Origin of the sequence: Ruegeria sp. R13_0 (assembly GCF_017743995.1) — a bacterium.
Classification (GTDB): domain Bacteria; phylum Pseudomonadota; class Alphaproteobacteria; order Rhodobacterales; family Rhodobacteraceae; genus Ruegeria.
The window spans coordinates 113,265-170,935 of the sequence record NZ_JAGHRB010000009.1; the positions used below are offsets into that span (position 1 = coordinate 113,265).

The 57,671-nt window shown below is 60.3% G+C and carries 48 protein-coding genes (2 of these 48 cut by a window edge); 25 read left to right on the forward strand and 23 right to left on the reverse strand.

The annotated features are described in order from the left end of the window. A protein-coding gene (gene zwf / locus J7394_RS13305) for a glucose-6-phosphate dehydrogenase (RefSeq protein ID WP_209253676.1) crosses the window boundary here: on the reverse strand, positions 1 to 1,216 show its 5' portion. The gene continues 236 nt to the left of window position 1, outside the view; the window shows 1,216 of its 1,452 coding nt (coding positions 1–1,216); its start codon is at positions 1,214 to 1,216; the stop codon falls past the left edge of the window. A 190-nt stretch (positions 1,217 to 1,406) separates the two neighbouring features. On the opposite strand from zwf, the gene J7394_RS13310 reads away from it, so the two are divergent. After that, positions 1,407 to 2,975, forward strand: a complete 1,569-nt coding sequence (locus J7394_RS13310) for a caspase family protein (protein WP_209253677.1) — start codon at positions 1,407 to 1,409, stop codon at positions 2,973 to 2,975. A 4-nt stretch (positions 2,976 to 2,979) separates the two neighbouring features. Here J7394_RS13310 and J7394_RS13315 read toward each other — a convergent pair whose 3' ends face one another. Continuing rightward, positions 2,980 to 3,249, reverse strand: coding sequence for an usg protein (locus J7394_RS13315; protein ID WP_209253679.1), 270 nt, complete (start codon positions 3,247 to 3,249; stop codon positions 2,980 to 2,982). Positions 3,250 to 3,442: 193 nt separating this feature from the next. Between J7394_RS13315 and gyrA the strand changes: the two genes are divergently transcribed. Then, positions 3,443 to 6,181: a DNA gyrase subunit A gene (gyrA, locus tag J7394_RS13320; RefSeq protein WP_209253681.1), complete on the forward strand. Its 2,739-nt coding sequence runs from the start codon at positions 3,443 to 3,445 to the stop codon at positions 6,179 to 6,181. A gap of 60 nt (positions 6,182 to 6,241) precedes the next feature. On the opposite strand, the gene J7394_RS13325 is transcribed toward gyrA, so the two are convergent. The 4 genes from J7394_RS13325 to J7394_RS13340 form a co-directional block, all read right to left on the reverse strand. Beyond that, positions 6,242 to 7,477, reverse strand: a complete 1,236-nt coding sequence (locus J7394_RS13325; RefSeq protein ID WP_371812010.1) for a DsbA family protein — start codon at positions 7,475 to 7,477, stop codon at positions 6,242 to 6,244. An 87-nt stretch (positions 7,478 to 7,564) separates the two neighbouring features. Further along, entirely contained in the window at positions 7,565 to 9,034 is a 1,470-nt protein-coding gene (locus tag J7394_RS13330; RefSeq protein WP_209253683.1) for a carboxypeptidase M32, read from the reverse strand. A gap of 4 nt (positions 9,035 to 9,038) precedes the next feature. After that, positions 9,039 to 10,184 (reverse strand): heme A synthase, encoded by a 1,146-nt coding sequence (gene ctaA / locus J7394_RS13335; protein ID WP_209253685.1) that lies wholly within the window; start codon positions 10,182 to 10,184, stop codon positions 9,039 to 9,041. Between the two features lie 62 nt (positions 10,185 to 10,246). Continuing rightward, the gene (locus tag J7394_RS13340; protein WP_209253686.1) at positions 10,247 to 10,990 is read right to left on the reverse strand and encodes an RNA methyltransferase; all 744 of its coding nucleotides are present in this window, start codon (positions 10,988 to 10,990) and stop codon (positions 10,247 to 10,249) included. A gap of 161 nt (positions 10,991 to 11,151) precedes the next feature. On the opposite strand from J7394_RS13340, the gene J7394_RS13345 reads away from it, so the two are divergent. Further along, complete coding sequence (locus J7394_RS13345; protein ID WP_209253687.1) at positions 11,152 to 11,772, forward strand: thiamine phosphate synthase; 621 nt, start codon at positions 11,152 to 11,154, stop codon at positions 11,770 to 11,772. Here the strand turns inward: J7394_RS13345 and J7394_RS13350 are convergent. Beyond that, the gene (locus J7394_RS13350) at positions 11,769 to 12,881 is read right to left on the reverse strand and encodes a HupE/UreJ family protein (protein ID WP_209253688.1); all 1,113 of its coding nucleotides are present in this window, start codon (positions 12,879 to 12,881) and stop codon (positions 11,769 to 11,771) included. The genes J7394_RS13345 and J7394_RS13350 overlap by 4 nt on opposite strands. A gap of 165 nt (positions 12,882 to 13,046) precedes the next feature. On the opposite strand from J7394_RS13350, the gene J7394_RS13355 reads away from it, so the two are divergent. The 3 genes from J7394_RS13355 to J7394_RS13365 all read left to right on the forward strand — a co-directional run bounded on the left by J7394_RS13355 (position 13,047) and on the right by J7394_RS13365 (position 15,611). Further along, positions 13,047 to 13,940 carry a PfkB family carbohydrate kinase gene (locus J7394_RS13355; protein WP_209253689.1) on the forward strand — a complete coding sequence of 298 codons (894 nt, stop codon included), beginning with the start codon at positions 13,047 to 13,049 and terminating at the stop codon, positions 13,938 to 13,940. After that, the gene (locus J7394_RS13360; RefSeq protein WP_209253690.1) at positions 13,937 to 14,848 is read left to right on the forward strand and encodes a pseudouridine-5'-phosphate glycosidase; all 912 of its coding nucleotides are present in this window, start codon (positions 13,937 to 13,939) and stop codon (positions 14,846 to 14,848) included. The genes J7394_RS13355 and J7394_RS13360 overlap by 4 nt, the downstream gene beginning before the upstream one ends. A 64-nt stretch (positions 14,849 to 14,912) precedes the next feature. Further along, positions 14,913 to 15,611 (forward strand): DUF502 domain-containing protein, encoded by a 699-nt coding sequence (locus tag J7394_RS13365; protein WP_209253691.1) that lies wholly within the window; start codon positions 14,913 to 14,915, stop codon positions 15,609 to 15,611. On the opposite strand, the gene J7394_RS13370 is transcribed toward J7394_RS13365, so the two are convergent. After that, positions 15,591 to 16,616: a patatin-like phospholipase family protein gene (locus J7394_RS13370; protein ID WP_371812011.1), complete on the reverse strand. Its 1,026-nt coding sequence runs from the start codon at positions 16,614 to 16,616 to the stop codon at positions 15,591 to 15,593. The two genes, J7394_RS13365 and J7394_RS13370, sit on opposite strands and share 21 nt — an antisense overlap. A 64-nt stretch (positions 16,617 to 16,680) precedes the next feature. Beyond that, the gene (locus J7394_RS13375) at positions 16,681 to 17,454 is read right to left on the reverse strand and encodes a 3-hydroxybutyrate dehydrogenase (protein ID WP_170486911.1); all 774 of its coding nucleotides are present in this window, start codon (positions 17,452 to 17,454) and stop codon (positions 16,681 to 16,683) included. A gap of 285 nt (positions 17,455 to 17,739) precedes the next feature. Here J7394_RS13375 and J7394_RS13380 point away from each other — a divergent pair, with 285 nt between their 5' ends. After that, positions 17,740 to 19,554 carry an extracellular solute-binding protein gene (locus tag J7394_RS13380; protein WP_209253693.1) on the forward strand — a complete coding sequence of 605 codons (1,815 nt, stop codon included), beginning with the start codon at positions 17,740 to 17,742 and terminating at the stop codon, positions 19,552 to 19,554. Positions 19,555 to 19,850: 296 nt separating this feature from the next. Continuing rightward, the gene (locus J7394_RS13385) at positions 19,851 to 20,072 is read left to right on the forward strand and encodes a hypothetical protein (protein ID WP_170458509.1); all 222 of its coding nucleotides are present in this window, start codon (positions 19,851 to 19,853) and stop codon (positions 20,070 to 20,072) included. A gap of 2 nt (positions 20,073 to 20,074) precedes the next feature. On the opposite strand, the gene J7394_RS13390 is transcribed toward J7394_RS13385, so the two are convergent. After that, positions 20,075 to 20,698: a helix-turn-helix domain-containing protein gene (locus tag J7394_RS13390; protein ID WP_170373845.1), complete on the reverse strand. Its 624-nt coding sequence runs from the start codon at positions 20,696 to 20,698 to the stop codon at positions 20,075 to 20,077. 65 nt (positions 20,699 to 20,763) lie between these two features. On the opposite strand from J7394_RS13390, the gene J7394_RS13395 reads away from it, so the two are divergent. From J7394_RS13395 to J7394_RS13410, 4 genes are all read left to right on the forward strand, one after another. Continuing rightward, positions 20,764 to 22,278 carry a class I adenylate-forming enzyme family protein gene (locus tag J7394_RS13395; RefSeq protein ID WP_209253695.1) on the forward strand — a complete coding sequence of 505 codons (1,515 nt, stop codon included), beginning with the start codon at positions 20,764 to 20,766 and terminating at the stop codon, positions 22,276 to 22,278. After that, positions 22,278 to 22,934: a DsbA family oxidoreductase gene (locus J7394_RS13400; RefSeq protein WP_209253697.1), complete on the forward strand. Its 657-nt coding sequence runs from the start codon at positions 22,278 to 22,280 to the stop codon at positions 22,932 to 22,934. The genes J7394_RS13395 and J7394_RS13400 overlap by 1 nt, the downstream gene beginning before the upstream one ends. A 78-nt stretch (positions 22,935 to 23,012) precedes the next feature. Further along, the gene (locus J7394_RS13405; RefSeq protein WP_209253699.1) at positions 23,013 to 24,221 is read left to right on the forward strand and encodes a multidrug effflux MFS transporter; all 1,209 of its coding nucleotides are present in this window, start codon (positions 23,013 to 23,015) and stop codon (positions 24,219 to 24,221) included. A 61-nt stretch (positions 24,222 to 24,282) separates the two neighbouring features. Continuing rightward, positions 24,283 to 25,941, forward strand: coding sequence for a hypothetical protein (locus J7394_RS13410; protein WP_209253701.1), 1,659 nt, complete (start codon positions 24,283 to 24,285; stop codon positions 25,939 to 25,941). Between the two features lie 132 nt (positions 25,942 to 26,073). Here the strand turns inward: J7394_RS13410 and mfd are convergent, their stop codons facing one another. Then, on the reverse strand, positions 26,074 to 29,535 hold the full coding sequence (gene mfd, locus J7394_RS13415; RefSeq protein WP_209253703.1) for a transcription-repair coupling factor: 3,462 nt from the start codon (positions 29,533 to 29,535) through the stop codon (positions 26,074 to 26,076). 21 nt (positions 29,536 to 29,556) lie between these two features. Next, positions 29,557 to 30,081, reverse strand: a complete 525-nt coding sequence (locus J7394_RS13420) for a component of SufBCD complex (RefSeq protein WP_209253844.1) — start codon at positions 30,079 to 30,081, stop codon at positions 29,557 to 29,559. A 119-nt stretch (positions 30,082 to 30,200) separates the two neighbouring features. Between J7394_RS13420 and hemB the strand changes: the two genes are divergently transcribed. The 4 genes from hemB to J7394_RS13440 all read left to right on the forward strand — a co-directional run bounded on the left by hemB (position 30,201) and on the right by J7394_RS13440 (position 35,046). Further along, positions 30,201 to 31,199: a porphobilinogen synthase gene (hemB, locus tag J7394_RS13425; RefSeq protein ID WP_209253704.1), complete on the forward strand. Its 999-nt coding sequence runs from the start codon at positions 30,201 to 30,203 to the stop codon at positions 31,197 to 31,199. 143 nt (positions 31,200 to 31,342) lie between these two features. Then, positions 31,343 to 31,915, forward strand: a complete 573-nt coding sequence (locus J7394_RS13430; RefSeq protein WP_209253705.1) for a YSC84-related protein — start codon at positions 31,343 to 31,345, stop codon at positions 31,913 to 31,915. A 163-nt stretch (positions 31,916 to 32,078) separates the two neighbouring features. Next, positions 32,079 to 34,541, forward strand: a complete 2,463-nt coding sequence (locus J7394_RS13435) for a penicillin acylase family protein (protein WP_209253706.1) — start codon at positions 32,079 to 32,081, stop codon at positions 34,539 to 34,541. Positions 34,542 to 34,650: 109 nt separating this feature from the next. Beyond that, positions 34,651 to 35,046, forward strand: a complete 396-nt coding sequence (locus J7394_RS13440; protein WP_209253707.1) for a nuclear transport factor 2 family protein — start codon at positions 34,651 to 34,653, stop codon at positions 35,044 to 35,046. A 3-nt stretch (positions 35,047 to 35,049) separates the two neighbouring features. Here the strand turns inward: J7394_RS13440 and hflX are convergent, their stop codons facing one another. The 4 genes from hflX to trkA form a co-directional block, all read right to left on the reverse strand. After that, on the reverse strand, positions 35,050 to 36,321 hold the full coding sequence (hflX, locus tag J7394_RS13445) for a GTPase HflX (RefSeq protein ID WP_209253708.1): 1,272 nt from the start codon (positions 36,319 to 36,321) through the stop codon (positions 35,050 to 35,052). After that, on the reverse strand, positions 36,321 to 36,560 hold the full coding sequence (hfq, locus tag J7394_RS13450; RefSeq protein ID WP_005982826.1) for an RNA chaperone Hfq: 240 nt from the start codon (positions 36,558 to 36,560) through the stop codon (positions 36,321 to 36,323). Before hfq ends, hflX begins: the two co-directional genes overlap by 1 nt. Before the next feature lie 130 nt (positions 36,561 to 36,690). Further along, complete coding sequence (locus J7394_RS13455; RefSeq protein ID WP_209253709.1) at positions 36,691 to 38,229, reverse strand: TrkH family potassium uptake protein; 1,539 nt, start codon at positions 38,227 to 38,229, stop codon at positions 36,691 to 36,693. Continuing rightward, the gene (gene trkA / locus J7394_RS13460) at positions 38,229 to 39,605 is read right to left on the reverse strand and encodes a Trk system potassium transporter TrkA (protein WP_209253710.1); all 1,377 of its coding nucleotides are present in this window, start codon (positions 39,603 to 39,605) and stop codon (positions 38,229 to 38,231) included. The genes J7394_RS13455 and trkA overlap by 1 nt, the downstream gene beginning before the upstream one ends. 96 nt (positions 39,606 to 39,701) lie before the next feature. On the opposite strand from trkA, the gene J7394_RS13465 reads away from it, so the two are divergent. Beyond that, entirely contained in the window at positions 39,702 to 40,181 is a 480-nt protein-coding gene (locus tag J7394_RS13465; RefSeq protein WP_170466659.1) for a hypothetical protein, read from the forward strand. Here J7394_RS13465 and J7394_RS13470 read toward each other — a convergent pair. The 7 genes from J7394_RS13470 to dusB all read right to left on the reverse strand — a co-directional run bounded on the left by J7394_RS13470 (position 40,169) and on the right by dusB (position 49,286). Beyond that, entirely contained in the window at positions 40,169 to 41,329 is a 1,161-nt protein-coding gene (locus J7394_RS13470; protein WP_209253711.1) for an MFS transporter, read from the reverse strand. The genes J7394_RS13465 and J7394_RS13470 overlap by 13 nt on opposite strands. Positions 41,330 to 41,372: 43 nt before the next feature. Beyond that, positions 41,373 to 41,963, reverse strand: coding sequence for a helix-turn-helix domain-containing protein (locus J7394_RS13475; RefSeq protein WP_209253712.1), 591 nt, complete (start codon positions 41,961 to 41,963; stop codon positions 41,373 to 41,375). 18 nt (positions 41,964 to 41,981) lie between these two features. Beyond that, on the reverse strand, positions 41,982 to 43,391 hold the full coding sequence (locus tag J7394_RS13480; protein WP_170373861.1) for a sigma-54 dependent transcriptional regulator: 1,410 nt from the start codon (positions 43,389 to 43,391) through the stop codon (positions 41,982 to 41,984). After that, the gene (locus J7394_RS13485; protein ID WP_209253713.1) at positions 43,388 to 45,676 is read right to left on the reverse strand and encodes a PAS domain-containing sensor histidine kinase; all 2,289 of its coding nucleotides are present in this window, start codon (positions 45,674 to 45,676) and stop codon (positions 43,388 to 43,390) included. The genes J7394_RS13480 and J7394_RS13485 overlap by 4 nt, the downstream gene beginning before the upstream one ends. 99 nt (positions 45,677 to 45,775) lie before the next feature. Continuing rightward, complete coding sequence (locus J7394_RS13490; protein WP_170373863.1) at positions 45,776 to 47,143, reverse strand: response regulator; 1,368 nt, start codon at positions 47,141 to 47,143, stop codon at positions 45,776 to 45,778. Further along, positions 47,143 to 48,231 (reverse strand): nitrogen regulation protein NR(II), encoded by a 1,089-nt coding sequence (locus tag J7394_RS13495; RefSeq protein WP_170659687.1) that lies wholly within the window; start codon positions 48,229 to 48,231, stop codon positions 47,143 to 47,145. The genes J7394_RS13490 and J7394_RS13495 overlap by 1 nt, the downstream gene beginning before the upstream one ends. Beyond that, positions 48,228 to 49,286, reverse strand: coding sequence for a tRNA dihydrouridine synthase DusB (dusB, locus tag J7394_RS13500; protein ID WP_256439833.1), 1,059 nt, complete (start codon positions 49,284 to 49,286; stop codon positions 48,228 to 48,230). The genes J7394_RS13495 and dusB overlap by 4 nt, the downstream gene beginning before the upstream one ends. A gap of 107 nt (positions 49,287 to 49,393) precedes the next feature. Here dusB and J7394_RS13505 point away from each other — a divergent pair, with 107 nt between their 5' ends. From J7394_RS13505 to alr, 8 genes are all read left to right on the forward strand, one after another. Then, entirely contained in the window at positions 49,394 to 50,524 is a 1,131-nt protein-coding gene (locus J7394_RS13505; RefSeq protein WP_209253715.1) for a bifunctional 2-C-methyl-D-erythritol 4-phosphate cytidylyltransferase/2-C-methyl-D-erythritol 2,4-cyclodiphosphate synthase, read from the forward strand. After that, positions 50,521 to 51,018 carry a phosphatidylglycerophosphatase A gene (locus J7394_RS13510; RefSeq protein WP_209253716.1) on the forward strand — a complete coding sequence of 166 codons (498 nt, stop codon included), beginning with the start codon at positions 50,521 to 50,523 and terminating at the stop codon, positions 51,016 to 51,018. Before J7394_RS13505 ends, J7394_RS13510 begins: the two co-directional genes overlap by 4 nt. Continuing rightward, positions 51,015 to 51,491, forward strand: a complete 477-nt coding sequence (locus tag J7394_RS13515; RefSeq protein ID WP_209253718.1) for a CinA family protein — start codon at positions 51,015 to 51,017, stop codon at positions 51,489 to 51,491. Before J7394_RS13510 ends, J7394_RS13515 begins: the two co-directional genes overlap by 4 nt. 199 nt (positions 51,492 to 51,690) lie before the next feature. Further along, entirely contained in the window at positions 51,691 to 52,872 is a 1,182-nt protein-coding gene (locus tag J7394_RS13520) for an ammonium transporter (protein WP_170486873.1), read from the forward strand. 141 nt (positions 52,873 to 53,013) lie between these two features. Then, complete coding sequence (locus J7394_RS13525) at positions 53,014 to 53,691, forward strand: orotate phosphoribosyltransferase (RefSeq protein ID WP_170458556.1); 678 nt, start codon at positions 53,014 to 53,016, stop codon at positions 53,689 to 53,691. A 259-nt stretch (positions 53,692 to 53,950) separates the two neighbouring features. After that, a complete protein-coding gene (locus J7394_RS13530) occupies positions 53,951 to 55,441 on the forward strand; it encodes a replicative DNA helicase (RefSeq protein WP_209253720.1) in 1,491 nt (496 codons plus the stop codon). A 106-nt stretch (positions 55,442 to 55,547) separates the two neighbouring features. Further along, positions 55,548 to 56,612: a Hint domain-containing protein gene (locus tag J7394_RS13535; protein WP_209253721.1), complete on the forward strand. Its 1,065-nt coding sequence runs from the start codon at positions 55,548 to 55,550 to the stop codon at positions 56,610 to 56,612. Between the two features lie 198 nt (positions 56,613 to 56,810). Next, positions 56,811 to 57,671, forward strand: the 5' portion of a protein-coding gene (gene alr / locus J7394_RS13540; protein WP_209253723.1) for an alanine racemase. 174 nt of this gene lie beyond the right edge of the window; only the first 861 of its 1,035 coding nucleotides appear in the window; it begins with the start codon at positions 56,811 to 56,813; the stop codon falls past the right edge of the window.

A 57,671-nucleotide genomic window follows, 5' to 3' on the forward strand; every position in this document is an offset into this window, starting at 1 on the left:
GATTTTCCGGCCCGAGCGCCTCGGCAAAGCTCATATCGAGCGGCACGTCGATCAGACGCATACCTCCTTGCCCCGGCTCTTTAATGGTCACCTTCAGGGTGATCCCCTCATTCGGTTGCAACCGGATGGACAAGGCATTGGCGTGTCGCCCTGCTGCCTCACCAAAGATCGAATGCGGTGCATCCTTGAACTGCACGTTGATCACCGACGAGCGCGCCACCAGCTGCTTGCCGGTGCGCAGGTAGAACGGCGTCCCAGCCCATCGCCAGTTGCTTATATGCGCCTTCAGGGCCACGTAGCTTTCCGTGGTCGAACGAGGATTTCCGACAACCTCACGATAGCCCGCCCCATCGGCCTCAGCAAACTGCCCGCGTACAATGTGGTGCGGCTCAACCGGATCAAGCGCGCGGATGACCTTGAGCTTTTCGTCACGCACGGCATCGGGATCGAATTTTGCGGGCGGCTCCATTGCGATCAGGCAGAGCAGTTGCATCAGGTGGTTCTGCACCATGTCGCGCATGGCTCCGGCGCGCTCGTAATAGTCCTCACGCCCTTTGACGCCGACCGTTTCGGCCACGGTGATCTGGATGTGATCTACGTATTGGCTGTTCCAGAGCGGCTCGAACAGCATGTTGCCAAACCGCACGGCCATCAGGTTCTGGACGGTTTCTTTCCCCAGATAGTGGTCGATCCGATAGATCTGCCCTTCGTCGAAATGCGCCGCCAGCGTCGCATTCAAATCCCGCGCGCTTTCCAGATCGTGGCCAAAGGGTTTTTCAACCACGATGCGAGTGTCCTCGGTCGCAAGCGCATGTGCGCGGATACGTTCGGCCAGAGGGGCAAACAGGCTGGGACCGACCGAGAAATAAAACGCGCGCACCCGGTCCGGGGTCAGTTTGCCTGCCAGCTCATCCCACCCGCCGGTTGAGAGCGCATCCAGCTGGACGTAGTCGAGGCGCTGCAGGAAACCTTGCAGATTCTCAACCTCGCCCGACCGTCTGGGCGCATAGCTCCGCAACGACTCGGCCACGAGTTTTCGGAACGCATCCGTCGAAAGTTCACTGCGCGCCGCCGCAATGATGCGTGCGCTTTCGGGCCACTGCCCCGCGCAGAACCTGCGAAACAAGGCGGGCAGGATCTTGCGCTGCGCAAGATCTCCGGTGCCGCCGAAAATGACCAGATCGAACGGATCGACGGGAATGACGCGTGAAACCATGAGTTGTCCTTAACCTGCCCCTAAGGTCATGTCCAATGTTAGCGCAATCATCAGCACTTCTTTTTTCCGACACATGACCCGAAAACCACCTCTTATTCGACTGGTAAAGCCAAAGTAATCCAAATCACTGAGGGACGCGGCGGTTTTCCGCTATAGATGTAACAGGATCATTCCAGTTTGGGTTGTTGAGATGAACAAGTTTCTGTTTTTTCTGTTTACATGTTTCGCCGCCCCGCTATGGGCGCAAGAGCGTTTGGCCCTTGTGATCGGCAATAATCAGTACAACTCGGTCGTTGATCTGAAGAAAGCCGTCGCCGATGCCGAGGCCGTTTCCGACAAGCTGGAAGATCTGGGCTTTGAAACCATCCAAGGTCTGAACCTCGACCGACGCGGCATGAACCAGAAAATCGCGGACTTCACGGCCCGGCTCGAGGCTGGCGATACCGCTTTTGTGTTCTTCGCCGGTCACGGGGTCGAGATCGACGGCGAGAATTACCTGCTGCCCACCGATATCGTCGCGCCCTCGTCCGGCGAGACCGATTTCGTGAAATCCGAATCCATCGCCCTTTCGAATCTGCTGGACCGCGTCCGTGCCACCGGCGCGCGCACTTCCATCGCGATCATAGACGCCTGCCGCGACAATCCGTTCGAGACTGTATCGGGGCGCAGTGTCGGGCGTACTCGCGGCTTGGGTCGCATCAACGCGCCTGAGGGTATGTTCGTGATCTTCTCCGCCGGGGCTGGCCAGATGGCCCTGGACCGCCTTAGCGATGATGAACCCGCGAAGAACTCAGTCTTCACCCGCGCGTTGCTGCCGCGCCTGTCAGAACCGGGTCTTGAGCTGCGCAGCATGGTATCGGACCTGCGGCGCGAGGTGCGCGACCTGTCCCGCACTGTTCAGCACACGCAAATCCCCGCTTACTATGATGAGCTGCTGGGAGAGTTCTATTTCACCCCTGCTGTCGCAACAGTCCCGCGGACCACGCCAACGCCCCCGACAGATGACATGCGCGCGGATCTAGAGCTTGCGCGCTCGGTCGGGACGGTGACCGCGCTGGACGCCTTTCTTGAGAAATACGAGGATCAGTCCGAGAACTACTCCTACGAGGTGGCTCTGCAGCTACGCGACAGCCTAGCCTCGGTCGAATTGCCAATCGAGACAGAGCGAACTCCGGCCCCCGAAGCCACAAACACCCCGGTCATTTCAGATTCGCGCGAAGTGATGCGCGCCACGCAATCGGCCTTGAACGCGCTGGGCTGCAGTGCCGGAGGCGCAGATGGTGTCGCCGGACCACGCACAAGACAGGCCTTTGCACGCTACCGCGACGCGAGCGCGTCGCAATTGGGGGCAGATGATTTGGGAACTCAGCACGCATTGGAAGAGTTGCAGGGCAAAAGCGGCACGATCTGCAAGGTTGTCGCTGCACCGGCACCCACACCGGCCCCTGCCCCGTCTGTGTCAGCGAGTGTGACGATGGCTGGCACCTGGCAGTTCAAGGCCACTTGCGCGGTGGTCGTCAAAGTGACCGGAACAGTGCGCTACTCTCATGCCGGTGGCAATAAATACACCGGGAGCCTCACCGACTCGCTGGGTCAAAAAGCCAACACGGTGATCTATGTGAATGACCAACAGATCAGCGGCACCGACTATTTCCCCGGCATCACGGTTCAATGGCGCGGTCGTCTTTCTGAAGATGGCAACAGCTTTACCAGCTCGGGCTCAACCGGGTGTTCAGTCTACGCATGGCGCGCCGGATAAGGCGTCAGTTTACGCGGAATTCACCCACCATATTGCGCCACTCCCCCGGCGCGATCATCTTGCGATGGGTGAACTTGACCGAGTGCAAAGGCCCCTCAATCTCACGCTGCCAAAAGTCGATGAATTCGAACAGTTTCGGATGATCCGGCGCGAGATCATATTCCTGCCAGATAAACGTATTCAGGACATGGATATAGTCGGGCATATGGTAGAAGAATTCCGCCGTCGTCAGACCGTATCCCTTCAGTATCAATTCGGTTTCGCTTTGCTGCATTCAGACCTCCGATTTCATTCAGGGTCTCTCTATGATAGCAGCAAAACCACCTAACAGTTGGATAACAAGATGTTACCCGAGTGTTACTTTGGATTTTCACACGCGGATTCGTTGCTTGCTTGCACCTTATGTGCCGGGTCTGATAGAGTGGAACCACAAAATATAGAGTCTGCACAAGAAACGAGCAGTTTACGTGAGCGATACGCCAGAAACACCTGAAAACATGGATGAAACCCCGCCCGAGCGCCCTGTCTATGACGGCCCGACGGTCTCCATCGAATCCGAGATGCGCACGTCCTATCTGGACTATGCCATGTCGGTCATCGTTTCCCGCGCGATCCCCGATCTGCGCGATGGTTTGAAACCCGTGCATCGGCGGATTTTGTACGCGATGCACGAGACGGGTAACACGCATGACAAGGCCTATCGCAAATCGGCCCGTCCGGTCGGCGATGTGATGGGTAAATACCACCCGCATGGCGACAGCGCGATCTATGATGCGCTGGTGCGGATGGCGCAGGATTTCTCGATGTCGCTGCCGCTGCTGGACGGTCAGGGCAACTTTGGCTCGATGGACGGCGACAACCCGGCAGCCATGCGTTACACCGAAGTGCGGATGGACAAACCTGCCGCTGCCCTGCTGGCTGATATCGAAAAAGAAACGGTCGATTTTCAGGACAACTACGACGGCAAGGACAAAGAGCCGACCGTCCTGCCCGCCCGCTTCCCGAACATGCTGGTCAATGGCGCTGGCGGTATTGCCGTGGGCATGGCGACGAATATCCCGCCGCACAATCTGGGCGAGGTAGTTGATGCAACGCTGGCGCTGATTGACGACCCGGATCTGACCTCGGAACAACTGATCGAATACGTCCCCGGCCCCGATTTCCCGACCGGCGGCGTTATGCTGGGTCGTTCCGGTGCGCGCAAAGCTTACTTGGAAGGCCGTGGCAGTGTCATCATCCGCGCCAAGACACGGGTCGAGGAACTGCGTAAAGACCGTTACGCGATCGTCGTGGATGAGATTCCCTATCAGGTGAACAAAGCCTCGATGATCGAAAAAATCGCCGAAGCCGTGCGCGAAAAGCGCATCGAAGGCGTGTCCCACGTACAGGACGAATCTGACCGCAACGGTGTGCGCGTGGTGGTCGAGTTGAAACGCGACGCGACACCTGAGGTGGTGCTGAACCAGCTTTATCGCTTCTCACCGATGCAGACCTCGTTCGGCTGCAACATGCTGGCCCTGAATGGTGGTCGGCCCGAGCAACTGACCCTGCGCCGGTTCCTGACATCCTTCATCGACTTCCGCGAGGATGTCGTCGCCCGCCGCACCGCATACGATCTGCGCAAAGCTCGCGAGCGGAGCCACATCCTCTGTGGTCTAGCGGTGGCCGTCTCGAATGTGGACGAAGTGGTTGCAACCATCCGGTCCTCCGCCGACGCTGCCGAGGCGCGTGAAAAGCTGATGACGCGCCGCTGGCCTGCGGCCGAGATCGAAGGCTATCTGCGCCTGATCGACGACCCGCTGTCCAAGATGAACGACGACGGCACCTATAACCTGACCGAAGTTCAGGCCCGTGCGATCCTCGAGTTGCGCCTGCAGCGCCTGACCCAACTGGGCGTCAAAGAGGTCACGGACGAGCTGGAACAACTGGCCGCCAAGATCAAGGAATATCTGGATATTCTGTCCTCGCGCGAACGGATCATGTCGATCATTGGCGATGAGCTGCGCGAAGTCCGCGATCAATTCGCGGTACCCCGTCGCACCGAGATCGTCGATTGGTCCGGCGACATGGAAGACGAGGACCTGATTGAACGCGAAGACATGGTCGTGACCGTCACCTCGGGCGGCTATATCAAACGTACTCCGCTGGCCGATTTCCGGGCGCAAAAGCGTGGCGGCAAGGGCCTGTCGGGGATGCAGACCAAGGAAGAGGACGTGGTCACCACCCTCTTCGTGGCCAACACCCATACGCAGCTGCTGTTCTTCACGACCGATGGCATGGTCTACAAGCTGAAGACCTGGCGCCTGCCGCAATCGGGGCGCACCGGCAAGGGCAAGGCGATCGTCAACATCCTGCCAATCCCGACCGGGGTCTCCATCGCGGCGATCATGCCGGTCGACGTTCCGGACGAGGAATGGGAGAACCTTCAGGTCGTCTTCGCCACTAGCGCAGGCACCGTACGGCGCAACCGCCTGTCCGACTTCACCAATGTGAAGCGTAACGGCAAGATCGCCATGAAGTTCGAAGATGAGCACGCCGAGACGAAGCTGATCAACGCGCGCATCTGCTCGGAAGAGGATGATGTGATGCTGGTCACTAAATCCGGCCGTGCAATCCGCTTCCCAACGACGGATGTGCGGGTGTTCAACAGCCGCTCCTCGGTCGGTGTGCGCGGTGTGCGCCTGTCCGGCAATGACGAAGTGGTTTCGATGTCCGTCATCCGCCACTTCGATGCGACCTCGGATGAGCGGGCCGCCTACCTCAAGATGCGCCGTCTGATGGCGGGCGTTACCGATGAGGCCGAGGGCGATGAGGATGAAGGCAATGCCGACAGCGTGTTGCCTCAGGAACGCTATGCCGAGATGTCGGCCGCCGAGAACCTGATCCTGACCATTACAGCGGGCGGTGCGGGCAAGCTGAGCTCCAGCCACGACTACCCCGTCCGCGGACGTGGCGGTATGGGCGTTGCCGCAATGGACAAAGCGATGCGCGGCGGCGAACTTGTCGCTTCCTTCCCGGTCGAGATCGACGATCAGATCATGCTGGCGACGTCGAAGGGCCAGTCGATCCGTGTGCCGGTCGATGGCATTTCCTTCCGGTCCCGCAGCGCCGGCGGCGTGCGGGTATTCAACACCGGCAAGGGTGAAGAGGTCGTCAGCGTCGCCTGGATCGCCGATCAGGGCGATGAGGACGAGGCCGAGGAATAGTCTTGCAGCTAGAGAACATGAAACAGGCGCTATCCGAACCCGGGCAGCGCCTGTTTTGATTCAGCGCCTCAATAGATCAGCCACAGCCCAGAGCCGATCCTGCCCCCAGATGCTCTGACCCTCGACGTGGAAGCTGGGAACACCCCAAAGGCCGAGGTCTTGCAGCCTGTTTTGGTTCTGCTCAACCCGCCGACGCCAAGTCTGTGATTTCAGCTCATCGCGCGCCGTTGTCCAATTCAAACCGGCGGCCTTGACGATGTGAGAGAGGCCCTTGTCGCTGGCCGCGTCTACGCCTTCCGACCAGACTGAGCGCATGAAGGCGGAGCAAAACGCTGCCATTCGACCTTCGGCTTCGGCGTAGTCGAATAGCGCATAGCCGCGCTCGACCCCGCTCCCCAAAGGGTCGCAGATGAGGCCAAACGGGATACCCAGCCGCCGTGCTTCACGCGTGCAATCCTGCAGGATGTATCGGGACTTCGCCTTGGGTACAGGTAGGCCGCGCATCAGCATTGGCAACACTGGGCGCAGGATCAGTTCCGCGTTGCATTGTTCTGCCAAGTGCTGAACCCGGTCAAAAGCCAGATAGGAATACGGGCTGCGGAATGAGAAAAAGAACTCGACGGTTTTCGAGGCGGCTTGGCTGCCAAACACCGGCTCTGGGGTTGGCGTCAGAAAGGGGCCTTTGCCCAGCCCGGCGCTCTGCAACCTGTCTTCAAGATAGTGCAGCCGGTCCACCCCCCAGTACCATTCACCGCCATAGTAAAACGTGCCGCCGAGGTAGTGTCCCTTCACGCGCAACGCCTGATCACCGGCGCGAATGGCCGCAGTCGGGTCACTCTCGCTCCCCACAGGTAAATCCCGCCCAGCCCATTGGGCAGCGCTGATGGCTTTGAGATGTTGCGCGAAATCCGGCTCACCAAGATGGGCGACCAGACGCGCGTTGATCTCTGACGTCACACCATCCGCCTTCGGCGCGTCCAAATTCAGCTTTTGCGCCAAACGCGTTGCATCCTTGTAGGCGTTCTCGCGATGCGCTTTCGGATCGGGAACCGCCTCGACTGGCGGGCCTGAGATCAAATGCGGGCGCAGCACAATGTCATAGCGCGCCTCAAATGCCGGCAAAACCTGAGCCGTCAGTGCGCAATACGGGTCTGACGCATCGTGAAAATAGTGAACCTCGTGTCGCGCGCCACGCGCCCTTCGGCCCAGATCATGCATGCCTCGACGCGCGTTTTGCAGACCTCGGCTGGTGATAACTTCGGCCAGCCGGGGTTTTACCAAAGATGTGAAGGGCACAGTCGTCTCCACCGGGGTCAGATGCCCTACCCTAGCCAATCCCACGCGGAATACCACGCGGCCACACGGCAACGTGAGTGGTCCGGGTTACAGCCCGTAGAGCGCACCGAATTTCTGCTCCAGATAACTCAGCAGCGGGTCCGGCCCCGGTTCAACACCACTTGCACGCGCGATGACCTCACGCGGGGCGTAGAGCCCGCCATATTGCTGGACGTTTTCGCGCAACCACGTGGTCGCGCCCGAGGTATCACCTTCGGCCAATTGGCCATCCAGCCCCGGCACAGCGCTGCGCAGCGCCTGATAGAGACACCCGGCATAGACGTTGCCCAGCGAATAGGTCGGGAAATAGCCGAACAGCCCCACGGACCAATGCACATCCTGCAAACACCCGTTCGAGGGCTTGTCGACCGCATAACCGAAATCCGCCTTGAAGCGGTCATTCCACGCGGCCTCAAGGTCCGAGACCTGCAGGTCTCCGGCCATCAATGCGCGTTCCAGATCGAACCGCAGCATGATGTGAAGGTTATATTGCACCTCATCCGCCTCGGTCCGGATATAGCCGTTCTGGACGTGGTTCACGGTCGCGTAGAAGGCGTCGGCATCCGCGATCCCGAAATCCCCGAACGCGTCGCGCATCTGGGTGAACAGCCACCCGGTGAAGGCCCGCGAGCGGCCAAGCTGGTTCTCATAGATCCGGCTTTGGCTTTCATGCACCCCCATCGACACGCCCTGCCCCAGAGGCGTCAGCGCGTAGTCGGGGTTGATACCCTGTTCATAGGCGGCGTGGCCGACCTCATGAATGGTTGAGTAAAAGCAGTTGAACGGGTCGGTCGCGCTGGTCCGGGTCGTGATCCGCACGTCCGAGCCACTGCCCGAGCTGAACGGATGCACCGCCTTGTCGACGCGGCCCCGGTTCAGGTCATAACCGAAGGCACGCGCCAGTTTTTGAGAAAGGCGCATCTGTTCGGTTTCGTCGAACGAACCCTCCAGAGCCTTTGGGGCGGGCTGATCCAGAACCGTAGCCCGCAACGCCACCAAGCGGGGGCGCATCTGATCGAAAATCTCGGCAATCTGGGCGCCTGTCGTATAGGGCTCATAATCCTCGACCATGGCGTCGTAGACGTCACCACCTTGCGCCAGTGCGGCCCCTTCCTCGCGTTTCAGCGCGACGACCTCTTCCAGCACGGGCAGAAAAGCCGAGACATCCTCATCCGCGCGCGCCTGCGCCCATTTGCCCTGCGCGGCAGAGGTGACCCGAGCAAGCGCCTTCGCCAGATCGGCGGGGACTTTGATCGTGCGTTCATAAGACCGACGGATCTCACGCAGCTGGGCCCGACCCGAGGCATCACTCGCGTCGGCCTGGTCCAGCCATTCGGCCACGCGCGGGTCGGATTTGCGGGCGTGCAAAACGGCCTCGATCGCGGCCATTTCCTCGGCCCGTTGCGGGGCAGCTCCGCGCGGCATCATGGTTTCCTGATCCCAGCCAAGCCGGCCGGCGATCTGACCAAGGGCCGAAGTTTCACGTTGAAAGGCCATCAGGTCATCAAAGGCGCTCATCGGGTCACGCTCCACGGATTGAGGTTGCAATGGGATAGCCGCTCAGGAAGCGCGCGCGCAGGATCAGGGTCCAGACGACGACGGCCATGAATTGGTGGAAAATGGCGATCTGCCACGGGGCTGCGTAGACGACCGTGACGATCCCGACCACCACCTGTAAAGACAGGGCTGCAAAGGCTGCGTTGAAGGCAAAACGGGTTTGCGGATGGGCACTGCTCTGCCCCCGACGCCAGACGATGATGGCGAAGATGAACAGCAGATAGCCCGCGCAACGGTGGATGAATTGCACCAGACCGGGGCTTTCGAAGAAGTTGCGCCACATCGGTTCCAGCATGGTCGCATCTGGCGGCAAGAGCTGCCCACCGATCAGGGGCCAGTCGGTGTAGGACCGTCCAGCGTCGATCCCGGCGACCAGCGCACCGATGAGTATCTGTAAAAAGGTGAAATGCAGGAGGCCGGTCGAGAGCGAGAACAGTTTCGCCTCTTTCGCGCGGCGCGCCTGCATCAGGTCGCGCTCATCTCGGCCCAGCTCAAAGATATACCATGCGAGGAACCCAAGGATCACGAAGGCCAAGCCCAGATGCGTCGCAAGACGATAGCTTGCAACGGCCGTCATGCCTTCGCCCTGCGTCACACCCGAGGCAACCATCCACCAGCCGACCGCACCCTGAACGCCGCCCAAGGCACCGGGGATCAGCAGTTTGCCGGTCCAACCCGTGGGGATTTTGCGCGCGATCAGGAAGCCAAAGAAACCAAGCGCCCAAACCAAGCCGATCACGCGGCCCAATTGGCGGTGGCCCCATTCCCACCAGTAGATGAACTTGAAATCGTTCAGCTCCATCCACTGGTTCTGGATGCGCCACTGGTCGATTTCCTTGTATTTGTCGAATTCGGATTGCCAGTCGGCCTCGGTCATCGGCGGGATGGCCCCGGTGATCGGACGCCATTCGGTGATCGACAGCCCGCTATCGGTCAGACGGGTCAGGCCCCCCACGGCGATCATCACAACGACCAGAACGAACAGGATCATCAGCCACGCCCGGATCGCCTTGCGTGCCCCGCCCCGGCCCTTGTCGATCATACCGGGTTGAACGGCCTGTTGTTTTTCGGTGTCTGAGACTTCTTCGAAGATGCTGCGCTTGGCGCTCATGCTGTCCTCATATGTCCTGGATTTCGTCGCAAGCTAGGGCCAGTGAGGGGCAAGGTCCAGCCTTACCCCTTGTCTTTCCAACGGACCATCTGACGCATGACACCGTGCAGCATCTGTACATCCGCCCGCGTCATCCGCATCCGGGACCACAGGTTGCGCAGATTGGTCTTCATGCCCTCGGCCTTTTCGGGCGGGTAGAAGAAACCCGCCTCTTCCAGCCTATCTTCATAGTGTTCGACCAGCTTCTCGACCTCGATCCCTGTCGCCCAGTCGCCCTTGCCCAGATCGGTGGCCTCATGCACCACATCACTGGTCTGACGCATCCACTCATAGGCGGTCAGCAGCACGCATTGTCCAAGGTTGAGCGAGGCATATTCCGGGTTCACGGGCACCGAGATGATAGCATTGGCTTTGGCGATGTCCTCATTCTCAAGCCCCGCGCGTTCGGGGCCAAACAACACTGCCACCTTTTCGCCCGCGGCAACCTTTTCAGCCGCGATCTGCATGGCGCGTTCCGGGCTGTAGACCGGCTTGGTCAACCCGCGTTGCCGTGCGGTGGTCGCAAACACAAAGGTGGTGTCTGACAGCGACCCCGCCAGATCGTCAAACAGTTGCGCCTCATCCAGAAGCCGACCGGCGCCGCTGGACATCGCCACCGCCTTCGGGTTCGGCCACCCGTCCCGAGGAGCCACGATCCGCATCCGGTCCAGCCCGAAATTCCACATCGCCCGCGCGGCGGCCCCGATGTTTTCGCCCATTTGCGGGCGCACGAGCACGAAGGAAGGCTGAGAGGTGTCACTGGGCATGGCTGTCTCCGAAAACTCCGCCTGCTCTAATCACCCAGCCTCATCAGGGCAACCCGATCCTCTTCTTCTGTTCCCAAATACCCGCTCGGCAGGCTTAAAAGTTTGCTTCCCGCGTTCAATCCGCTAAACCGCGCCAAAGAATGAAAGCGAAGGACGCGCTAATGGACACCCCCGAGCAGCCTCAGATCTATCTGATCACACCGCCGACCATCACGCTTAGCACCTTCCCCGACCAATTGGCGCGGGTTCTGGACGGGTCCGAGATCGCCTGCATCCGGCTGGCCTTGGCTGGGAATGACGAGGACACGATCGCGCGCGCCGCAGATGCCTGCCGCGAGGTTGCCCATGCGCGTGACGTGGCCATCGTGATCTCGAACCACGTCCTGCTGGCGCAACGGCTGGGGCTGGACGGCGTACATTTGGACGACGCGGCACGCTCGGTCCGGGGTGCTCGCAAAGAGCTTGGCGCAGATGCGATTGTCGGCAGCTTTTGCGGGTCCTCCAGCCATGATGGCCTGACGGCTGGCGAAGCAGGCGTTGACTACGTCGCCTTCGGTCCTGTCGGAGCGTCTTCTCTGGGCGATGGAACCTTGGCCGAGAAAGACCTGTTCCAATGGTGGTCGGAGATGATTGAGGTCCCGATCGTGGCCGAGGGCGGCCTGACCCCAGACCTGATCCGCACTCTGTCCCCGCATACGGATTTCTTCGGCATCGGCGATGAAATCTGGTCGGCCGAGGACCCGGCGGCCGCTCTGAACGAGCTTTTGTCCCATATGGCTTAGCTGAGTATCAGGGGCTCGGCCAACCAATAGACGGAAATTCCCGCAATCAGGATCGAGGCCAGAACCGATATCCGGCCTCGCATCCTCTCAGACGCCCCGGAAATCAAAGCTGAGACCGCAAAAACTGCGGCAGCGATGGCGTAAAGCGCCACCAGCACCCCGCCCGCATAGCCGAATATCGCGGGCGGCAAATGATCCGGTGGCACCCCAATCGTCGCCAACGAAGTGCTGAGCGTGATCCCACACAACAATCCGGTCCCGAAAACCGCCAGCAGACGGAATACGGTCAGCCGCCTAAGAACCACATTCCACAGCGCCAAAACGAGGGTTGCAACCGTAAGCGCCTGAGAGGAGGCCGCGAAAGGCAAAGCAACCGCGCCATAGACCGACAGCGCCAGACCGAAGATCAGCCCGAGGGACACAAACAGCATCTGCGCCAACATCGGACGCAGGCTGAGGGTCAAAAAGACCAGCGACAGGACAAGGGCGATTTCGTGAAAGCCATGCGGAAGAATGCGAGACAGACCCTTTGGCAGAAACACCTCCAGCACCTGTTGCGGGCCGAGCGCGGCACCGCCTTGCAACGGGATCAGAGGGCTGACCTCTCCGGCGACCAGATAGCCCGTGTAGGGCGCGTCGACACGCTGTTGTTTCACGACGGCAGGCCCGTGCCCCTCGGGCCATGTCAGGCGCAGACTGGATGCCCCATCCGGCAGCGGCGCGGCCAGCAGCAGCTTTGACAGACGCGGAGTATCAGGATCGCCAACAATAGGAATACGCACGCCCTCATAGGACAGGCGGGCCGCGCCTGCGACCTCAACCCTCAGCGTCTCGGCCCAGTCTTTGACAAAAGCCCGAACCTCAGGCTCCAGCTCTGAGGAGACGCGCCGGCGCAGCTCTCTGTACCGGGCGTCATCGGCGAAATCGGGGCGGGCTTCGGGGTCGATCCCGGACAGGAACATTTCGGCATTCAGCGTGACCTCAAGAAACAGAGTGTCTGCCTTCGTCCAGAACTCGACTATCGTCGGGGCGGTCTGCGCCTTCGCGGACCATGCCGAAACGGCCAGAAAAGCAGGCAAAATCAGGAGGAAACGGAAAATACCGCTCATCTGCGACGCTCATCAATAAAATCATCAATCATACACATCGAGTGTCCCGCCGAACGCATCGGATCGCAAGTCGAAACAACTGCGGGCGAGATCACAGAGGCCTTATCGCTATTATCGCTGACGTTCTGGCTTGCACGGCCCTCAGCGCTGCGGCATGACAGCACCATGACTCAAAACAGCGAAATCCTGTGTATCGGCTCGGTCCTGTGGGACGTGATCGGACGCTCGGCCAGTGCCATGCGGCAAGGATCGGACGTGCCTGGGCGGATCACCCGCCTACCCGGCGGCGTCGCCATGAACATCGCCATGACGCTGGTGCGGTTTGGCATGACCCCAACCCTGCTGACCGCCATTGGCCGCGACCCGGAAGGTGATGAGCTTGTCCATGCCTGCGCCCGGCTGGGCATGGTCACCGACCATATCTACCGCTCGCAAGACTTGCCGACCGATCGCTACATGGCCGTCGAAGGAGCCAATGGCCTGATAGCGGCCATCGCTGACGCCCACTCACTTGAGGCTTCGGGGGCGAAAATCCTTCGCCCGTTGATGCACGGACCGCTGGGCTATGAGAACACACCGTTCGAAGGACCCATTGCGCTGGACGGCAACCTGACGCTGGACTTGCTGGAAGAAATCGCGCAAAGCCCCGCCTTCGCCAAGGCGGACCTGCGGGTTGCACCGGCCTCGCCTGGCAAGGCTGAACGTCTACTGCCCTTCCTCAAACACGCCCGCGCGACGCTTTATGTGAACCTCGAGGAGGCTGGCCTGCTGTGCCAGCGCGAGTTTACCGATTCCGAATCCGCCGCCAAAGGCCTGCTGGACCGGGGCGCGCTGCGCGTTCTCGTCACCGATGGCGGCAATTCGGCCACCGTGGGCTCAGCCTCGGGCGTTCTGACCCAGACACCTCCGTCCGTGCTTGTGACCCGCGTGACCGGCGCTGGTGACACGTTCATGGCCGCCCATATCGCTTCAGAATCAGACGGCGCCGACGTGCAAACGGCTTTGACCCGCGCGCTCCACGCCGCTGCAACCTACGTTTCAGGAGAAACTCCGCTGTGATCCCTATCCACTACTCTGCCGAGGTCCGCGCCGCGAAAGACGCAGGCCACCCCATCGTGGCGCTGGAAAGCACCATCATTACCCACGGCATGCCCTACCCTCAGAACGTTGAGGTCGCCGCACAGGTGGAACAGGACATCTGCGATGCCGGAGCTGTGCCAGCCACCATGGCCGTGATCGAAGGCGTGCTGCATGTGGGCCTTGAACCCAACCAGCTGCAGGCCTTGGGCCAGGCTCAGGGTGTTGCGAAAATCTCGCGCGCGGATATGGCGGCGTGCATCTCGACCGGCGGGACCGGAGCCACAACAGTGGCCGCAACAATGATCGCCGCGCAATATGCGGGGATCGAGGTGTTTGCGACCGGCGGGATCGGAGGCGTCCATCAGGGGGCCGAGACCACGTTTGACATCTCAGCCGACCTGCATGAGCTGGGCCAAACCCCGGTAACGGTTGTGGCGGCGGGTGCCAAAGCGATCCTCGATCTGGCAAAAACGCTTGAGGTGCTGGAAACGCTGGGCGTTCCGGTCATCGCCTATGGTCAGGACGCCTTTCCCGCCTTCTGGTCCGCGAAATCCCCCTATGCCGCACCGTTGCGTATGGACAGCGCCGAGGCCATCGCCAAGGCTCATGCGACGCGCCGCGCGCTGGGTCTGCCGGGCGGTCAGCTGGTCGCGAACCCGATCCCGACCGCAGACCAGATCCCGGCCGAGGAACTGGCCCCAATCATCGCCTCAGCCCAGGCGGATGCCGATGCCCATCGGATCACCGGCAAGGCCGTCACGCCCTATCTGCTGCAGCGGATCTTTGAAAAGACCGAGGGCCGCTCCCTCACCGCAAACATCGCCCTGGTGCGCAACAACGCGCGATTGGCGGCGAATATCGCTAAGGCACTGGTAAACGGCGCGTAAACCTGCCCTATTGCACCGGCGCTTCGGACTGCTTAGGTAGTTTTGCAAACCACTCGGACCAGTCATGAACACACCGTTTGACGAAGAGCCCCACCGCCGCCCCGGCCTGTTCTCGCGCCTGCGCGGTTCTTTTCTGACGGGTATCGTTGTCATTGCACCTGTCTGGCTGACAATCTGGCTGATCTGGTCCGTCGTGGGCTGGATCGACAGCGCCGTTCTACCGCTGGTGCCACAGCAGTTCCGCCCCGAAGAATATGTGGGCATCAACCTGCGCGGCGTCGGGGTCATCATCTTCCTGGTGTTCACCATTCTGGTCGGCTGGGTCGCCAAAGGCATCTTGGGCCGGTCCTTCATCTCGTTCACCGAGAGCCTCGTCGATCGGATGCCGATCGTCCGTTCGATCTATTCCGGGATCAAACAGATCTCGGAGACGGTGTTCGCGCAGACCGAGCGCTCTTTCGAGAAAGCCTGCCTCGTGCAGTATCCGCGGCGTGGCATCTGGGCCATCGGGTTCGTATCGACCACAGCAAGGGGTGAGGTCAGCACCCGCGCCGAAACCGGCGGCAACCTCCTAAGCATCTTCATCCCCACAACGCCCAACCCAACATCCGGCTTTCTGCTGTTCTTCCCAGAAGAAGATGTGATCCTACTGGATATGTCGATTGAAGAGGCCGCAAAGCTCGTGATCTCGGCCGGTCTTGTCTATCCAAACGAAAAAGATCCGACGCAGCCGCCAGAGAAATCAGCCAAACATTGCGGGTAGATCGACGGTACTGTGCTGCCCAAGATCATCCTTGTGACGTGCCAGAAACCCATCTGCCGCGTCGCGACCCGCGTGCTTCAACTTGTGCAGGATCACCGGATTGGGCACCGTTTTGGTTGCCACGGACAAGCTGTTCATCAGCTCATTGTCCGCAATCATGTGAACCAACACGCGGCTCATCTCACCGGCTTTCAACTTACCCTCTTCCAGCAGCCGCTGAACGAAATTGATCGCTCGCAACTCGCGGAACAGGGATGAGTTAAAGCTGATCTCATTGATCCGGTTCTGGATTTGCTGAGGCGTAACCGGCAACTCGTCCCGTTCCAGAGGGTTGATATTCACGACCACCACATCATCCGGCAGGTCGTCCTCGAACAACGGGTACAGCGCCGGGTTGCCGGTATAGCCGCCATCCCAATAGGCCTCGGTCCTGTCGGTTTCGGGGTCGTAAATCTCAACCGCTTTGAACAGAGTAGGCAAACAGGCCGAGGCCAAAATCGCATTGGTCGAGATCTCATCGCCCGTAAACACACGGATCTTGCCGCTGCGCACGCAGGTGGCGCACACAAACAGACGTGGCCCTTGATCAGCACAAACCTCATCAAAGTTGAACCGATCCACAACAGATTCCAGCGGGTTCGAATAGAAAGGGCCATAGGCATAGGGAGACACCATCCGCGACCACGCATCGCCTATGGAGTAAGGCAGCGAATACTCCATCGCCTGCGCGATGTTCGCAGGTTCAAGGCCGCGAAACCAGTTGGCCATACGCATATCGCCAAGGGCCCCCATGCGTTTCCACAACCCGTCAAGCCGCGCCCGCGCGCCCGCGCGCCCATTTGCAACCATGCCGGACTTGAACGCAGCCCCGTTTAAAGCCCCGGCCGAGGTTCCGGTGATCGCCGCGACCTCGATATCCTCTTCATCCAAAAGCCGGTCGAGAACACCCCAGGTGAACGCCCCATGCGCTCCACCACCCTGCAAGGCAAGATTGATCTGCTTCACGTCCCCAACCCTTCTTCTGTTCAAAAATACCTCGGGGGTATGGGGGCAGAGCCCCCATGAAACCTCACAAAGCCGTCCAGCCCCCATCGACCGAGATCGTCGTTCCTGTGATCTGCGCCGCCGCATCCGAGCAGAGGAACTGAACCGTACCACCCAGTTGCTCGACCGTGGCGAACTCCTTGGACGGTTGCCGCTCCAACATGACGTTCTTGATCACGTCCTCACGGCTCATGTTGTATTCCTTCATCGTGTCGGGGATCTGCGCCTCGACCAGAGGTGTCAGCACATAGCCCGGACAAACCGCATTGCATGTGATCGGCTCTTGCGCGGTTTCCAACGCGACGGCCTTGGTCATGCCAACAACGCCATGCTTAGCCGCCACATAGGCCGCTTTAAACGGAGAGGCTGTCAAACCATGGGCTGAGGCGATGTTCACGACGCGCCCCCACCCACTCGCGCGCATCAACGGCAAAGCGGCTGCGGTCGTGTGGAAGGCTGAATTCATATTGATCGCAATGATCGCGTCCCATTTGTCGATCGGGAACTGGTCAATCGGGGACACATGCTGAATACCCGCATTGTTCACCAGAATATCGCAGGAGCCCGCCTTCTCGATCAGGGCGCGGCATTCATCCCCTTTGGACATATCGGCCTGAATGTAGCGCGCGTTGGTACCCGTCTCTTTCGAAATCTCTGCGGCCAACGCGTGATCTTCATCCCGATCCGTGAACGAGTTCAGAACCACATCCGCCCCGGCCTTCGCCAGCTCGCGCGCGATGCCCAGACCGATGCCCGAATTTGATCCCGTGATGATTGCCGTTTTTCCCGAAAGGCTCATAACTGCATTTCCTCTGAGTTCACCTGCCACGCAGAGTGCCATGCTGCACCTGCAAAGAAAACGGGGAACTGCAGAATGAGTGGCTGCAAATCTGCCAAAAAAACGCCCGCACGAAGCGGGCGTTAAGTTATTGAGGCAGGTTTCATACAGGCAAGAAACCTATCGAGCAGTGAGACCTTTATAAGCAATTCTGCGCTTTCGTCCAAGCTAAAAGTTTGAAAACAAGAAAAATCATCGCTACGATGAATCCCAACAAAATAAGGCCAGAGCAGGATTGTTTCCAAAATGAGCCCGTATTTTTCACACCCGCTTCGTGGTTTGGCAGCGGGAATCGCCCTGCTTTTTGCGTCCTCTTTGGCACAAGCAGAATCGACTCATGGCATAGCTATGTACGGCGACCCGGCCTTACCACCGGATTTTGTGTCTCTACCCTATGCGAACCCAGAGGCGCCCAAAGGCGGCAAAGTCGTTTTCGGAAATACCGGCGGCTTTAACAGTTTGAACCCGTTTGTGCAAAAAGGCACCCCTCCGTGGCAGTTAAGATTTTGGACCCACGAGAGCTTGATGGGCCGCTCCTGGGACGAACCTTTCACTCTTTACGGGCTGTTAGCCGAATCGGTTGAGACTGCGCCAGACCGCTCTTGGGTGGAATTTGCCCTCCGGGACGAGGCTCGATTCTCCGATGGCACTCCGGTCACAGTTGACGATGTGATCTGGTCTTTCCAGACCCTCGGGACCGAAGGGCATCTGCGCTATCGCGGGTTGTGGTCCAAGATCGACAGTATCGAACAGACCGGCCCGCGTTCGGTCCGGATCAGCTTTAAAGAGGCTGACCGCGAACTTGCATTGATCGTGGGGCTACGTCCTATCCTTCAGAAAGCCCAATGGGAGGGGAAGAATTTTGCCGACGCGCAGCTGCACGACGTTCCAGTTGGCAGCGGACCCTATGTGGTCAAAGATTACGAGGCCGGTCGCTACGTGAACCTGCGTCGCAATCCGGATTATTGGGGCGCTGATGTTCCGTTTCGCCGTGGCACGATGAATTTCGATGACATCCGGATCGAATTCTACGGCGATGCCACCGTTCTGTTCGAAGCCTTCAAAGCCGGAGAGCTTTCGGCCGTGCGTGAGTTCAACGCCGACAAATGGGACACGCAGTACAGCTTCCCCGCCGTTCAACGTGGCGATGTGATCAAGACCGAGATCCCGCATGGCAAGCCTTCGGGTATGACCGGGCTGGTGATGAACACCCGCAAAGCCCCGTTCGACGACTGGCGCGTGCGGGAAGCCCTGATGCTAGCCTTCAACTTCGAATTCATCAACGACACAATCACCGGCGGTGCGCAGTCGCGGATCTCATCCTATTTCTCAGGCTCGGATCTGGCGATGCAACCGGGACCGGCGACTGGTCGCGTTGCGGAACTGCTGGCGCCCTATAGCGCAGACCTGATCCCTGGAACGCTTGAAGGCTACGCCCCACCAGAGGGCGACGGCTCGGCCCGCAATCGCGCGAACCTGCGGCAAGCGGCAAAACTGCTGGCCGAGGCTGGCTGGACCATACAGGACGGCGTACTGCGCAATGCAGCGGGTGAGTCGTTCCAGATCACCGTTCTGCTGCAACAGGGCGATGGTGAGATGCAGACAGCGATCGAGATCTACACCCGTGCGTTGGAACGTCTGGGCATTAAGGTCACGACCGAACGTGTCGACAATGCCCAATATACCGGACGTGTGTCTGAGCTGGATTTCGATATGACCCCGTTCCGCCGCGCCCTGTCCCTGTCTCCGGGCAATGAACAGCGCCTCTATTGGGGCAGCGAGGCCGCCGATGCGCCAGGCACGCGCAACCTGATGGGCGTCGCGTCACCGGCTGTGGACGGGATGATCGACGCCATGCTGGCTTCGGAAAGTCGCGAGGATTTCGTGGCCGCCACCCGCGCCCTCGACCGCGTTCTGACGGCGGGCCGATACGTGATCCCGATCTGGAGCTTCGATGTCGGCCGCATCGCCCATGTCAGTGCGCTGAAATACCCGGAAACCCTACCGATCTATGGCGATGGCCCGCAATACATGCCCGAAGTCTGGTGGTACGCAGACTAGAACGGTGCGCTTAGGGTGTGATGCACCGGAACTGACACCTTATGCACGTGGTGATCGGCAAAAACTGGCACATTCCGCGGCACGCAAAATAATGCGCTCATATCACAAAGCGTCCCTATATATGGACGCTCGACCGCATTTTGCACCAAACCCACCGCGCAAACCTGACTCTGATCGGCATAATTTTGATCCGGCCTGGGGTGCGACATCTTGTCATGTCTTCCGCTGCGTCAACTCGTCCGTACGCTGTTCACAGGGGAGAGCCGTCCTGAAACCCGAAGAAGGAAAGCTCGCAGATGCTGAACTGGACCGATCTGACACAAGACTGGAACGCGTGCTACGCCCGCGCGAAACGCCGTTTTCCCAACCTGAGGGACCAGGATATGCCGCGCGTCGGCAAGGATCGCAAACAGTTCGAAGCCTATCTGGCCGAACGCCACCACCTGACCGTCAATGAAGCCCACGAAGAGGTCGAGGATTTTTTGTTCACGGAATCGCTGAACCGCGAATTGAACTGACCCTAGGCGAGTGATGTCACCCAGAGGATGGTCGCATCCTCATCGCTAACCGAAATCACATTATGCCCCATGCTCCCGTCGTAGTAGGCGCTGTCGCCCCGGCGCATCTCAACAGGTTCGTAGAATTCGGTGTACAACCGCACGACGCCGGTCAGCACGTACATGAACTCCTCCCCGTCATGACGCACCCAACCTTCAAACTCATCCATCGAACGGGCGCGGACGCGAGCGCGATAGGGCAGCATCTGCTTTTTGGTCAGGGTTTCGGCCAGCAGCTCATGCTCATAGGTGGCAGTGGCGTGTGCAGCGCCCTCGCCTGACCGTGTCACGGCCATACGGCCAATCACCTGTTCGCGCTGCGGCGGGGTGAAGAGTTGAGGCACCGAGATCTCCAACCCGATGGCCAGCTTCTTCAGCGCGTCATAAGTGGGCGACATCTGACCGTTTTCGATTTTGCTCAGCGTCGAACGCGCCAGCCCGGCCTGCGAGGCCGCCTGCTCCAGCGTCCAGTTGCGCGCCTTGCGCAATTCACGCACGCGGGCGCCCAGGTCCAAAGGCTCGGGTTCCGTGTGTTCGCCTGCGTCGCGGGCAATGCGGATCAGGGATTTGGGATCTTGGGTACTCATGACTTCGTCTATAGGGCGCACAAGCCGCGCTTGCAACGCGCCATGGGCCGGGTTAGCCAGTTGCCATGCTTTCAATCTTCGATCAGGGGCCACCGACGCCCTGCCCGACCCCGTTTAATCTGGCCGCTCATGTGCTGGGTAAGGCGGATGAGTTGGCTGATAAAACGGCCCTGTCCGTGTTGCGCCGAAACGGGTCCGAAGACTGGAGCTATCGCGCATTGAAAGCCGCCGTTCTGGGAACGGGTCAGGGCCTTTTGCAGGCCGGACTGCACCCCGGGGACATCGTGCTGATGCGTCTTGGAAACACCGTCGAATTTCCCATCGCCTATCTTGGGGCTATCGCCGTCGGCATCGTGCCCGTTCCGACCTCATCGCAACTGACCGAACCGGAAACCGCACGGATCATTGCGGAGCTTTCGCCCGCCGCCATCTTGCGCGACCCCTCTGTGGCTTGTGCCGAGCACCCCAATCAGATCCATCTGGATGACCTGATCGCCATGCATGACCTAACGCCCGCATCGTTCGAAATGGGCGACCCCGAGCGTCTGGCCTATGTGGTCTATACCTCGGGCACCTCGGGCAAGCCCCGCGCGGTCGCCCATGCTCACCGTGCGATCTGGGCGCGTCAGATGATGGTCGATGGCTGGTACGGTCTGACTGAGAAGGACCGCCTGTGCCACGCGGGTGCGTTCAACTGGACCTATACGCTGGGCACCGGGCTTATGGATCCCTGGACGATCGGAGCCTCGGCCCTGATCCCTGAACCCGGCACCGATATGTCTCAATTACCGCAAATGCTGCGCCAGAACCGCGCGACGATCTTTGCCGCGGCGCCCGGCGTTTTTCGCAAGATGCTGTCCGGTACGGATCGGATCGAGCTGCCCGATCTGCGCCACGGTCTGTGCGCCGGGGAAAAGCTGTCTCGGTCCCTGTATACCCAGTGGGAAACGGCCACTGGCACGGAGCTTTACGAAGCGTTTGGCATGTCCGAATGTTCGACCTTCATCTCGTCCAGCCCGACCCATCCTGCGCGTGGAGATTCCCTCGGACAGCCGCAACCGGGCCGCCGCGTCGCGATCCTTGGGCCGCAGGGACCCGTGCCGCAAGGGAGCGAAGGGACCATCGCCATTCACCGCTCTGACCCCGGCCTGATGCTGACCTACCTGAACGCCCCCGAAGAGGCCGCCTCTCGACTGCAAGGCGACTGGTTCCTGACCGGCGATCAGGGCGCCATGGCCGTCGATGGGCAGATCACCTATCTGGGGCGCGACGATGACATGATGAACGCGGGCGGCTACCGCGTCTCGCCGGTTGAGGTCGAATCCGTCCTGTCCCGCTATCCCGGCATTACTCAGGTCGGGGCCGCAGCCGTCGAGGTTAAACAGGACACATTTGTGATAGCGGCCTTCTACTCCGGCCCAGATAGACTGGACGAAGACGCTCTGCACGCCTATGTCCAAGCCAATCTGGCGCGCTACAAACAGCCGCGCGCCTTCGTTCACCTTCCCGAGTTGCCAACCGGCGGCAACGGCAAACTCCTGCGCCGCGCGTTGCCGGCCTATTTCAAGGCGTCCAACTGATGACCCAGACCGTCAAGCTTGATATCCTGTCCGATCCGATCTGCCCGTGGTGCTACATCGGCAAAACCCATCTGGACAAAGCCTTGGCAACGGTGCCGGACCACCCGTTTGTGATCGAGTGGCACCCATTCCAGTTGAACCCCGATATGCCAGACGCGGGCATGGATCGGCGCGAATATCTGGAGCGGAAATTCGGCGGCAAGGACGGTGCGGTGCGCGCCTATGCGCCCGTGGTCGAACATGCCGAGAATGCAGGCCTCAAGATCGACTTCGAGGGGATGAAGCGCACGCCGAACACGCTGGACGCACATCGCCTGATCCACTGGGCCGGGATCGAGGGCAAGCAGAACGCCGTTGTCGATGCTCTGTTCGACGCTTACTTCGTTCAAGCGCGCGATATCGGCGACCCGGAGGTCCTCTCCGACATCGCTGATAGCGCTGGTATGGACGCAGCGGTGGTAATGAAATTGCTGAAATCTGACGCCGACCGCGAGGATATCCGCAACCGTGACACCCACTCACGCGAGATGGGCGTCAGCTCGGTCCCTACCTTCATTGTTGCCAACCAACATGCCGTTCCGGGCGCGCAACCTCCTGAAATGTGGGAGAAAGTGATCGGAGAAATAATGTCTCAACTTGAGGCCTCCTCTGCATAGAAGCACAGAGGTCTGTGCGAAATTCCGGTCTGGCGCAACCTGATCTGCCGTGATAGCGCAATCAGGTAAGGAGTCCCCATGACCAACCGCATGTCTCGTGGAGAGTTCATTGCGCTGATCGCAATGATGTTCTCGACCATCGCTTTTTCGATCGACTCGATGCTGCCCGCCCTGCCCGAGATCGGCGCGCAGCTCAGCCCGGATGACGTCAATCGCGCACAGCTGATCCTGACGTCTTTCGTGCTTGGGATGGGGATTGGGACGTTCTTTACTGGCCCTTTGTCGGATGCGTTTGGCCGCAAACCGGTCATCTATTGTGGTGTCGCGCTTTATATTGCTGCCTCGGCCGTGGCCTGGGCCAGTTCCTCGCTCGAGCTGGTTTTGGCCGCCCGTGTGGCGCAGGGGCTGGGCGCTGCGGGTCCTCGCGTTGTGGCCATGGCGGTCATCCGCGATTTGTACTCGGGCCGGATCATGGCGCGTATCGTCTCAATCGCCATGCTGCTGTTCACCCTCGTGCCTGCCGTGGCGCCATTATTGGGGGCCGGAGTAATCGCCCTGTTCGGCTGGCGCGGTATCTTTGTGTCTTTCATTCTGTTCGCGCTGATTGTTTGCGTCTGGATGGGAACCCGCCTGCCCGAGTCGCTGGCTGTCGAGAACCGTCGCCCCTTCCGTCTGCCGCTAATGGTCGCCGCAACGAAAGAGATGTTCGCCCATCCAACCGTGCGTCTGTCGATCATGGTACAAACCCTGTGCATGGGGATTTTGTTCACCATGCTGACCATGGTTCAGCCCGTCTATGACGTAATCCACGACCGGGCGGAGAGCTTTCCGTTCTGGTTCGGGTTCGTCGCTCTGATGTCCGGTTCAGCCAGCGTATTGAATGCGGCGCTCGTCGTACGCGTCGGCATGCGCCGCATGGTAACATGGGCGCTGGGGGCGCAGATTGGCATCACGGCGTTGGTCATCGTGACCAATTCCTTCCCGCTGTCGCCCGACGCCTCATTTGGCCTGTTTGTTGCCTGGCAAACCACCGTATTCTTTATGGCCGGTGTGACCATGGGCAACCTGAACGCCATCGCGATGGAGCCGATGGGGCATATCGCCGGAATGGCGGCCTCTGTCATCGGATCGGTCTCGACTGTGCTCGCCGCGGCCATTGCCGCCCCGGTCGGTCTGCTGTTCGACGGGTCAATCGTGCCTTTGACCACCGGCATTCTGACCATGTGTATCCTGGCCTTCGGCCTGATGATCCACATGGGGCGCATCGAAAACAGACTGCTCGCCTGAGGATTTTCAGCCCGGATCAAACGCGCTACGCTGTACCGACCAACATGGCGGAGGGTCAGTTATGAGTGAGTACTACGATCTGGGCACCTATTCCTGCCCTGTTTCGACAGCATCCGCTGAAGCCCAACTCTGGTTTGACCGAGGGCTGGTCTGGACCTATGGCTACAACCATGACGAGGCCGTCGCCTGCTTTGAGAAAGCAGCCGAACATGACCCAACCTGCGCCATGGCGCATTGGGGCGTCGCCTACGCAGCCGGCCCGAACTACAACCTGCCCTGGGATCTGCAAGACGACCGGGGACGGCAAAAAGCACTGACAAAGGCCTTTGACGCCACGCAAAAGGCGCTGAGCCTAACCGATGGCTGTACCGAGGTTGAAAAGGCTCTGATCCACGCCCTGCCGTCCCGCTATCCGCAGCGCGACACAACCGAGGGCATGCATGATTGGGACTATGATTTTGCCGACGCAATGCGCGCGGCCTTCCAGGCTCAGCCCGACCATCTGGACCTGCGCACAATCTATGTCGAAGCGCTGCTTAACCTGACGCCGTGGCAAATGTGGGACCTGTCAACAGGTCAACCCGCCGACGGGGCCGCCACGCTTGAGGCGCAAGAGGCGCTGGAGTGGGCCATGCAGAACGACCCCGACGCTATGTCTCATCCCGGCCTTCTGCACCTTTATGTCCACCTGATGGAGATGTCACCAACACCCGAAAAGGCCCTCAAAGCGGGCGATATCCTACGCACTCTGGTCCCCGATGCAGGCCACCTTGTGCATATGCCAACGCATATAGATATCCTCTGCGGCCACTATCAGAACGTGGTGCATTGGAACCAGAAAGCCTCGGAAGCGGACCTGAAGTATTATGAGCGTGAAGGGGCGTTCAACATCTACACCGGCTACCGCCAGCACGACTATCATTTCACTATCTACGGCGCGATGTTTCTGGGTCAGATCGAACCGACCCTGCGGGCCAATCAAGGTATCTGGGACACGACACCCGAAGAGATGTTGCGCATCGAGAGCCCACCCATGGCGGATTTCTTTGAAAGCTACATGTCCATGGGGCCCCACATCCTGATCCGCTTTGGCCGATGGGAAGAGGCAAAAGCGCTGGTGCTGCCCGAAGACCCCGACCTGTACCGCACGCTGACGGCAACCACCCACTACGCCCGCGCGCTTGCTTTCGCCGCGACCGGCGATGTGCCCAACGCCGAAGCCGAGGAGCAACTGTTCCACAAAGCCAAGGCCCGAGTGCCCGAGGCTCGACGATTGCACAACAACCGCGTCATCGACCTGCTGGAGATCGCGACCGAAATGCTGCGCGGTGAGATCGAATACCGAAAGGAAAACTTCGATCTCGCCTTCGCCCACCTGCGCCGATCTGTCGAATTGGACGACACCTTGCCCTACGACGAGCCTTGGGGATGGATGCAACCCACCCGCCACGCGTTGGGCGCGCTGCTGTTCGAACAGGGCCATTTGACCGAGGCGGAAGCCGTCTACCGAGAAGATCTGGGCCTTGACGGAACCCTCAGCCGCGCCTCGATACATCCGGACAATATCTGGAGTCTGAAGGGCCTGCACGATTGCCTGAAAGCACGCGACGATACGATTGAGCTACCTCAGATCAAACAGAGGCTGGATTTGGCCCTGGCAAGGGCCGACCGCGCAGTCGCTGCATCCTGTTTCTGCGCCCAGTCTGCCATGCAGAGCTGAATCGCGCTGCGCGCGATGCCTCCGGCGGAGGTATTTTTAGCCAGATGAAGTCCGGATCCCATGCTTCATCTGGCTATAAATATCCCGGGGGAGTCGCGGCTTGCCGCGGCGGGGGCAGCGCCCCCTTCCCCGCTATCCGCCCGTTTTAGCCTTTTTTCTTTCAGCCACGACTTTCTCAGCAAGGTCACGGGCAATCGCAAAAGCGCCTTTGATCTTGTCGCTGTCTTTCTTCCAGTCGCGGCGCACAACGATTTTGTTGTCTTTGACCTTTGCCATGCCGCGCTGGTTCTGGATGAACTCGACCAACCCCTGGGGTGAGGCGAATTTGTCATTGTGAAACTGAACAGTCGCGCCTTTCGGCCCGCCATCCAGTTTCGCAATACCCGCGCGCTTGCACATGGCCTTGATGCGGACCACCAGCATCAGGGTGTTCACCTCTTTGGGCAGCGTCCCGAACCGGTCGATCAGTTCGGCGGCAAACCCTTCCAGTTCCACCTTGGTCGACAGCGACGACAGGCGACGATAGAGGCCCAAACGCACATCCAGATCGGGCACATAATCCTCGGGGATCAGAACCGGTACGCCCAGATTGATCTGCGGCGCCCATTGGTCATCGGCGTCCGAGAGCCCCTCCATCTCACCGGCCTTGATCTTGGCAATCGCCTCTTCCAGCATCGACTGGTAGAGCTCATAGCCCACATCGCGCATCTGGCCGGATTGTTCTTCGCCCAACAGGTTGCCCGCGCCGCGAATGTCGAGGTCCTGACTGGCAAGAGTGAACCCGGCCCCCAGCGTATCAAGCGACCCCAGAACGCGCAGACGCTTTTCGGCGGTGGCGGTCAGCTTCTGGCGGGGTTTCGTGGTCAGATAGGCATAGGCGCGGGTTTTTGACCGCCCGACCCGACCTCGGATCTGATAGAGCTGCGCGAGGCCGAACATATCCGCCCGATGCACGACCATCGTGTTGGCCGTCGGGATATCAAGCCCGCTCTCGACAATCGTCGTCGCCAGAAGCACGTCATATTTACCGTCGTAGAACGCGTTCATGCGGTCGTCGAGTTCACCCGCCGCCATCTGACCGTGGGCAACCACATAGGTCAGCTCTGGCAATTGCTGCTTTAGAAACTCCTCGATCTCAGGCAGGTCCGAGATGCGTGGCACCACATAGAAGCTTTGACCGCCGCGATAGTGTTCGCGCAGTAGGGCCTCTCGGATCGTCACCGCGTCGAACTCGCTGACATACGTGCGGATCGCCAGTCGGTCGATGGGTGGTGTGCCGATGATTGACAGGTCGCGCACTCCGGTAAGTGACAGTTGCAGTGTCCGAGGGATGGGCGTTGCGGTCAGAGTCAGAACGTGGATGTCAGAGCGTAGTTGTTTCAGGCGCTCTTTGTGCCCGACCCCGAAATGCTGTTCCTCATCGATGATCAGCAAGCCGAGGTTGTTGAAACGGATACCTTTCGCCAGCAGAGCATGGGTGCCGATCACAATATCGACTGTCCCGCGCGCCAGCCCGTCTCGAGTCTGCTGCGCCTCTTTCGCCGAAACAAAACGCGATAGCTGCCGGACCTCCAGAGGGAAACCTCGGAAGCGGTCCTTGAACGAGGCCGCGTGTTGACGAGCCAGCAGAGTGGTCGGCGCGACGACGGCCACCTGCATGCCTGACATGGCGGCAACAAAGGCCGCGCGCATGGCGACCTCGGTCTTGCCAAAGCCGACATCGCCGCAAATCAAGCGATCCATCGGAGCGCCGGAATGCATGTCCTCCATGACTTCCGAGATGGCACGCAACTGATCGTCGGTTTCCTGATAGGGGAAGCGCGCACTGAACTCCTCCCACGCGTGAGGCGGTGGGTCCATTACGGGGGCTTTGCGCAGGGCGCGTTCGGCCGCGATGCGGATCAGCTTGTCCGCCATCTCGCGGATGCGCTCTTTCAGCTTGGCCTTTTTGGCCTGCCATGCGCCACCGCCCAGACGGTCCAGCAGCCCTTCGTCATGGCCGTATTTCGACAGCAGTTCGATATTCTCGACCGGCAGGTACAGCTTGGCCGCTTCGGCATATTCCAACAGCAGGCATTCATGCGCCGCACCGGCGGCGGTGACGACCTCCATCCCCATGTAGCGGCCGATGCCGTGGTCCACATGAACCACCAGATCGCCGGGGCTGAGGGATTGGGTCTCGGTCAGGAAGTTCTCGGCCTTGCGGCGTTTCTTGGGCTGCCGGATCAGGCGGTCGCCCAGAACGTCTTGTTCGGCGATCACGGTCAGATCCGCCGTCTCGAACCCATGTTCCAAGGCCCAGACCGCCAGATGGAGGCCCCTTTTGCCGATGCGTGTACCATCGGTGACCGGTATTGCTTCGGCCAGACCTTCATCCTCGATTAAGCCGGTCAGACGCTCTCGCGCGCCTTCGGAATAGGACGCGATCAGGACCGGACCCTTGTCCAGCTTGCCCTTGATGTGGTCCGCCAACGCACCGAACAGGCTGATACTTTCCTGTTGACGCTCAGGCGCAAAGTTCCGCCCGATCCGCCCGCCCGCGTCGATCACACCAGGTCCGCTGGCCTGTGGCAGAGGGCTGAACTGTAGCACGCGCCGATCGCCAACCGACTGATCCCACGCCGCGTCATCGAGATAGAGCAGACCGGGCGGTGTCGGCTTGTACACCGTGTCCATGCGCGAGCGGTTTTCGAGCGCCAGCCGCCGTGTTTCATACTGATCGGCAATCGTGTCCCACCGCGCCAGACGCGCGGATGAGACCTGATCGTCCAGAGAAATCGTTGCTTCTGGAAGATAGTCGAACAGGGTTTCCAGCTTTTCGTGGAAGAAAGGCAACCAATGTTCAATGCCCTGGTGTTTTCGGCCCGCGCTCACGGCCTCATAGAGCGGATCATCCGTACCCGCCGCACCGAATTCGATGCGATAGTTCTGGCGGAACCGGGTGACGGCGGCCTCGTCCAGTATGACCTCGGAAACGGGGGCAAGCTCGACCACTCCAAGCTTTTCGGTGGTCCGTTGCGAGACAGGATCGAACCGGCGCGCGCCGTCCAGAACGTCTCCGAACAGGTCCAGTCGGACGGGACCGGATTCGCCCGGAGGGAAGATGTCGATGATCCCGCCCCGGACCGCGTAGTCTCCGGGCTCCATCACGGTCGGGCTTTGGGTGAACCCCATCCGCACCAGGAACTTGCGCAGGGCGTCTTCGTCCACGCGTTGGTTGACGCGAGCGGTAAAGGCGGCCTCGCGCAGAACCTCGCGCGCGGGGACGCGTTGGGTCGCGGCATTCAGCGTGGTCAGCAGCACGAAACGCTCGGGCATCTGGTGGACCAGTGCTGCAAGCGTGGCCACCCGTGCCGCGGCAATATCCGCGTTGGGCGAGACCCGGTCATAGGGCAGGCAATCCCAACCGGGGAAAACGAAAACCGGCATATCGGGGGCAAAGAACGCAAGTGCTGCGCGCATCCCCTCGAGCCGCTTGTCATCGCGCGCCACATGGCAAACCGGCCTGCCCGAACGTAAGATCTCGTTCAGGACAAGCTGTGCGTCATACCCTTCGGGGGCGCCGCCGACTGTCACGTGGTTCGGAGCCTTCATCCCTGTCCCTTTCAGATTTCGCTATCCCAGAACGCCGATTGAAAGGTTCTGATACATGCCCCACATCGAAGTGACCAGTATCGAGATCATGCCGATGATCTGCGTGTACAGACGGCATCGTGACAGCGTCTTGGCAACGCGATCCAGTGTCAGATCATGCCGCCGCAATCGGCGTGCGTGAAAGATATTGATGAAGGTCACGACGACCAGTGGAAACAATAGCAGGAACACGGCCTGTGCGAATTCAACCCAATAGTAAAAACCCAGCGTCGCCAATGCGGTAAAGACAAAACAGGCCATTGCTAACATCACCATGCCGGACGCCTCGACATAGTAGAGAATGCGGTTGGTATTGATGCGCACGATGTCCAGCAGGTCGATCTCAAGCTGGCCTCCGACGCGGCGCGCACGGACCACCATGTCGTAAGGCACCCCCATCGTCCAGTGACTGGCAGAAGACCAAGTGACCGCCAGAACAATCCAGAACCACAGATTCGAAAAGCTGCGCATGTCGATGAGTTCGAAAATCGAAGAGTACCAGTCCAAACGCAGCCCTTTATTCACAAACCTCAGGGGGTTCTGTCGCGAAAGCGCGTCCATTGATACCCTTGAGCCCTTGGCGGATTCATGCCACCCAATGCGGCAATGTTCAAGGAGGACGCGCCATGAAACCGACCATCGCCCCCTACCCCCAGACCCGCTTTCGCCGGGCGCGTCAGTCCGATGCGATCCGCGGGCTGGTGCGCGAGCATACGCTGACCACCGACGATCTGATCTGGCCGGTTTTCGTACGCGACGGCGAAGGTATTGAAGAGCCGGTGCCCTCGATGCCCGGCGTGATGCGGCGGTCGGTCGACCTGATCGCCAAAGCAGCAGTCGAGGCGCAAGCCCTTGGAATCCCCGCGATCTGCATCTTTCCCTACACCGATGCGTCGCTCAAGACCGAGGATTGCGCCGAGGCCTGGAACCCAGATAACCTCTCGAACCGCGCGATCCGCGCGATCAAGGCGGCGGCACCTGATATCGCGATCATGACCGACGTTGCGCTGGATCCCTACAACATCAACGGCCATGACGGCTATGTTGTCGATGGCGAGATCGTGAATGACCAGACCGTTGAGGCTCTGGTCAAGATGACACTTGCTCAGGCCGAGGCCGGGGCCGATATCATTGGTCCGTCAGACATGATGGATGGCCGGATCGGCGCGATGCGCGCGGCGCTTGAGGCGGCGGGTCATCACAACGTGATGATCCTCAGCTATTCCGCGAAATATGCCAGCGCCTTCTACGGGCCATTCCGCGATGCGGTTGGTGCCTCGGGCGCTCTGACCGGCGACAAGAAAACCTATCAGATGGATCCGGGAAATTCGAACGAGGCCCTGCGCCTGATCGAGCGCGACCTGACCGAAGGAGCCGATATGGTGATGATCAAGCCGGGCATGCCCTATCTGGATATCTGCCGCCGCGTGAAAGACACGTTTGGTGCGCCCACCTACGCCTATCAGGTCTCGGGCGAATACGCGATGATCCAGGCGGCCGCGCAGAACGGGTGGATCGATGGCGACAAGGTGATGCTGGAGAGTCTGCTGGCGTTCAAACGTGCAGGGTGCGACGGAATCCTGACCTATTTCGCGCCGCAGGTCGCACGGGTTCTTCAAGGCTAAAACCCCAGACCTTCGCGATTTTTCGCCGATTGTTTCGCGGGCCGCGACAGCTTTGTCGTGACATGCAGGGCCAATCGGCGTATTCTTGCACATAAGATCGGGAACACCCGACATATCAGGCACAGTTACAGAGATAAAAAACCATGAGCAGTTCCACCCTTCCCCGACTGGACCGTCGCGGCTTTGCCTTGGGCATGGCAGGTCTGACCCTGACCGCAGCCTGCGGCAACGGCGTCGGTAACTCGAACGCGGCCACCCTTGACGCCCGTGTCGACGCAACACTAACCGAGATGTATGCCCGCTACCCCAATACGGTCGAGATCGCAGAAAAAGCCAACGGCATGCTGGTCATGCCCCTGATCACCGAGGCCGGGTTCGTATTCGGCGGCGGGTATGGTCAGGGTGCGCTTCGCATCAATGGCGCTACGGTTGACTATTACTCGGCCGTCAAAGGCACTGCCGGCCTGCAGATCGGCGCGCAACAATATGCCCACGTGCTGTTCTTCATGACCGAGGACGCGCTGAACGACTTCCGCCGCTCCAGCGGTTGGACGGCCGGTGCTGATATCGGCTATGTGGTCAGCGATCAGGGCGACCAGTTGTCGACCGATACGACCACCCTGCTGAGCCCGGTCTTGGCAGCCATCTTTGGCCAGGCGGGCCTGCAGATCGGTGCAACCGTCGAAGGCATCAAATACACCCGCATCATCCCCTGATTTTGTACTACCACGCCCCTCTCTGAAAGACCTCGTCCCCCACTTGGGCCGGGGTCTTTTTCATTGCCACGTCAAGGCAGGTTTCCGCAGTGTTCCTCTTTCGGTCGGGGCGGCCTTGAAGTAACCTCTCGTCACGTGAAGAACGAATACAAGTGGGACGTCCATGGCTCTTGTCTTTCGCTGGTTGATACGCATCACCACGGGTCTTGTCCTGCTGGTTCTTGCCGCCATCGGACTGGTCTATTTTCTGGCCAGCCAATCGCTGCCCGAATACGATCAAACCCTTGAGGTTCAAGGCGTCACTGCCCCGGTTGAGATCATTCGCGACACGGCAAACGTGCCCCATATTCTTGGCGAAACCGACCCGGATGTGTTCTTTGGCTTGGGCTATGCGCACGCGCAGGATCGTTTGTGGCAGATGACCGTTATGCGCCGCACCGCCCAAGGACGTCTGTCCGAGGTTTTTGGCGCGCGCACCGTTACCATCGACAAGCTGTTGCGTCGGCTTGACCTCTATGGCCTGGCCCATCGCTCGGTCGAGGCGCAAGATGACTACACAAAGGCTGCACTGCGCGCCTATTCCGCGGGGGTCAACGCCCGCCTCAGACAGATCAACGAAGAGGCTTTGGGCCGTGGCGCGCCCGAGATGTTTCTGTTCAACGCCCCCGTCTCTCCTTGGCAACCAGGCGACAGCCTCGCCGTGATCAAACTTATGGGGTTGCAGCTGTCGGGCCACCTGAAAGATGAGGTTCTGCGCGCCCGTACCTCGCTGATGCTGGATGATCCGGCGCGGCTGGTCGACATTCTGCCGGACGTGCCCGGAGCCGGTATCGCCGCCCTGCCCGAATATGCCCAGTTGTTTCCCGGCCTGCCGCGCTATGCCACCGGGACGCCGATGCCGGATACGCCGCTGTCGCCGTTCCCCAAACGTGGTCTGGCCGGAGCGTCAAACGCATGGGTTGCCGCGCCGTCGCGATCGGCCAGTGGCGGAACCCTATTGGCCAACGACCCGCATCTGGGCTTCACCGCGCCCGGCGTGTGGTATCTGGCCCATCTGGACCTTGCAAAGGGCGGCGTGATCGGCGCCACAATTCCCGGTATTCCCGCCGTGATGAGCGGCCGCAGCGACCGTTTGGGCTGGGGCCTGACCTCCTCCTATCTGGACGATCAGGACCTGCATATCGAGCAACTCAACCCTGACAATCCCGAAGAATACCTGACCCCTGACGGGTTCAAGGAATTCCAAAGCCGCCCTTCGATCATCGAAATCAAGGACGAAGCCCCCATCACCCTGACCCTGCGCTGGACAGAGAATGGCCCGGTTCTGCCCGGCAGCCACTATGATCTGGAGACGATAACGCCACCCGGACATGTCGCGTCACTATCCTGGACGGCACTCAGCCCGAATGACACGTCGATGAGCGCCTCAATGGCTCTGATGAACGCCGATACCGTACTCGAAGCCATTGACGTCGCAGAGAAATTCATCGCACCGTCGCAGAACTTGTCCCTGGTCGACACCGAAACGATTGGCCTGAAACTGATCGGAGCAGTCCCTCAGCGTGACCGCCTGAACCAAAGCAAAGGGCGCATCCCCACACCCGGCTGGATTGCGGAAAACCGGTGGCAAGGCCGGATGCCCTATGCCACCAACCCCGAGTTCACCTCACCCGCCGGTGGTCTGCTGGGCAATACCAACAACAAGATCATCGACCGTCCATTTCCCAACCATGTCTCATTCGAATGGGGCGACACGCAGCGCGTTCACCGCTGGGAACGGCTGATGCAATCGCGCGAGGTTCATACCCGCGACAGCTTTATCGAGGCGCAACTGGACACTGTCAGCTTTACCGCGCGCTCGCTGCTACCACTGATCGGGGCTGATCTTTGGTTCACCGGCGCCTCGGCTCCCGAGGGCACACCCGAGCGCCAACGCCAGATCGCCCTGTCCCTGCTGGCCGACTGGAACGGTGAGATGAACGAGCATCTGCCGGAGCCTTTGATCTATGCCGCGTGGCTACGCGCTTTGCAGATCCGCCTGATCGGGGATGAACTCGGCCCGCTGGCCAGCGAGTTCAAACATGTGGAACCTCTTTTCATCGAACGGGTTTACCGCGACATTGATGGCGCGTCGGTCTGGTGTGACGTGCGCCAAAGCGCCCCGGTCGAGACCTGCTCGGACATGGCAGAGCTGGCGTTGGACGACGCGCTGATCTGGATCGCCGAGACCTACGGCACCACGCTGGAATCCCTGCGCTGGGGCGATGCCCATCAGGCTACTCATGATCATCCGGTTCTCGGGAACGTTCCGGTCCTGCGCTATTTCGTTAACATTCGCCAATCGACCAGCGGAGGCGACAACACGCTGCTGCGCGGGCGGACCTCAGGTGAAGGACCTGACCCATTCCTGAACGTGCACGGCGCTGGTTATCGCGGCGTCTATGATTTCGCCGATCCCGACAGTTCCGTCTTTATCACCGCAACCGGGCAGTCCGGGCATTTCCTGTCACGCTACTACGACGATCAGGCGCAGCTGTGGCGACGTGGAGAATACATCCCGATGTCCCTCGACATTGATCTGGCGCGGGCCGCCGCAGTGGGTGTCACCACCCTCACCCCGCAATAATCCGCCCATTCGGCGACTCCTCGCCCCGAATTCCGAGGTGTCGTGGCAAGCCTTCCCATTTTGACCTAGGATCACCCACCAGGTGATGTGGGATCCGTGGGGGACGATCATGGCAAGCATTCGGGACATCCTGAACAATCTGGCGCGCGATTACGCCATCGCCTGGAGCTCCGGTGACGCAGAGGACGTCGCGCGTTTTTTCGCGCCTGATGGGCAGATCATCATCAACCGAGGCGAACCCCATATAGGCCGGGACGCCATCATAGAAATGGTGCGTGGTTTTCACGCTGAATTTTCCAACCTCGAAGTGCGATGCGATATGTTTCGCTGGGCTGGATCACACGCGATCTTCGTGAAAACGATGGAAGGGCATCATTCCGAAACCGGTAATCAGGTGGTGGTTCGTGGATGGGAAGAATGGGACCTGACGCCCGAGCACAAGGTTCAATCTTCAATGGGCTGGTTCGATATGGAGGATTTTCACAGGCAGATCACCGGTAGCTAGCCTTCAAAGCCCCGCAAACTGCGCCGCCTGTTTGTCGGTCCAAAGTACCGTAATCTCAAACCCATCTTCCGTCTGCTCCTCGGATCGAACGACATCCTGCCGGAACAGCCACGCGCGCTTGTCCCCTTCGGCGAAGCTCAGCGAGAGAGTGGTTTCACGCCGGACCCCCTGCAGTTTTATCGCGATATCAGCCAGCAGAGGCTCGATCCCATCCCCGGTCACGGCCGAGATCGCAAAGATCGACGGATCGCGGTCAGCGCGCGCCAAAACCGCCTCGCGCTCATCCGCGTCCAGCAGATCGGTCTTGTTCCAAACCTCCAGCATGGGCCGCGCATCATCGACACCCAATGAGGTGAGGATGGCCTGAACGTCGTCGGCCTGTGCTTGTGACTCGTCATGGCTGATGTCGCGCACATGCACGATCAGATCCGCGCCCAGAACTTCCTCAAGCGTTGCCCGGAACGCAGCGACCAGCTCGGTCGGCAGGTTCGAGATGAAACCCACCGTGTCCGACAGAATCACCTCGGGGCCGTCGGGAAGAACAACGCGGCGCATAGTCGGGTCCAGCGTGGCGAACAGCATGTCCTTGGCCATCACCTCAGCCCCGGTAAGGCGGTTGAACAGGGTGGATTTGCCCGCGTTGGTATAGCCCACAAGCGCCACGATCGGGTACGGTACCTTTGCCCGCGCGGCCCGATGCAGCGTGCGCGTTTTGACCACCTTTTGCAGCTGCCGACGCAAACGCACCAATTGCTCATCAATGGCGCGGCGGTCAGCCTCGATCTGAGTTTCACCGGGGCCGCCAACAAAGCCCAACCCACCTCGCTGGCGTTCCAAGTGGGTCCAAGCCCGGACAAGTCGCGTGCGCTGATAGCTGAGCGCGGCCATCTCGACCTGCAAAACACCTTCACGTGTACGAGCGCGATCGCTGAAAATCTCAAGGATCAAACCGGTCCGGTCGAGGATCTTGACCTTCCACGCTTTCTCAAGATTGCGCTGCTGAACCGGCGTCACGGGGCCGTCGATCAGAACCAGTTCGACCTCGCTATCGTGCAACCGTTCGGCCAGTTCATCGATCTTGCCGCTGCCGAACAGAAGACCCGGCTGCGCGCGCGGCAGGCGCACGATCTCAGACCCGATCACATCCAGATCGGGCAATGCGGCAGCCAGTGCCACCGCCTCTTCCAGCGCGGGTCCGGGGACGCGGCGCTGTTCATCTGATTTGATTTCAGGATGCAGCACCCAGGCCCGGGTGCACTTCCTTTCATGCTCCATCAAGAGGCGTCTTCGCCCTCATACAGGTTGATCGGCTGCGATGGCATGATGGTTGAAATCGCGTGTTTGTAGACCAACTGCGACTGTCCGTCGCGGCGCAACAATACGCAGAAATTGTCGAACCAAGTGATCACACCCTGCAATTTCACGCCATTGATCAGGAAAATTGTGACCGGGACTTTTGCTTTCCGTACATTGTTCAGGAACGCGTCCTGCAGATTCTGTCTGTCCGAAGCCATATTTTATTAACTCGCCATTGTTCTTGCTACGCGCTGCGGACCAACGCGCTCCCTCTGGCAGAGTATGGAGTGACGCGCACAGATATTCCAGACGAAAAATCAGGCAGTAACGCTGGGCACGCGCAGTGGTTCAATCCCGCCACAGGGTCGGCGTGATCAGCGCGATGATCGCCAGCGTCTCAAGCCGACCGATCACCATCGCCGCGCAGAGCGTCAATTTCGCCCCACCCGACAGGTCAACCAGGCGGATCGGGACATCCGTCGCAAGCTCGATCAACGGTCCGGTTGTGCTGAGAGCAGCGACACTCAGCACCATGGCCTGTTCGAACCCCGACCCCATCAGGGCCAGCAGCAGGTTAAACAGGGCAAGGGTCAACGCGAACATCATCAGGAAGATCCACGCGATGAAGGCTCCGTCGCTTTGAATGCGGCGGTTGCCGCCGCCGGTGCCGCTGACCGAGGACGGGTGGATCAGCCGGTCAATCTCGCGCGCGCCATTGAGGTAGAGCGCAAAGACCCGCAGCAATTTGACCCCACCTGCCGTGGTGGCGACACCGCCACCAACCAGCGCCAGCCCCATCAGAACCAGCCCTGGGGTCCCCAGACCCGAAAGCTGCTGGGCATCGTTCCAATTGGCACTCTCGAACCCGGCTGTGGTCAGGAACGCAAGGCCCGTGAACAGCATTCCCCAGATCACGTGTAGGGCTTGCAAGGGCTGCAGTTGGCCGCCAATTTCGTTGACCCCTGCCCAAACGCGGAAGAACAGCAGCACAGCGACCGCCAACACGATGAACAGCCCGATCCGGAACTCGGGGTCTTTGTCCAGCCGGGCAAAGCCGCTGGCGGCCGTGTCGGTTGAAAAGGTCAGGCGCGACAGGGCGAAAAGCAGGAAGAGAAACAGGATCATCTCTCCCGTAATGCCCGCCTGCGCGCCCTCCAGCCCACCAACAGGAGAGATGCCCGAGGTCGCCATCACCGACATCGCATGGCAAATCGCAGTCAGGCCCTGCTCTCCGGCGATAAGCAGCAGGATGCAGACCACGGCGGTCAGTCCCGCATAGATCGGCGTCAGGGTGCGGGTCACGCGCAGCAAGCGGCCACGCGGATCGACCTGCTCGCTTTGTGCCACGCCCGATACCGGCCGACCAGGCTGGCCCCGCGCCGTGACCTCGAACCCGCCCAGTGACAGCGGTGCCAAGATCGCGGCAGCCGCGATCCACATCAGCAGGCCACCCATCCAGCCCACCAGCGCGCGCCACAGATGCAACGGTGCGCTGAGGCGGTCGGGGTCGGGGAACAGGTCGGCTCCGGTCGTGGTCAGGGCGCTGACCATGTCGAAATAGGCGTTCAGAAAGGTGGTATTGCCAAGCGCGTCGTGGAACGGGATGGCCAGAAAGATCGGAAGAATGGTGAAGCAACCCAGCAGCACCGCCAACTGCCCCAGCGTCCCCCTCCGCGGCACCCGGTTCGAGGCCGCCAGCGCAATGGTGGACACCAGAAACAGCCCTAGTAGACCGGAATAGAGAAAAGACCGCGAGGTATCGTGATCATCCAGCGCCAGCGCATAACCTGCCGGCACCCACATCGACAGCGCCGAAATCCCCCAGATCAGCAGAAACAGCGGCAAGCGCCGCAAGACCCCAATCCGAGCTGTGACCACACGCGCCATCAGAAGAAATCAATCGAAACCTGCAGCAGCCGTTCGACCTCAGGCACGTCCTTGGCCATGGCAAAGATCGACAGCACGTCCTTTTCGTCAATCCGTAGACTGCCCGTTGGGCGCAACAGCTCGTTGCCTTTGAGAACCGCGCCGACCAGAACTCCTTCGGGGAAATCGATATCGCGCAGTTTCTGCCCGGCCATGGGCGAGGTCGAAAGCACTTCGGCCTCGATCACTTCGGCTTCGGCATCGCCGATGGAATAAACCTGCCGCACCCGCCCGTGCCGGATATGGCGCAGGATCGAGCTGACGGTGGTAGCCCGTGGGTTGATATAGGCGTCAATGCCCAGAGGGCCCATCAACGCGACCATACTGGGGTCATTGATCAGCGCAATCGCCAGCGCGCAGCCTTCGGCCTTGGCGCGCACGGCGGCCAGCATATTGGTACGGTCATCATCTGTGACGGCCAACATCGCATCGGCACGGTCGATGCCCGCCTCGTTCAGCAACGCCGAATCCAGCCCGTCGCCATGCAGGACGATCGTCCGCTCGAGCGCCTCGGCGGCTTTTTCGGCGCAATGGCGATCCCGTTCGATGATCTTGGCCCGCACGCGGCTTTCGCGTTCTTCCAGCGTTCGCGCGACTTCAAGCCCGACATTGCCGCCGCCGACGATCACCACACGGTCCTGCCGTTTTTGCGCTTTGCCGAACACCTCCATCGTGCGGTCGACATCTTTCACGCTGGTGAAGACATAACACTCATCGCCCACGAACAGCTGATCTTCGGATTCAGGCGCAAACAGGCTGCCCTCGCGCCGGACCCCGACCACGATCGAGCTGAGGGTCGAGAACAAATCGGTCAACTGCCGCAGAGGCGTGTTCACGATCGGGCAATCCTCGTCGATACGGATGCCGAGCAGCTGGGCCTTGCCGTTCATGAACATCTCGGTGTCAAAAGCGGACGGGGCCGACAGGCGACGCATGGCGGCGGCGGCGACCTCACGCTCGGGGCTGATCACCACATCAATCGGCAGGTGGTCGCGGCGATATAGGTCTGAGTGGATCGCCTGAAGGTAGGACTTCGACCGCAAACGCGCGATCTTGCGCTGGATGGCGAAAACCGAATGGGCCATCTGGCAGGTGACCATATTCACCTCGTCCGAGTGGGTTGCGGCGATGATCATGTCGGCGTCGCGCGCGCCTGCCCGCTCCAACACATCCGGGTAGCTGGCAAAGCCCGCGATCCCCTGTACGTCCAGCGTTTCCGTCGCCCGGCGCACAAGATCAGGGTTGTTGTCCACCACCGTGACGTCGTTCAGCTCGCCCGATAGATGCCGCGCGATCTGCCAGCCAACCTGACCCGCACCGCAAATGATGACCTTCATGTTTCTGGCCCTTCTGCCTGAAATCTTTGAATGACAGATGGTCCTGAGAGGGTCAATTGAATTGTCATACCCGACCTTTTCGGGCAGAATAAGCATATGAAAACACTCGTTCACCTGCTTGTTCCAGTAATGCTGCTGACCGCCTGCGGCCCGCTTTCCATATACTATCGCGAGGGGGAAAGCGTCTCGAAGATGCAGGAACAAACCACTCAGTGTAAGGTTCAGGCGCTTGAACAGGCACCGGTTGCCAACCAGGTCCGTCAAGGGCCGCCGACCTATTGGCCGGGCCGCACCTATTGCGACGGAAGCGGACGGTGCTATCGGTCGGGCGGTTGGTGGGAGCCTGGGCGCATATACACGGTCGACGTCAACCAACCCCTGCGCAACACGGTTGAGGCACAGTGTATGGCGCAGAAAGGGTTTCGCCCTGTCAGCCTGCCGCCCTGCAAGTCCGGGGTGAAATCCCGTGTTCCGGCGACCCGCACAACGACCCTCCCTCCGCTGAATACGGAATCCTGCTTCGTCAAATTCGATGACGGGTCGTTTCAGATCATCACGCCCGGTCAGGCCGGCTGACGGAGCGCTCGCTTTCGCGCCAATGCGACATGCGCAAGGATCGCAGCCGCGTAGATTCCGATCACTGTGATCAACATGCCGGCCTCGCCCGTCCGTCCAAGGACGGCCAACAGAACAGGCGTGCCCAACAAGTTCCCCGCATTGCCCATTTGCGCCATTGCGCCGTAGCTGAGGGCTTGCGTCTCGGGCGTTTGGTTCAAGATCGGCACAGCGGCAAAACTGCCCCCTTGCACCAGACCCAGCACCGCAAACAGACATACACAAACGAGTTCGAGCGGCACGCCAAGAAACACCCCGGCGATAGCAAACATTCCAAGCGCAAATCCCAGATTGATGACCGAAACACAGGACATGCGGGATAAGAGGATCGGGACCGCGAGCCAGCTCAGAATAATGCCTGCCAAGGGCATGAGGCCTGCGACCGTCGCGGCATGCCCCTCGGGCAGCCGACTCGGCAGGATGGCCAGCAAAGAGACGAAGGTTAAGGTGTAGAAGAACCAACCTATGGCCGGGGCCGACACAAAGGGTGATCGGTAGGTGCGCAGATGCACGTCAATGAGTTCGCTCCAACGCCAAGGGGCAACGTCCTGAGAAGGTTGAACCTTTAATCCACAAAGCAGGATCAGACCCGCGATGGCAATCATCAGGCCGCCATGCAAAGCGAAGAAAAAAGGCAGCCCGAAATGCTCGACGACCGGCAGGCCGATCCAGGCGTTCAGCGCGAAAGCCACGCCGAAGAATGTGCTCCATAACACCATCGAGATATTGCGCGCCTTGCCGCTGGTGATCTGAGCGATCAGCGTAGGCGCGGCGACGACGATGGCGAGGTGCGAGACCCCCTCGACAAACCGGGTGGCCAGCATGGTGTAAAACCCGGGAAGGCTCGCCTGAAAGATCGACAGCGCGCCGCCCAGACACAACCCTCCAATCAGCAGTTTCAACGCCCCGACGCGCCCGACGACGGCACCGGACACAGCACCCAGAACCGCGCCCAGAAGACTGATGATCGACAACAGCCACCCCATGCTCTCGGCATGATCGGGGTAAAGCAACACAAGTTCGGGAAACGGCACGGCAATCTTGGCAAATTGCGTGGCTGCGCCCAGACCGGCCAGCCAGAGGAGAAGAACCTGAAATGCTTGTATCATGGGGCGCTTTTACAGCGCCTGCTCAGCCCAAGGAACGCATAAATTATGCACCCGCTCTCGTCCCGCTGACCAAACGAACCGGCGTGCCGTCAGACAGGTAGAGACGTTCCCAGTAGATTTCTCCGGCACTTATCCGAATACGGTCGTGAATCGCCTCGGAGGTCTGGAACGCCTTGGGCGCGGGCGTGTGCAGATCCCACCACCCTTCGGCTTCCAACTCGGCTTCGGCCTTCTGGATTTCTTCGGTCGCAAACTGCCAGAGCGACACGTCCAAAAGCGCGTTCTGGCTGGTTTTCCAATCCCTTGCCCGACTGGCGGAATAGGCAAGGCATTTGTGGCTCGCCTCTTCGACCAAATGAAGGCAATCGGAGGAATTCATCACCAAGCGCCGCAACGCATTGTCATCGGATCGCTTTGGACCAAGTGCAGCAAAGACTGCTTGTTGCGTGTCCGGAGGCGGCGTTTGTCCGCCTCTCTCCCAACGCGAGATGGTAGCCTGATCTACCTCCAGCAGCTCGGCCAGATAGGCCTGTTTATACCCGACGGACCGGCGCAACCGTTTCAGGCGTTTGCCGAAGCCCGGATAGCCCCGGGTCTCAAGCCACTTGCCCGTGGATGGCACGCCAATACCCATGGTGATCCTCCCGGCAGATTACTCTGCCGGTTCCGGCTCATCAATTTGGGCAACGCGCGCGCCCGATTTGTTCGAGGTCACAACACCCAGCGATTTCAGCTTGCGGTGCAGCGCGCTGCGCTCCATCCCGACAAAGCTGGCCGTGCGGCTGATATTGCCACCAAACCGGTTGATCTGGGTCAGCAGATACTCCCGCTCAAACGCCTCTCGCGCCTCCCGCAGTGGCAGAGTGGCCAGCGCACCGGACAGGACCACACGACCCGAATCCTCGGCCTTGTCCTCATCGCTCGGCAGCTCACGCGCCTCAATCGGGCCTGTGCCATCGCCGAGGATCAGAACACGCTCGATCAGGTTCTTCAACTGCCGGACGTTGCCGGGCCAGGTCATGGTCTGGAGCAGCGCAACCGCTTCCTCGGACAGTTCCCGAACCGGCAAGCCCTGCGTTTCATTGCACATTTCAATGAAATGCTGCGCCAGAACCGGAATATCCTCACGACGGTCCTCAAGCGAGGGGACGTCAATCGGGACAACGTTAAGGCGGTGATACAACTCTTCGCGGAAACGCTCCGCCACGATCTCATCATCGAGGTTTTTATTGGTCGAGGAAATCACGCGCAGATCAACCCGCACCTTGTCCGAGCCGCCAACGCGTTGGAATTGCTGATCGACCAAAACCCGCAAGATCTTGGATTGAGTACCCAAGGGCATATCGGCCACTTCGTCGAAATAGATCACGCCGCCATGCGCTTCTTCCAGCAGGCCCGGCTCCACACCGCGTTCGCTGCTTTCGCGTCCGAACAGAACCTCTTCGACCCGCTCTGGTTCGATTCCGGCGCAATTGACCGTCACGAAGGGCGCGTTGGCCCGATTGGAATGCGCGTGGATATAGCGCGCCGCGATTTCCTTGCCCGAACCCGCCGGTCCGCTCAGCATCACGCGGCCGTTCGACTTGGTGACCTTGTCCAGCTGGCCCTGCATCGCCCGGAACGAGGCCGATTTGCCGATCATATCCGAGCAGCTGACCTCTTTGCGTTTCAGCGAAGCGTTCTCGCGACGCAAGCGCGAAGTCTCCATCGCGCGGCGGATCACGACCATCAACTGGTCAATATTGAAGGGCTTTTCGATAAAGTCATAAGCGCCCTGTTTGATGGCGGCGACGGCGATTTCGATATTGCCGTGACCCGAAATAATCACCACCGGCACATCCGGGTTGTCGCGTTTCACCGCCTTCAGAATATCAATCCCATCCATGCGGCTGTCTTTCAGCCAGATATCCAGGATCAACAGCCCCGGCGGCTCGGAATTGATCGACGACATGCACTCGTCCGAGTTCGCCGCCAGTCGGGTTGAATAGCCTTCGTCCTCCAGAATGTCGGACACCAGTTCGCGAATATCGCGTTCGTCATCTACGATCAGAATGTCGCTCATCTTTGGCCTGCTTTCATTATGTTGGTTTTAATCGCCTGCTTCTGTGGCGCTGAATTGGATGGGAGGTTCGCCCCCGGTAAACGGATCACGGCCATTGCGCCGAAATGGTCCTGTCCGTCAAAGGTGGGCGCGTCTTCTAGCGTCAGCGCTCCGCCGTGTTCTTCGATGATTTTCTTGACGATAGGCAGGCCCAGCCCGGTCCCTTCGTCGCGTGTGGTCACATAGGGCTCAAACAACCGCGCACGGTCTTCCGGCAGCCCGATCCCGTTATCCGCAATGGTGATGATCGTCCCAGCATCATCACTGGAGACCGCCACCTTGATCTGCGGCTTTAGGTTTTCAGGAGCGCCCTTTTCCTTCAGGGTTTCAATGGCTTCCCCGGCATTCTTGATTAGGTTGGTGAATGCCTGATTCAGCATGGTCGCGTCCACATCCACCGGGATCGGTTGGTCCGGAAGATCCGCATCAATCTGCACCTCGGGTTGTCCGGCCTGCTGCAACAGCACCGCTTCACGCACCAGTGCAACAACATCTTCTTCGCGCCGTTCCGGCTCGGGCATGCGTGCGAATTTCGAGAACTCATCCACGATCCGACGCAAGTCATTGGTCTGACGCACGATCACGTCGGTCATGGAGACGAGGATATCGCAATCCTCTTCATCCAGCTTGCGCGAGAACTTTCGCTTGATCCGTTCCGCACTCAGCTGAATCGGGGTCAGAGGGTTCTTGATCTCGTGTGCAATCCGCCGGGCCACATCGCCCCACGCGGCCATACGCTGCGCGCTGACCAGATCGGTGACGTCATCAAAGGCCACAACATAGCCCTCAAGCCCACCGTCTTCGCCCCGCCGTGTGGCCATCCGCACCAGCAGGTTCTCCAACTGGCCTTTGCGGGTGACCTTGATCTCACCTTGCACGGCCTCTTGCCCGCTGTCTTTCAAGCTTTCGAACAAAGGCAGGAATTCGGGCACCGCGATGCCGATGGCCAGATGCTCCTCGCCCCGGGACCAATCCAGCAGCCGCTCGGCTGAGCGGTTGACGAAGGTCACGCACCCTTCCGGGTCCACGCCCACAACGCCCGAGGTCACCGAACTCAGCACCGAATCGAAGAGGCGGCGGCGGCTTTCGATCTGCTGAGTATTCTCAAGCAGCGTGTCCCGCTGACCTTTCAACTGCCGGGTCATCTGGTTGAAGTAGCGACCCAGCATGGCAATTTCGTCATCGCTGGCCTCTTCGATCACCTGCACGCTCAGATCGCCCGCACCGACCCTCTGCGCCGCTGTGGTCAGGCGCCCCACGGGCCGCGAGAGGCGTTCCGCGAACCACATCCCCAACGACATCGCGGCAAGGATCAGGATCAGCGCAAAGCCAAGATAAAGAAGACCGAACTCGAACAGCACCCGCCCGCGTTCGCTTTCAAGCTGTTGATAGAACTGCGCGGTTTCCTTGGTGTCATCCAGCAGGGTCAGCAACTGGCCGTCGACCTCACGACTAACGTAGAGGTACCGGTCCAAATACGCCTGCAAGGGCACCAGCGCGCGGAATTCGTTGTTCTGCCAATCCGCGATGATCAGAAGGCCGCTGTCGGTGGCTTCCGCCATCTGCTCGGGGGTCGGTTCTTCGTAATTGAACAGGTAAGATCGATCGCCGCGCGACCGGATCTCTCCGTCGCCGTCAATCACATAGGCCTCGCGCAAGCCACGCTGGATCTGCGCCTGCCCCTGCGCCAGAACCTCGCGCAATTCCGCATCCGAAATGTAGAAATCGCGGGCGCGCGCATTGTCGAGGAAAAGCGCCAGAACGGCGGCGTCCTGCGTCAGGCCCTGCCGGTGTTCAAGCTCATAAGCCTCGGCCGCCGTCAGCGACGACCCCACAACCTGCCGAACCCGGTCCGAGAACCAGCCTTCAAGGCCGATATTCACCGTCAGCCCGGCGAAGATCGCGACCGTCACCGTCGGCACCAGCGCCAGCAGAGTAAACGCGCCGATCAAACGCAAATGCAGGCGCGACCCCGCCGATTTCGCCCGCCGCGCTGCGATCAGACTGCCCAATTGCCCCAGCACAAGGGCCGCAACGACCAGCACGTAAACAAGGTCAGCCAGAAGAATCAGGCGCAACGTCGGGGCAGTTGCGCCCAGATCGAACGGACCTATGACAAGATACGTCGCAAGCGCCAAGAGCGGTCCCAGAAGAACCAGCCCGAAGGTGCTGTAATTGCGCAGTTTCCGGGATCTGCGCCACCGGTTAACCGATGGGAGAATCCCGCTCTGTGCCCGGGTTGCCACCGTCTGCCCTCATCCTGATGTGCTGCTTTCGCAGCGAACCGCCATATCTCGTGGTCTATTCCCGGGCGATACCCGAATGCCACGCTTTGTGTGGCGATATTACATCAGTTTGCGACGGCGTGTCACCTGAATATCGAGGTCCGTGATCTTTTTCCGCAGCGTATTTCGGTTAATCCCAAGTAAATCCGCGCATTTTGCCTGGTTTCCGCCGGTTGCTTCCAGCGCGATTTCGATCAACGGCGCCTCAACTTCACGCAAAATGCGCTGATACAGGCCCGGAGGTGGCAGCATATTGCCGTGCAGATCGAAATAGCGGCGCAGATGGCGCTCAACCGAGGTTGCCAGTTTTTCGCGTTCTCCTCCGCCCAAAACGGGCTCGGCTTCGGGCTGGCTGCCCAGAACCATCTCGACCTCGGCTTTCGAGATTTCATCGGACCGGCTGGTCAGACTGAGCCTGCGGATCGCGTTCTCCAACTGCCGCACATTGCCCGGCCAGGAATAGCGCCGGACCAGCTCAACCGCATCAGCGCTGAGCCAGCGTTTGGACCCAAGATCCTTTTCCTCACGGGCCAGAAAATGCTCGGCCAACAGGGTGATATCGTCCACCCGCTCGCGCAGGGCCGGGACATGAATGGTTGCGCCGCAGAGGCGGTAGTAGAGGTCCTGACGGATACGCCCGCCCTCCATCCCGGCGGTCAGATCCGATTGGCTGGTGGCCATAAAGCGGGGCACGTGATCACCCGGCGTGTCCATCATCCGTACGATCCGCGCCTGAATCTCGTCGTCGATATCGGCGATCTCATCAATCAACAGCGTCCCGCCGCGCACCCGCGCCATGACGCGCGCAGGGCCTTCTAGGTCACGCAGATCGGCCGCCGTTGCGGTCACAAAGGGCAAGGTTCGACGGTCCGAAAAATCGTGAATAGCCCGCGCGATCAGAGACTTACCGGTCCCACTTTCACCAGAAATCATGACCGAGAGATCGGTGTTCATCACCCGCGCCACCAGACGATAAAGCGACTGCATCACCGGGGTGCGTCCGACCAGAGGCAACTCATCCGGGCGCTCATTCTCTTGGGGTTCGGGATCGCTTTGTAGGCGCTGCTTCTGCTCCAAGGCACGTGCCGTCCGTTTCATCAGGTCCGGCAGGTCAAACGGCTTGGGCAGGTAATCGTAAGCATCCGCCTCGGCCGCCTGGATCGCGGTCATGATCGTATTCTGAGCAGAGATCACGATCACCGGCAAGCCAGGACGGTCCTCGGCGATCTTTGGAAGCATTTCCAAGCCGTTACCGTCCGGCATGACTACGTCCGAGATCACCACGTCCCCTTTGCCTTCGCCAACCCAACGCATCAGCGTGGTCAGCGAGGACGTGGCATGCACCTTGCATCCGGCGCGCGTCAGAGCCTGTGTCAGAACGGTGCGGATCGTGCGGTCGTCATCAGCGACCAGAACGGTGCCATCCATCAGATACTCTCCTCTTTCGGTTTTTTATTTTCAGCCGGCGCACGGCGCAGCGACAGTTTGAAAACGGTCCGCCCCGGCACGGAATCAACGGAAATCCAGCCGTCATGGTCCGAGATGATCTTGCTGACCAAAGCCAACCCCAGCCCTGTCCCGTTTTCCTTGCCCGAGACAAAGGGGTCAAAGATGTCACTGCGGATTTTTTCCGGCAAGCCCGGACCATCGTCGATGATCTCGATCTGCAGCGGCAGCGAATGTCCCGATCCATCGCTGCGGCGCAGGCGGAAGGAATGTTCGAAATAGGTCCGCAGACGGATTGTGCCGCCTTGAGGACCCGCTGCCTCGGAGGCGTTTTTCAACAGGTTCAGAACAACTTGCAGAAGTTGATCCGGGTCGCCGAAGGCCAACGGCAGCGAGGGGTCATAGTCCTCGACAATGGCCATATCCGCGCCGAAGCCCAACAAGGCCGAACGGCGGGCGCGGTCGAGAACATCGTGGATGTTGACCGGCTTGAAGTCGGGTTGCTGCAGGTTTCCGAATTGCTCAACCTGCTCCAGCAGTTTCACGATCCGGCGGCTTTCGGCAACGATAAGATCTGTAAGCTCAAGGTCTTGCGGCGCGATATTCATGCTCAGCAATTGCGCGGCGCCGGTGATCCCCGCCAGTGGGTTCTTGATCTCATGCGCCAACATTTCGGCCATTCCGATGGCGGATTGCGCGGCGGATTTGACCGTATTGCCCCGCGTCATGCGCCCCGCCAATTCGCGCGGAGATATGATCATGATCATCGACCCGGGATGCCCAACCAGTGGCGCAATCTGCAAGGCACATTGCAGCGGTGCGCGGTTGCCCGACCCTGCATCCACGTCGTTGACGAACAAGGGCGTTCCCTGAGCACGCGCGCGGTCAAAGGCTTCTTCCAGCGGGGCATCAACGGCGATCTGATCCCAGACGGGGTGGCCGATCACCGATTTGCGCGAAGCGTTCAGAAACCCCTCACCCGAGGAATTCACATCCGCAATCCGGTCGTCCTGGTCGATAATGAAGGCTGGGACGGGCAGCGAGTTCCAGATGCTCTGATCCGAGGTCATGCTGCCACTCCCTGCTGACGCTCCAGCGCATCGCCGAGCAGGCGCAGCACCTCATCCGTATCGCGCGAGGTCAGGACCGCGCGACGCAGAGGCGCGGGCGTTCCGGCCTCATCCATGTACCAGCCCAGATGTTTGCGGGCGACGCGGAGGCCAAGGTCGCTACCGTAAAAGCCCAGCATCGCCTGATAATGCGCGCGCACCATGTCGATCAGATCCGCGCTTTCGGGGATCTCCGGCTCGTCGGTGCCATAGACCTCATGGCAGATCTGCGCCAGCAGCCATGGCTTGCCCTGCGCCCCTCGGCCAACCATGACGCCATCCGCGCCCGATTGCTTCAACGCTGTGCGGGCCGCATGCGTATCCACGATGTCCCCATTGGCGATGACGGGGATCGAGACCGCCTCCTTCACCGCTCGGATCGCCTGCCAATCGGCACGGCCTTTATAGAACTGACAGCGTGTCCGTCCGTGGATCGTGACCATCCGGATCCCCGCCCCCTCGGCCCGGCGTGCCACGTCAGGCGCGTTCAGCAGCGCGTCGTCCCATCCAAGCCGTGTTTTCAGCGTCACGGGGACATCGACGGCCTCTACCACAGCCTCGATCAAACTCAGGGCGTGGTCTGGTGTTTTCAGCAAGGCCGAGCCGGAATAGCCGTTGGTCACCTTTTTGGCAGGGCAGCCCATGTTGATGTCGATCACGCGCGCGCCGCGATCGGCCACCTGACGGGCAGCCTCGGCCATCCAATGCGCCTCACGCCCGGCAAGTTGAACGGCAGTGTTTTCCACATCGGCCGACAGCTCGGCTCGCTCGCGCACGCCAGGTTTGGCCTGTACCATTTCCTGACTGGCGACCATTTCACTGACCACCATCCCCGCGCCAAAACGCATAACCAAATCGCGGAACGGGCGATCCGTGATTCCAGCCATCGGGGCCAGCAAGATAGGCGGAGATACGGTTTTGTCGGCGAGGTGCAGCGTCAACGTGCTTAATCCTTGGGCAATTGAGGATTTGATATCGAATTCGGAGCATATGAACAACAAAACGACGGTCATCAAGCCTGCAAAATCATCACTTGCCTATTAATTAATCACATTACCATGGGTGATTGCCTCTGCATTCACCGCCCCCTAAACAAAGCGCAACATTCCGGAGAAACCCGACCATGACCACAGCCGCCATAATCGTTGCCGCAGGGCGTGGATTGCGCGCCGGAGGCGGCGCGCCCAAGCAATGGCGCGCGCTGGCCGGTCGACGCGTAGCGGATTGGACAATCGACCGGTTTCGCGGTCTCGTCGACCACATCGTTTTGGTCTTGTCGGAAGAAGACGCCCCGGCTTGGGAGGAGTTTCGCGACACCGACCTGATACTTGCGGCAGGTGGCGCGGATCGGGCAGGTTCGGTTCGTAATGGGTTGCAAGCATTGGCAAATCACCTAGTGACCCGTGTGCTGATCCATGACGTGGCACGGCCCTGTGTCTCGGCGCATCTCATTCAGAATGTCTTGAGCACGCTGGACACCCACCAGGCCGCAGCCCCCGGTTTACCTGTTACGGATGCGCTTTGGATCGGGCATGATGGCTCGGTTTCTGGGACGCAGGACCGCAACAACCTGTTTGCAGCGCAAACCCCTCAGGGATTTGACTACGATGCCGTTGTCAAAGCACATGCCGCGCATCCCGGTGGCGCTGCGGATGATGTTGAGGTCGCACGGGCCGCAGGACTTGAGGTTTGCATTGTGCCGGGCGATGCGGACAATCTGAAAATCACCCGCCCTGAGGATTTTGAACGGGCGGAACGGATAATGGGAACGAATATGGATGTGAGGCTGGGCAACGGCTATGATGTGCATCGATTTGGCGATGGCGATCACGTGATCCTCTGCGGCGTGAAAGTCCCGCATGAGCGTGGGCTGCAAGGGCATTCCGACGCGGATGTCGGCATGCACGCGGTCACCGACGCGATTTACGGCGCGCTGGCGCAAGGGGATATCGGCCAGCACTTCCCACCCTCGGACCCGCAATGGAAAGGCGCAGCCAGCGAGATCTTCCTGCGCCATGCGGTCGAGCTGGCCGAGACGATGGGCTACCGCATTTCGAACGTCGATTGTACGCTGGTCTGCGAATACCCCAAGATCGGCCCTCATGCTGCAGAAATGAAAGAAGAAATGTCTAGAATCATGGGATTGCGTGCTGATCAGGTCTCGGTCAAGGCAACCACGTCTGAGCGTCTGGGCTTTACCGGGCGCAGCGAGGGCATCGCGTCGCTCGCCACCGCCTGTTTGGTGAAAGCATGAGTATCGCGCGTCTCATTGGAACCGTCTGCGGCGTCGGATATCTACGCCCTGCCCCCGGCACATGGGGATCGCTTGCGGCTCTGCCTCTGGTCTGGGTCCTGCACGTTTTGGGCGGCTTCCCCCTGCTCGTCCTCGCGACGCTCGTGGTGTTCATTGCAGGTCTGTGGGCCACAAAGGTGATGACCGCCGGGCAAGAGGATCACGACCCGTCCGAGATCGTCGTCGATGAGGTCGCAGGCCAGTTCATAGCGCTCTGGGCTATTTCTTACCCAAGCTGGGCACACGGGATCGAGATCACCGCGCTCTGGCCCGGTTGGGTCGCGGGTTTCCTGCTGTTCCGGCTGTTCGACATCACCAAGCCCGGCCCGGTCGGCTGGGCCGATCGCAAAGGAGACGCGATGGGCGTGATGCTGGACGATGTGATCGCCGGTGTCTTTGCCGCCATCGGCGTGATGGTTCTGGCCGGGATCGCACATGGAGTGTTGGGCCTATGACCGTATCTGAGCTGTTGGACCGTGCCAAAGCCCAAGGCATCATGATCGCGACCGCAGAAAGCTGCACGGGCGGCATGGTGGCTGCTGCTTTGACCGACATCCCCGGCAGCTCGGCCGTGGTGGACCGGGGGTTCGTCACTTACACCAACGAGGCCAAGCAGCAGATGCTTGGTGTGCGCGGCGAGACACTGGACGCCCATGGCGCGGTCTCAGAGCAGGTCGCACAAGAAATGGCCGATGGCGCGCTGCGCCATTCGCGCGCGCAGCTGGCCGTGTCGATCACCGGCATCGCAGGCCCCGGAGGATCGGAATTCAAACCCGAAGGCCGCGTGTGCTTTGGCCTTGCCGCCGAAGGGCAACCAACGCGCACCGAAACTGTCGAGTTCGGCGCTCTGGGGCGCGACACAGTCCGTCAGGCCGCGCGGGATCATGCGCTGGAAATGCTCCGTTCCGGCCTTTCCCAAACCGCTTAAATTTACAGCAAAGTCGTCGTAATGACGCAATATTAGGCGTCAGTTGACAAAAAGCCGTCTAAATAGGCGTCTTTTTGCACCCCTGCCTCTTTTTTCCCCGATCCAGCTCGGCTTCAACCCGCCGCACACCACTCACGAGGTGTCGGTCGTGGCGGTTTGCCCGGCCGACGCCCGAACGGCAAAAAAAGGAGACCGGCCCATGAACGGAGCCGATACAGCCTGGATCATTGTGGCAACCGCACTGGTCCTGTTTATGACATTGCCGGGCCTTGCCCTGTTCTATGGAGGGCTTGTACGTGCTCGAAATGTCCTCAGCGTATTCATGCATTGCTTCTCGATTGCCTGTTTAATGAGCATCCTTTGGCTGGTCGCGGGCTATTCCATCGCTTTCGGGCCCGGTGAAAGCGGTTTGTGGGGTGGCTTGGGCAAAGCGTTTCTGAATGGTGTTGATGCCGACAGCCTTGCGGGCACCCTACCCGAAATCCTATTCTTTGCCTTCCAGATGACCTTCGCGATCATCACCCCCGCCCTGATCGTCGGCGCCTATGTCGAGCGGGTCGGCTTTGGCTTTGTCCTCACCTTCTCGGGCCTGTGGATGCTGCTGTGCTATGCGCCGGTGGTCCACTGGATCTGGGGCGGTGGGATGCTGTCCGATGGCGGCATTCTGGGTGAGATCGGCGTGCGCGACTTTGCTGGCGGCATTGTTGTTCACGAGACCGCGGGTCTGGCCGCGCTGATCATCGCCGTGATCCTCGGCCCACGCCGCAACCGCACGACGCCCCCGCACAATCCGGGCTTTGTCATGATCGGTGCCGCGATGCTGTGGGTCGGCTGGTTCGGCTTCAACGGCGGCTCGCAACTGGCCGCTGACGGAGGCGCCGCGATGGCCATGACCGTCACACATCTGTCCGCCGCAACTGCATCCCTGACCTGGGCCCTGTGGGAGAAGATCCGCTTTGGCAAAGCGTCAATGGTTGGTCTGGTCACAGGCACCATCGCGGGTCTGGCCTCGATCACTCCGGCCTCTGGCTTTGTGGGTCCGGTGCAGGCGCTGATCATCGGGGCCGTGGCCGGTGTTCTGTGTCAGGAGGCCGTCTTTGTCATCCGCAACAAGCTGAACATCGACGACACGCTGGACGTCTTTGCCGTGCACGGTGTCGGGGGCATCTTTGGCACCATCATGATCGCGCTGTTCGGTCTGGGCACATGGACAGCACAACTGGGAGGCCTTGTGATTGTGGGTGCCTTTACGGCAGTTGTCACCTTTGTGTTGATTAAGGTGGTTGCAGCCATCACCCCGCTTCGCGTAGACGCCGAGACCGAGACAAACGGCCTCGACCTGTCGGTACACGGCGAGCGTGCCTATGACATGAGCAGCTAAGCCCACCTTGGTTGCCCATCGCCCGTAAGGGCAAAAGCGGACCTGTCGCGGGTCCGCTTTTTCTTTGTTCGGCCCTCTCGACTCCGGGCCGATGGACAGGCTATCAGCCCGCAACACTCTTTCAGCCCCGAGGTTTGCGCCATGATCCCCAGTTCATTTCCCGACAGCTCTGAAATCGCCCGCCTGACCGCGCGGATGCTGCTGGAGATCAAGGCCGTGCATTTCAACTCGCGTGAGCCGTTCACGCTGGCCAGCGGCCTGCCAAGCCCGACCTATATCGATTGCCGCAAGCTGATCTCATACCCCCGCATCCGCTCGACCCTGATGGACTTCCTGACCGTCACTGTGATGCGCGAGGCCGGTTTCGAGGCATTTGACAATATCGCGGGCGGTGAGACAGCGGGCATCCCCTTTGCCGCCATGGTCGCCGAACGGATGGCCCTGCCCATGACCTATGTGCGTAAGAAGCCCAAAGGTTACGGCCGCAACGCCCGCATTGAAGGCGCGATGAGCGAAGGGGAACGCGTGCTGCTGGTCGAGGATCTGACCACCGATGGCGGCTCGAAACTGTCCTTTGTCGATGCGATCCGCGAAACCGGCGCGACCTGCGGCCATACCGCGGTGATCTTCTACTACGGCATCTTCCCCGAGACCGAGAAGACCCTCGGCGATCACGGCGTGAAGCTGCATTCGCTGTGCACCTGGTGGGACGTTCTGGCCGAAGCCAAGGCGCAAAAGGCCTTTGATGAAGAGACCCTTAGCGGTGTCGAAGCCTTCCTGAACGACCCGCGTGGGTGGCAGGACGCGAATAAATCGTAAAATTCGGCCTGTGGGCAAGCTGGGGATAGTTGATTTTCGAATCGATCCAAAGCGCGCCTATCTAGTCGAATTTCGCGCCCATCACACCAAATGTTGCGATAGCTTTCGTCCCGTGCAAAACTGGGCGGAAGTTATCCCCATTCAGATGGGCAGTTATCCCGAAGCCGGGGGCGGTTATCCCAACTTACCCCCATTCATTTGCAGATAGCTTGAACCGGGGCTTGGCGTGTAGAACCTCGGAACGGGCAGCGGGGACAAGATGAACGAGATCAGCAGTATCGAGCAGGCAGCGGCGCAGATTCAAAACGCCGAGACCATGCCGCATTCCATTGAGGCCGAGCAGCAGCTTCTGGGCGCAATCCTGACCAATAACGACCTCTATGACCGGGTTGCTTCGATCATCGGGGCCGAGCATTTCTACGACCCGGTTCACTCGCGGATTTACGAGGTCGCAGCCAATCGCATCGCCAAGAATGCGCTGGCATCGCCCGTGACGCTGAAATCCTTCATGGCGGATGACGAGGGCCTGAAGGAATTGGGCGGACCCGCCTATCTGGTCAAACTCGCCGGGGCCTCGATCAGCGCCTTCGCGGTGCATGACTACGCTCAGATGATCTATGATCTCGCCATTCGACGCGAGTTGATCCGGCTGGGCCGAGACATCTCGGACAAGGCGGCACGGGTCGATGTGTCCAGCGAGCCCAAAGAACAAATCGTCGAGGCCGAGCAACAACTCTATCAACTTTCCGAGCAGGGCCAGACCGAACAGGGTTTCCAATCCTTCCTCAAGGCGGTCACAGAAGCCGTCAACGTCACCAATGAGGCGTACCAGCGCGGTGGCGGCATGGCGGGGATTTCCACCGGTCTGGCCGACTTGGATAAACAGCTGGGCGGGTTGCACCCCTCGGACCTGATCATCCTCGCGGGTCGTCCGTCGATGGGTAAAACCTCGCTGGCGACCAACGTGGCGTTCAACGTGGCCAAGGCTTACAAGCGCGGGCTGAAACCCGATGGCAGCGAAGGCGCGATTGATGGTGGCGTCGTGGGCTTCTTCTCGCTCGAGATGAGCGCCGAACAGCTGGCAGGTCGTGTTCTGGCCGAAGCCTCGGAAATCTCCAGCCACAAGATCCGTCAAGGTGACATGACTGAGGCCGAGTTCCGCCGCTTCGTCGATGCCGCTAAAGAACTGGAAGCCTGCCCCCTGTTCATTGACGACACGCCTGCCCTACCGATTTCGCAATTGGCAGCGCGTGCGCGGCGGTTGAAGCGGACACACGGCTTGGACCTGCTGGTGATCGACTATCTGCAGCTGTGCCGGGGCATGTCGGACAACCGCGTCAACGAGATCGCCGAGATCTCGATGGGCATGAAAGCGATTGCCAAGGAACTGAACATCCCGGTCATCGCCCTGTCCCAGCTGAGCCGCCAGGTGGAAAGCCGCGACGACAAACGCCCGCAACTGTCTGACCTGCGGGAATCGGGCTCGATCGAACAGGATGCCGACGTGGTGATGTTCGTATTCCGCGAAGAATACTACAAGGAACGCGAAAAGCCCGGCGATCATGAACTGGACAAGATGGAAGAGTGGAAGCAGGCCATGGAGCGCCTGCATGGCAAGGCCGAGGTCATCGTCGGCAAGCAGCGCCACGGCCCCATTGGTACGGTCGAGCTGTCGTTCGAGGCGCAGTTCACCCGCTTCGGCAATCTGGTCAAGCCCTGGCAACAGGGCGGCGAGATCGAAGGCTACTAAAAGTCACCTTAAATATTCAAACAGCCGATTTTGAATGGTAATCGTCGTGTGTTAGTGTGTACTGAATGACGGCACGTACTGCCGGATTTTAGCAAGGCCTACGTCATTGCCCGCAATCATCTCGGAAATACGATACAGAAACGGGCCGAATTTTGCGCCGGACGGGGATTTCATCGAAATCCGCGTTCCTGCCGGCACGGATGTCTCGGATCTGAGGGTGCAGGTCTACAACGCCAACGGCTCGGTCCGAAGTTCGACGGATGTCGACACCGCACCTGTGAACACGGTCAGCGGTTTCGACTATTACGTGGTCTCGGCCCGTATCAACCGGCTGGGCGCGGTGTCGCTGGACGACAATGGCACGGTGCTGAGCTTTGTGTCCTTCGACAATCAGGTCACCGCAAATGGGGGCGCGGCCAGCGGGCTGACCTCAACCCAGATCGGCAGCAACGGGACGGATGACACCTCGTCCCTGACCTCGACCGATGGGGTGAATTTCGTCGAGAACCCCAACCCAAGCCCCGGCGCGCCCTGTTTCACAGCGGGCACCCTGATCGACACGCCACGTGGCAAGGTTCCTGTTGAGACACTCCGCGCCGGAGATCAGGTTCTGACCGAAGGTGGCCCGCCCGAGACCCTGCGCATGACCTTGTCGCGCAGCCTGAACCGGGCCGAGTTGATAAAGACCCCACGTTTGTTTCCGGTGCGCATCGTTGCGGGCGCGCTTGGGCAATCGCTGCCGAAACGTGATCTTCTGGTCTCGCGTCAGCATCGGATGTTGATCCGATCTCCGATCGCGCAGCGCATGTTCGGGACCGAATCCGTTCTGGTCTCGGCCATTCAATTGACCCGGATGCCGGGCGTTTTCATCGACACCAGTGTCTTACAGGTGACCTATCACCACCTTGTGTTCGACCGCCACGTGGTGCTGTTTGCCGAAGACGCGCCCAGTGAAAGTCTGTTTACCGGTCCGCAGGCGCTGCAATCCATGGATGACGCCTCACGCGAGGAGTTGATGCTGCTGTTCCCGCAGTTGGCCCGTTTTACCGCTCCGCAGCCCGCCCGGTATATTCCAAGCAACAAACGCCAGCGCAAATTGGTGACCCGGCACCTGAGCAACAACAAGCCTTTGCTGGACGGGCGGCGACAAGACGGCCCCGGGCCGCTCTGAACGATCCGTTGTGCCAAGGGCCTTTGACTTGTTTCGTCGCACAATCCCATTGTGCGCATCACTGCCAATCAAAAGCCCCTCAAACCCGCCCAAATTCCTGCGGCAGATGGCCGTATGCCGCCTATCTTGCGGGTTTTCCTGACAGGTTATGTACGATCCCCTCTTGACCTGACCCGATCCAGTGTCATGAACAGCATCATGAGTACCGCACGTTTGACCATCAATCTTCAGGCGCTTGCCAGCAATTGGCGGGCGCTTGACGCGAAAACGGATGTCGAAACCGGCGCCGTTGTGAAAGCTGACGGCTATGGCCTGGGGGCCGAACCCGTGGCAGCAACCCTGGCCGAAGAAGGCGTTCGCAAGTTCTTTGTGGCCGTTGCCGAAGAGGGCGCCGCCGTCCGCCGCGCTGTCGGGCCGGGGCCGATGGTCGCCGTGTTCTCGGGCCATATGGAAGGCGATACCGAGCTGCTGCGCGATCACGACCTGACGCCGCTGCTGAACTCAGGTCAGCAATTCCAACGCCACCAACAGGCCCTGCCCGGCCACAGCTTTGGCATTCAACTCGACAGCGGCATGAACCGTCTGGGGCTGGAACCCGCCGACTGGGCCGAGTTGCGTCCTCAGGCCGAGGCGTTGAACCCGGCGGTTGTGATGTCTCATCTGGCCTGCGCGGATGAGCCGGATCACCCGATGAACAAGCAGCAGCTGTCCGCGTTTCGCGGGATGACCGACGGGATGACGGCCCCGCGGTCTCTGGCAGCGACCGGAGGCACTTTGCTGGGGCCTGAATTCCACTTTGACTTCTGCCGCCCGGGCATCGGCCTTTACGGCGGGATGCCCTTTGCCGAGGCCAAGCCCGTCGTCACCGTCGATCTGCCAGTCGTGCAGGTGCGCGACGTCGCGGTCGGAGAAACCGTAGGCTATGGCAACAGCTGGACGGCACGTCGCCCGTCGAAGATCGCCACCGTCACAGCCGGGTATGCCGACGGCCTGCACCGTGCTATCGGCGGCGGTATAGACGCCTTTGCAGGAAACCAACCCTGCCCGGTCGTCGGCCGC

What these genes read in the sequence shown, in the direction of transcription:
- J7394_RS13330 (WP_209253683.1), bottom strand. Translation starts at nt 9,034, where the DNA reads ATGAGCGCCTTTGATGACCTGATGGCCTTTCAACGTGAAACTTCGGCC.
- J7394_RS13395 (WP_209253695.1), top strand. Translation starts at nt 20,764, where the DNA reads ATGCTTTCAATCTTCGATCAGGGGCCACCGACGCCCTGCCCGACCCCG.
- J7394_RS13520 (WP_170486873.1), top strand. Translation starts at nt 51,691, where the DNA reads ATGAACGGAGCCGATACAGCCTGGATCATTGTGGCAACCGCACTGGTC.
- J7394_RS13405 (WP_209253699.1), top strand. Translation starts at nt 23,013, where the DNA reads ATGACCAACCGCATGTCTCGTGGAGAGTTCATTGCGCTGATCGCAATG.
- J7394_RS13495 (WP_170659687.1), bottom strand. Translation starts at nt 48,231, where the DNA reads ATGACCTCGGATCAGAGCATCTGGAACTCGCTGCCCGTCCCAGCCTTC.
- J7394_RS13435 (WP_209253706.1), top strand. Translation starts at nt 32,079, where the DNA reads ATGGCTCTTGTCTTTCGCTGGTTGATACGCATCACCACGGGTCTTGTC.
- hfq (WP_005982826.1), bottom strand. Translation starts at nt 36,560, where the DNA reads ATGGCTTCGGACAGACAGAATCTGCAGGACGCGTTCCTGAACAATGTA.
- J7394_RS13510 (WP_209253716.1), top strand. Translation starts at nt 50,521, where the DNA reads ATGAGTATCGCGCGTCTCATTGGAACCGTCTGCGGCGTCGGATATCTA.
- J7394_RS13400 (WP_209253697.1), top strand. Translation starts at nt 22,278, where the DNA reads ATGACCCAGACCGTCAAGCTTGATATCCTGTCCGATCCGATCTGCCCG.
- J7394_RS13380 (WP_209253693.1), top strand. Translation starts at nt 17,740, where the DNA reads ATGAGCCCGTATTTTTCACACCCGCTTCGTGGTTTGGCAGCGGGAATC.
- hemB (WP_209253704.1), top strand. Translation starts at nt 30,201, where the DNA reads ATGAAACCGACCATCGCCCCCTACCCCCAGACCCGCTTTCGCCGGGCG.
- hflX (WP_209253708.1), bottom strand. Translation starts at nt 36,321, where the DNA reads ATGGAGCATGAAAGGAAGTGCACCCGGGCCTGGGTGCTGCATCCTGAA.
- J7394_RS13505 (WP_209253715.1), top strand. Translation starts at nt 49,394, where the DNA reads ATGACCACAGCCGCCATAATCGTTGCCGCAGGGCGTGGATTGCGCGCC.
- mfd (WP_209253703.1), bottom strand. Translation starts at nt 29,535, where the DNA reads ATGAAGGCTCCGAACCACGTGACAGTCGGCGGCGCCCCCGAAGGGTAT.
- J7394_RS13515 (WP_209253718.1), top strand. Translation starts at nt 51,015, where the DNA reads ATGACCGTATCTGAGCTGTTGGACCGTGCCAAAGCCCAAGGCATCATG.
- J7394_RS13455 (WP_209253709.1), bottom strand. Translation starts at nt 38,229, where the DNA reads ATGGCGCGTGTGGTCACAGCTCGGATTGGGGTCTTGCGGCGCTTGCCG.
- J7394_RS13350 (WP_209253688.1), bottom strand. Translation starts at nt 12,881, where the DNA reads ATGAGCGGTATTTTCCGTTTCCTCCTGATTTTGCCTGCTTTTCTGGCC.
- J7394_RS13480 (WP_170373861.1), bottom strand. Translation starts at nt 43,391, where the DNA reads ATGAGCGACATTCTGATCGTAGATGACGAACGCGATATTCGCGAACTG.
- J7394_RS13465 (WP_170466659.1), top strand. Translation starts at nt 39,702, where the DNA reads ATGAAAACACTCGTTCACCTGCTTGTTCCAGTAATGCTGCTGACCGCC.
- trkA (WP_209253710.1), bottom strand. Translation starts at nt 39,605, where the DNA reads ATGAAGGTCATCATTTGCGGTGCGGGTCAGGTTGGCTGGCAGATCGCG.
- J7394_RS13385 (WP_170458509.1), top strand. Translation starts at nt 19,851, where the DNA reads ATGCTGAACTGGACCGATCTGACACAAGACTGGAACGCGTGCTACGCC.
- J7394_RS13340 (WP_209253686.1), bottom strand. Translation starts at nt 10,990, where the DNA reads ATGCCCAGTGACACCTCTCAGCCTTCCTTCGTGCTCGTGCGCCCGCAA.
- J7394_RS13365 (WP_209253691.1), top strand. Translation starts at nt 14,913, where the DNA reads ATGAACACACCGTTTGACGAAGAGCCCCACCGCCGCCCCGGCCTGTTC.
- J7394_RS13315 (WP_209253679.1), bottom strand. Translation starts at nt 3,249, where the DNA reads ATGCAGCAAAGCGAAACCGAATTGATACTGAAGGGATACGGTCTGACG.
- J7394_RS13530 (WP_209253720.1), top strand. Translation starts at nt 53,951, where the DNA reads ATGAACGAGATCAGCAGTATCGAGCAGGCAGCGGCGCAGATTCAAAAC.
- J7394_RS13470 (WP_209253711.1), bottom strand. Translation starts at nt 41,329, where the DNA reads ATGATACAAGCATTTCAGGTTCTTCTCCTCTGGCTGGCCGGTCTGGGC.
- J7394_RS13490 (WP_170373863.1), bottom strand. Translation starts at nt 47,143, where the DNA reads ATGGATGGCACCGTTCTGGTCGCTGATGACGACCGCACGATCCGCACC.
- J7394_RS13345 (WP_209253687.1), top strand. Translation starts at nt 11,152, where the DNA reads ATGGACACCCCCGAGCAGCCTCAGATCTATCTGATCACACCGCCGACC.
- J7394_RS13525 (WP_170458556.1), top strand. Translation starts at nt 53,014, where the DNA reads ATGATCCCCAGTTCATTTCCCGACAGCTCTGAAATCGCCCGCCTGACC.
- J7394_RS13410 (WP_209253701.1), top strand. Translation starts at nt 24,283, where the DNA reads ATGAGTGAGTACTACGATCTGGGCACCTATTCCTGCCCTGTTTCGACA.
- J7394_RS13390 (WP_170373845.1), bottom strand. Translation starts at nt 20,698, where the DNA reads ATGAGTACCCAAGATCCCAAATCCCTGATCCGCATTGCCCGCGACGCA.
- J7394_RS13355 (WP_209253689.1), top strand. Translation starts at nt 13,047, where the DNA reads ATGACTCAAAACAGCGAAATCCTGTGTATCGGCTCGGTCCTGTGGGAC.
- J7394_RS13475 (WP_209253712.1), bottom strand. Translation starts at nt 41,963, where the DNA reads ATGGGTATTGGCGTGCCATCCACGGGCAAGTGGCTTGAGACCCGGGGC.
- J7394_RS13430 (WP_209253705.1), top strand. Translation starts at nt 31,343, where the DNA reads ATGAGCAGTTCCACCCTTCCCCGACTGGACCGTCGCGGCTTTGCCTTG.
- J7394_RS13440 (WP_209253707.1), top strand. Translation starts at nt 34,651, where the DNA reads ATGGCAAGCATTCGGGACATCCTGAACAATCTGGCGCGCGATTACGCC.
- J7394_RS13375 (WP_170486911.1), bottom strand. Translation starts at nt 17,454, where the DNA reads ATGAGCCTTTCGGGAAAAACGGCAATCATCACGGGATCAAATTCGGGC.
- J7394_RS13310 (WP_209253677.1), top strand. Translation starts at nt 1,407, where the DNA reads ATGAACAAGTTTCTGTTTTTTCTGTTTACATGTTTCGCCGCCCCGCTA.
- ctaA (WP_209253685.1), bottom strand. Translation starts at nt 10,184, where the DNA reads ATGAGCGCCAAGCGCAGCATCTTCGAAGAAGTCTCAGACACCGAAAAA.